This is a genomic window from Roseofilum capinflatum BLCC-M114, assembly GCF_030068505.1.
Lineage (GTDB): Bacteria > Cyanobacteriota > Cyanobacteriia > Cyanobacteriales > Desertifilaceae > Roseofilum > Roseofilum capinflatum.
Genome location: NZ_JAQOSO010000055.1, coordinates 225,254 through 267,031 on the forward strand (window position 1 = coordinate 225,254; position 41,778 = coordinate 267,031).

The following is a 41,778-nucleotide window of genomic DNA, read 5'->3' on the forward strand; positions in this document are numbered from 1 at the left end:
CACACAGTCAAGCGGTTTCTGTTGCCCCCGTCGAGATCCCCGAAGAACAACAGTTATCCGACAAGAGGCGATGGATGTTTCCATTACCCATTGGACGGTTTTGGTTAATTGGTATGGGGATTTTGGGAGGGGTGTCTATCCTGATGTTTGCTGTTTTTCAAGCCTACATGAGTTGGCTCGATTTCCAGCAAAGGTCTGCGATTGTCCTACCTTCTCCGCTTCCTGTGGAGCGATCTAATCCAGACAATGCCAATCAGACTCTGGTGATTTCGGCGATCGCCGCGTTTAATCAAGGTAATGTAGAGCAGGGAATTACCTATGTGGCAACGTTGCTTGAGAGTGATAATGGAGTCATTTCCTATGCCCAGCAAGCCCTAGAAACTGCTCCCCGTTACTTACAAAATGAGTCGGAATTTAACTATATTTGGGGACGCTTGGTTTGGCAAGCCATGCAACAGGGAAGTTTAATTTTCAGTGTGGATGATGCCAGACGCTATTGGCAATCTGCGATCAAAATAGATGACCAACAGCCAAAATATTACAATGCTCTAGGATTTGCCTATTATGCCCAGGAAAATTGGTATGAGGCTCGGAAGAATTTTTCTAAAGCAAGAGAGATCGCTAAATCCCAAAATTTCCCAGAAACCTTAACAGCTTATGCGGGATTAGCTTTGGTTTTGGCTCAAGATAATCAAGAGGAACAGGCGGTTGAGTTCTATCAGTTTGTCATCCAGAACGATCCATTGGCGTTTCAGCCTCTATATCTGGGAACCCACAATTGGTTATGGACGAATGAGGCGATCGCTCAATGGGGCTTTTTGGGCGATCGTTTGCCTCAAGTCGCAGAGAACAATAATTAGGCAAAAGGCAAAAGGGAATGGGGCATAGGAGGAAAATTGCTCTCAGCCCATTGTTAATTATTAATTGTTAATTGTTAATTAATAATTAATACTCAATTCCTGGTTGTGCTTTTACCCCTTGTTCGCGGAATGGGTGTTTAATTAACTTCATTTCTGTGACTAAATCTGCGGCTTCAATCAAGGCTTCTGGCGCACCTCTTCCGGTGAGAATGACGTGAGAATTTTCTGGTTTGCTGGTTAAACCGGTGAGAATCTCTTCAACTTGTAAATATCCCAATTTAAGGGCAACATTAATTTCATCGAGGAATACGAGGCGAAATTCTGGGTTTTGGATATAGGTTAAGGCTTGTTGCCAAGCTTCTGTGGCTTTGGCAATGTCGCGATCGCGGTCTTGAGTATCCCAGGTAAAGCCTTCTCCCATGGCCTTAAATTCGAGTTGCTGGGGAACCCAAGGTTGTAAAACGGCTTTCTCTGCCGGTTCCCATGCGCCTTTGATAAATTGCACGATCGCCACTTTATACCCTTGACCGAGCGATCGTAAGACCATCCCTAACCCGGCAGTGGTTTTTCCTTTGCCATTTCCGGTATGGACGATGATTAACCCTTTTTCCTTATCCGCTTTACTGACGCGCTCTTTCTGCACCTCCTGGCGGCGTTGCATTTTTTTCTGGTATTGTTCGGCGCTCAGAGATGAAGATTGGGTATCCATAGCAGAAATACGGTTGACATTCTGTCTATAGTTTATCAGAAGAATGGGTCTAAAACCCCGTCCTTCTAGGACGGCTTTTCTGGTTCTCTAATGTACTGCTTTAGAACTTCTATTGGCGCACCTCCAATGGAGCTAACAAAATAGCTAGGACTCCAGAGGGCATCCTTTCCATAGGGTTTAGGGTAGCCAGCTTGACCATATCGGCGGCTAGAAACGCCTTTTAGGGCATTCACCATCTGAGAGATAGAAAGCTTAGGTGGGTACTCAATCAGCGCGTGAATATGATCAGACTCTCCATTGAATTCGAGGATCTGAAAATTCATTTTCTTAGCCACTTCATTAAAAGACTTTCCGATAACTGCAAGGCTTTCAGCCGTGAACACAGATCTACGATACTTAGTTACACAGACCAAGTGAATCTTAAGACTTGAAATACTGTGTCTTTCCTTGCGTAAGCTAGTTGTCATTTTCTGTAGACCCAGTTACAATATAATTACAGACCAATTCTAGCATAGACAATGAAAGCCAGATATCAATACCGTTTCTATCCAACCGACCAACAGCGACAGAGCCTAGCTCAGTTGTTTGGCTGTGTTCGGGTGGTGTGGAACGACGCTTTAGCTTTCAGTAAGTCCGATAAATACCCTGGGTACAACAAACTTTCTGCGATGTTGACTCAGGCAAAGAAGACTGAGACTAGAAGCTGGCTCTCTGGTGTTTCATCCGTTCCGTTGCAGCAATCTCTTAAGCAGTTAGATGCCGCCTACAAAAACTATTTCAATTCCTTAAAGGGAAAGCGAAAAGGTAAAAAAGTAGGTCAACCCAAGTTTAAGAAAAAGACATACGATCAGTCTGCAACGTTTACAAAAGCAGCGTTTTCCATCAAAGAAAAAGAAGTATTTTTAGCTAAAATAGGCCCTCTAAAGCCAATTTGGTCTAGAGAGTTGCCGTCTGACCCAAGTTCTGTAACGGTTATCAAAGATTGCTCTAACCGCTATTTTCTCAGCTTTGTGGTAGAGATTGAACCCATTCATGTCGATGCGAAAAACCAAAGTATCGGAATTGATTTAGGGATCAAGACATTTGCCGTAATGTCTGATGGCTCTAAGGCTGTCAGCCCTGACTACTCAAAGGCAGATCGCAAAATTCACAAGCTTCAGAAGAAACTAGCTCGTCAGCAAAAAGGCTCAAACCGGAGAAATAAAACTCGTCTTCAGATGGCTAAACTACACCATCGTATTTCAGATACGCGCAAAGATTTCTTGCACAAACTATCTACTAAGATTGTTCGTGAAAACCAAACGATTGTTTTAGAGGATTTGAACGTATCAGGCATGGTCAAGAATCGCCAGCTTGCGAGGTCTATTAGTTGGCAAGGTTGGAGAGAGTTTAGAGATCTCTGTGAGGCAAAATCTCAGAAGTTTGACAGAGCGTTTCACATCATCAATCGATGGGAACCGACTAGCCAGATCTGTTCTGAGTGCGGCTACAAATGGGGCAAGCTCGATCTAAAAATTCGGTCGGTTCGATGCTTAAGTTGTGGCACTGAACACGACCGAGATGAGAATGCAGCGAAGAATATAGAAAAAAGTCGCCATAGGGCATTGGGAGACTTTAAACGGACGCAGAGACGCAAGTAAGACTACTATCGCCTGCGACGACGCTGGGCGAACGGTAGCATCAGTCAGTGAAGTGTCAAGAATCACCGCTCCTTTAGGACGGTGAGTATGTCAACAGGGAAAGGTCTTAATTCAGAAGCCGGGCTTCTTGAGGAAACCCGGCTTGTTGTTCTATTCTTCTACTGGGTGAAGATGGGCTTCGAGGAACCACAACCGTTTATCGATGGTTCGGGAAATTTCGGTATAGAGATCGGCGGTGTCTGCATCGCCGAGATCGTCAGTTTTGGCAATGCCATCTCTTAAATGTTTGGCATACTGGGCAAGGCGATCGCTCAGGGCAGTTAAATGGGCTTTTCCGCTCACAATGTCTAGGGGATAGGGTTCTAAAATTGAGCGATCGGCAGCAACGCGGGCAGTTCCAAGGGCAACTGCACCCAAGGCGGTAACCCGTTCTGCCACCATGTCTACATATTCTTCCAGTTCACCGGCAATTTCATCAAAGAGTTCGTGCAGAAAATAGAAGTCTCTGCCTTTAACGTTCCAATGGGCTTGTTTGGCTTGGGTTTTCAAGTCTAGAGTAGTGGCTAGAGTTTGATTGAGCAGTTCGACTACCGGTTGGCGAATTTCCGTCGATAGGTCGATGCGGGTGTCATAGAGTTTGGTGTTCATAGAGTGTGTGAGGAGTAAGGTTTAAGCGAGATGTCTTTGCAATACAGCGCGAGGTGCGCGGCGCACTCGACATTTAATGGTTTCTTTGCCCAGTCGTTGATGAGCTTCGTAGCGATGGCAACCGGAAAATCCATAGTAGTTACCTTCGACTTCTAGCACATCAATGGGTTCTTGTAATCCGATTTCGGCAATGGATGCCATCAAGGTTTCAACCTTGGCGGGATCGGTTTGCCGAGGAAGGGGACGACGAATCTGGTTTAAGGGAATGTCTGCAATCCGAATCATCCTGGGTTACCTGGGTCTGATCTTTCTTAATCATAGTCGGTATGACTTCGTTTTGCAAGCAGCAAGGGGTGATTACAGTCGTTTTCGCTATTATGGGGCGCATTTTTATCTCCCTAAGTCCCCCGTTTGCACAGGGAGATTTAGGGAGATCTTTAAGGGCTGTCTAGGGAGAGGACATTAAACTCGGATGGCACGATTCGCGCCTGTTGCTTCAAGTTCGCGGGCTTTTTTGCCGCGCCAAAAGAGGCGAATGGGTGTACCGGTAAATCCGAGTTGTTGGCGGATTTGTTTCTCAATATAGCGGCGGTAGTTTTCTCCCAACCGTTTGGGATCGTTGACAAAAATACTAAAGCTCGGCGGTTGGATACTCACTTGCGTGCCGTAGTAAATTTTGCCTTGTTTCCCTTGGCGGTTGGTGGGGGGAGTATGCCAACTGATGGCTTCTTGCAGCACTTCATTGACAACCGCAGTGGAAACCCGGCGCTGATGTTCGCTGACGGCATTATCGACTAACTTGAGAATTTTGGGAACCCGTTGGCCGGTGAGTGCGCTGACGAAGATCATTTCTGACCAGTCGATGAAGTAGAGGCGATCGCGTACTTGCTGTTCGTAGTGCAAAATAGTATAGCTGTCTTTTTCCACCTGATCCCATTTATTCACCACAATTACACAAGCGCGGCCTTCTTCGGCAATGCGATCGGCCAGTTTCTGGTCTTGTTCGGTGACTCCATCAAGCGCATCAATTACCAACAGCACCACATCCGATCGCCGAATGGCCTTAAATGCGCGATTAATGCCGAAAAATTCCGGCCCATATTCCACATTCTTTTTCTTGCGAATGCCAGCCGTATCAATCAACCGGTAGGTTTTTCCCTCATGTTCCACTACGGTATCAATCGCATCTCTCGTCGTTCCTGAAATGGGGCTAACGATCGCCCGTTTTTCCCCTAAAAAGGCATTGAGTAAACTGGATTTGCCCACATTGGGACGGCCAACAATGGCGATTTTGGTTTCTGTGGACTCTTCCCAGTCTTCAACCACGGGTAAGTGGGGAAGTAGAGCATCAAGAAGATCCCCGGTTCCATTGCCATGAATGCTGGAAATGGCATAGGGTTCGCCTAAGCCTAATTCCCAAAACTGGGCCGCTTGAATCAGTCCTTGGTCTGGAGATTCGCATTTATTCACCGCTAAAAACACGGGAACTGATTGTTGATATAGCCATCGGGCAATTTCCATATCTCCAGGGGTGGGGCCAGTTTGACCATCGACGAGGAAAATGGCGGCGCTCGATTCAGCTAGAGCTAATAAGGCTTGTTCGCGAATCAGGGGCAAGAATTCGGTATCATCATGGAAGAGTAAGCCACCGGTATCGACCACCTGAAATTCGCGATCGCGCCAATAGCAGTAACGATAAGTGCGATCGCGAGTAATTCCTGGTTCATCAAACACAATCGATTCTTGTCTTTTGGCTAACCGATTAACTAGAGTAGATTTACCGACATTGGGACGGCCAATAATGGCAACGATAGGCAGTTTCATAGGGACGTTTTTAGGGTTTAGAAATATGTTTAGAGATTTTAGCCAAGCATTTCATTATATCTCATTTCTGTCTTGGGTGAGCCATGAACATTGAAACCCTCTATCATCGCTTAGGCATCACCCCCACCCAACTCGCCGAGTTTTGCCAAACCGCCCAAATCACGGAACTTGCCCTCTTTGGCTCCATCCTACGCGACGACTTTCGCCCCGATAGTGATATAGATATGCTCGTCACCTTCACCCCCGACTGCAAAATCAGCCTGCTCGATTTTGTTGGCCTAGAACAAGACCTAGAAGAGTGGCTACACCGAGAAGTCGATCTGGTTGAAAAGGAAACTGTTAAACAGGATCGAAACTGGATTCGCCGCAACGAAATTCTCAACAACCATCAGGTGATTTATGAATCGCGATCTCTCCTACCTGCTTGATATTTATCAGTACGGGCAAGATGTGGTGGAATTTGTTCAGGGTATGGACGAAGCCAGCTTTGCAGCAGACACGATCACCCAAAGAGCCGTGATTTATTCCGTCACTGTCATGGGCGAAGCTACCAAGAAACTTTCGCCCGAATTCCGTGCCCAAAATCCCCAGATTCCCTGGAAGAAAATTGCCGGAATGCGCGATAAATGCGTCCACGACTATCGCCAGATTAATAGCTACCGTGTTTGGGAAATTATTCAAACCAGCATTCCCGAACTCCTTCAGTCCCTTGAAGCGCTCTTACCCACCGAAGATCAGGTGTAGTAGCCAGCCATAAGATCGCCTCAAACCAGCAATAAGGATCTCTTTGAGCCAGGATTAAATGCAACTAGATCATTACCTGCACCGCCAGAAATCAGGTCATTGCCCTTACCCCCCGCGCTGGTCGTTGGCAATAGAGATCGCCTCTTGGGTTGGAGGATAGCAAAAGGCAGGAACCAGGACTTCTTCAGGAATGCCTTGCTCAATTAAATCTTCAGCAAAGTATTCCACATTATTCTGTTCGATATGAACTAACCCATCAATAATACGCAGGTGAGCTAGAATACCGTGAATGCGCCGATCGCCATGCCAACCCACACTCATCAGCAGATAGTTGTCGGTTTCTTCGTCACAAATAGCTATGGTTTCGTCGATATCCCTGGATTTCGACCATTCCAGATGTTCGGCTAAAACGGTACGAATAATACTACGGTAGTGTTCTAGTCGATCCATTGCTCGATCTCCTCCAAATTTGGATTAAATACAATAAGCGGGTAGACCCACTTCTGTGTAAATTGGATATTTCCTTTACTCAATCAAGTGCATGATTTTAATGATGGAACGTATTATTTCCCTATTGGGACTCGGTTGTTTTGTCGCCTTTGCCTATGGGATCTCTGTGAACCGTGCGGCGGTGCGCTGGCGGGTGGTTGCTATGGGGTTGGGTTTACAGTTTGTTTTGGCGGTGTTGATCCTCAAGGTTCCCTTTGGCTTGGCGCTCTTTCGCTTTTTGGGCGATCGCATCCAGACTTTTTTAGAATTCTCGGATGTGGGGTCTGAGTTTGTGTTTTCGTCCCAGTTGGTAAACAACGAGGTGTATATTTTTGCCTTTCGGGTGTTGCCGACGGTGATTTTCTTTTCCGCGTTTATTAGTGTGCTTTACTACTATGGAATTTTACCGCGCATGGTGCAGGCGATCGCCCGGTTGATGCAATATACCCTGAAAACTTCGGGATCGGAAACCTTAACCGCAGCCGCGAATATTTTTGTCGGCTCTACGGAAGCACCGTTGCTGATTAAACCCTATGTCTCGACTACTACGATGTCCGAACTCCATGCGATCATGACCAGTGGGTTTGCAACGGTAGCAGGAGGAGTTTTAGTCGCCTATATTTCCTTTGGGATTGCTCCGGAACATCTGATTACTGCGTCGGTGATGTCTGCTCCCGCAGCGTTAGCCATTTCTAAGCTCATGTATCCAGAAACGGAGAGTTCTCCGACGATGGGAACGGTGTCTATTGAGATCGAGAAAACCTATGTGAATGGCATTGATGCCTTGTCTACAGGCGCTTCCGAGGGGATGAAGTTGGCTCTTAATATTGCGGCGATGCTGATTGCCTTTTTGGGTATTCTGGCGTTTATTAATGCTGTATTGGCTTGGATGGGGGGATTTATTGGTTTGCCCACTTTATCCTTAGAGGGGATTTTTGGCGTGGTGTTTGCGCCGGTGGCTTGGTTGATGGGAATTCCTTGGACAGATTGTTTGGTGGTGGGGGAGCTACTGGGGAAAAAGACGATCCTGACTGAGTTTATCGCTTATGTGGATTTGAGCGAGTTGATTCGCAATCAACAGGTTTCCGATCGCACGGCGGCGATCGCCACTTATGCCCTCTGTGGGTTTTCTAATCTGGGGGCGATCGGCATTCAGTTGGGAGGCATTGGGGCGATCGCTCCCTCTCGACAATCCGATCTAGCAAAATTGGGTTTACGAGCCATGATCGGCGGATTTCTCGCCTGTTGTATGACCGCTTGTATTGCCGGTATTTTACTCTGATTTCTGCAATGGCTGCCCTAAAAACGGATATAGCGCTTTGCACTAGGTAGAGGAAGAGCAAGGTTGCCACTCTTCCCCATTACCGCACGTAGCGCTATATTCCCCAAGGGAGCAAATTAGCGCTTGAACTTGCGACGTAAGAGACTACCACCGACACCACCAACGAGCGTCACTCCAGCCACACCAGCCAGGATATAGCGATTCGCCATACGGTTGTGGGTATGGTAAGGATGTCCCTCTAGATAGCTGATGTTCTCAGATTCAATTCCTTCGCCGCTAACAGGAACGATAATATTATCCCAATGGCCGCCTTCTCCAATTTCCACAGACCACTCACCCGGAATAGAGGGATCGGGTTGAAAGACAAATTGACCGTTAGCATCGGTTGTGGTTTCTAACCAGGGTGTGGTGGGGTCATTCGGGGCATAAACAACCACCGGCGCACCTTCAAAAGCTTCACCGGTACTAAACATCGATTGGATTTCCAGGCGATCGGACATACTCTGAAAATCGGTTTCTACTGCGTGTCCTAGCGCCACTTTGGGTAAGCTCACTAAGCTCAGTAGCACAGCAGACAGGGTAAGGAAGGATTTCATTGGCATAGTCTCCTGTTGGTTACATGGATTGGTTAATATACAAATATATCTCAAGACTTAAATGGCTAGAGTCATCTAAGGTAATCTCTGCTTACTCGAACTCAATGGTAAATCCCGGAATGGAGCGATCGAGGTGTGCCTTCAACTGCTTGATTTCCTTCTGAATCTTATCTACTCCTTACGGATGACTTCTGAGGGGAACTCGTAAGCCAAAATAGGTCACCACTAATTCTGTTGAACCTGTATTGCAAAGTTCATGAACTTCACCGACATCAATGGCGATACAAGTGCCTGGAGAAAGAGCATAGTCCTCGTTATTGACTGTAATGCTTCCTGTGCCGGATTCAATAAAAAACACCTCACACATATCTGGATGAGCATGACCATTGGCGACTGCTCCAGGAGGAAACCGAGCTTGGGAAAAATTGGTTAAATGGGGGAGTTCTCCCAGGCGTAACATCACTTGCTTACGGATATTCTGATTGTGAGAAACGCCTTCTTGGGGTAAGTCATTTAAGTGAGTGATTTTCATTAGCAATCGAAAATTAAATCATTTAAATCATTATGGGTCATCAAGACGCTCCGACTCTAAGGATTCTGGTAAATTACGCTTCACCTCGGCTTGAAACCAAACTTTGAGAATGGCCTGTAATTGCATTCGACTAATATAGGGCCATCCTCCTTCCGTTTCCATATCCCGCAGAAGGGCATACAAGGTTTGACGGTTATCGGGAAGAGACTCTTGGAACCAAGTTTCTCGAATATGATGATGCATCTGTTCGAGACGGCGTAGAATAGCCAGTAAGGTCACTGAATCCTCTTGATGCAGAGCGGCTAAGGTGTGTATGCGCTCTAGAGTGTCATTCAGTTCCTGTTCCCAGGGTTGTACACTAGGGTCTAAATCCTTGTCCATCCGTGATTGAATTGTTCACCTACGTTAGTGCGATTTGTTGAAATCACATATTACTTTAACCGAAAAGCGGCGATCGCTGGTAATCCAACCGAACTCTCTGCAAGATCGATGATCTCGGTAAATAGACAGGTAGCGTCCCTCATACAGCAGTTTTCGCTGTTATGTGGGACATTTTGATCCCCCTTTCATGTCCGCTTGCGGAAAATCCCCCTTAAAAAGCAGGGGGGATCTTTTCCTACTGTCCACCTATACAGCGCAAAGCGCTATAACAGCGCCTTGGGCTGTATAAGCAGCGACTAGCGCTATAAAAAAAAATTGGGAATTGCTTTGCATCCACCCGCAAATCTGCAATTCCCAAACTACTCCCAAATCTGTAATCATCAGGGGTCATATCAAGTTGGATTAACTGTGATGATTGCTAATCATCGTAAGACTGATCCCCATTTTTGATTTTGAATTTCTAATTTTTAATTGATATTATTTGCCCTTCATTTGCTTGGCTTGTTCTAGGGCAATTTCTTTTAGAGCCTCAGAAGATTTACTGCTCGATGTTCCTTCAATGGCTTTCACGGCTAAATCTTGTACCTGTTTCAAGGCAGAATCTAATTGTTTGGAGAGATTCTGAATCCGGCTTTCTTGATTCTGGATAGTTTCGGATAAGCCTTGTAAGCGCAATTCATAGATTTTCTTCTGGCTTTCGATTTCTTGAGCGCGAAGATCGGCTTTAACCTTAACTTGATACTGGCCAATATTGCGACCGTTTTCTTTACCGCGTTTAATGTTCTGTTCCAATTCTTGCGGAAAGGCTTCGACTTTAGCTTTGGCTTCAGTATAGGCTTTTTCCCGTTCGGCGATCGCCTCTTCCCGCTCTTGCCAAGCTTGCTCTTGGGTTTCCCGTAACTCCACCAGCTCTTGCTCTAACTGCTCTCGCCCTTGTTGGTAGGCTTCTTCATCCAATTTGCGTTGCAGTTGCAAGTTATAGTTATAAGTCTCTGCGTCCCTAGTTTGTTGCGTCTGGGTGGCTTGGTTGCGCTCTTGAATTTCCCGTTGATGGGTTTGCTGCTCTTTTTGCCACACTTGCCGCGCTTCGGCTAAACGCTGCTCTAGGGTTTCTCGCTGTTCCTCCCATTCCCGCTCAAAGGTTTTCGCCTGGGTTTGATATTGCTCGATCAACTCATCTAAAGTCGTCTCGGAAACTTCTAAATCATATAACTGTTGCAATTGCTCCTGTTCTAAGTTTACCTGTTCTTCAACAGCTTCCAGTTGACTGGCTTCTTTTAACAGTTTTTCGGAGAGTTCATTTAAGGCTCCACCAAACGTAGCTTGAATTTTCCCTAAGTCTTGCAAGACTTTTTTCATAGGCTCAGAAACTCGATCGGTCACTCGATTAACTGAGTTTTGGGCACTGGGATGTTCAATGACAGGGGTAGGTTTCACGAGGGGTTGTTGTGGTTGTGGGGTTTGCGATGCTTGCTTTTCTAGCTCTTTTTTCTCTTGTAGCAATTCTTGATAAGCTTCGAGAATTTCGGCTTTGGTATTGCGATTTGTGGGTTTTTTGGCCATGGTGAAAATTTATCAATACGTGGGTGGAAATTGTGCCCTCTCCCTATATCCCTCTCCCACAGGAGAGGGACTTCTTCCCCCCTTCTCCTGCGGGAGAAGGGGCTGGGGGATGAGGGGAAGTTGTGCCCTCTCCCTATATCCCTCTCCCACAGGAGAGGGACTTCTTCCCCCCTTCTCCTGCGGGAGAAGGGGCTGGGGGATGAGGGGAAAATTATTGATTACCAGAACTGGAAAAAGCTCGCATTGCTAATTCTTTGGCTTGATTCACAGCAGCTTGCAGTTGTTCGGAAAGGGCGGTGATTTCTTCGGTTTGCCGTTCGATGGTTTTTTCTAAGGATTGCACTTGCAATTCGTATCCCTGTTGAATACCTGTCCATTCTTTTTCTAACAAGTCAGATTTAACTTTGCCTTCACGGTTAGCGTCTTGAATGGCTTCTTCTTTGGCTTTTGTATAAGCTTGTTTGAGTTCTTCTTCGTAACCGGCAATTTTTTGGCAAGATTCGGTGTATTCAGCTTCTTGAGCGCTGAGGACTTTTTCTCGCTGTTGCCAGTCTTTTTCGAGGTGTTGTTGACGTTGGTGAAGTTCGTGTTCGAGTTGCCGTTTGCGCTCTTCGTAGTCGTCTGAGTCCATTTGACGCACGCGCTCTAGTTCATATTGATAGTCGGTTTCTTGACGCTGGCGATCGCGGTTAATTTGTTCCGTTTTTTCCGCTAGAGCGCTTTCATATTCTTGTTGTTCTTTTAACCAGGCTTTCCGCACCGAGTCCTGTTGCTTTTGTAATTCTTCTTCCTGGCTGGTGATTTGAGCCTCAAAGGTGTTCACTTTGGCGTTATGCTCTTGAGTCAAAAGATGCAGAGCATCAGCGACGACACGGAGATTTTTCAGGTCTTGTAATTGCTCCTGTTTAACTGAAATAGCCTGATTGATTTCCTTGAGCTTATCCGTTTCTGTAGAGAGCTTCTCGGTTAACTGCTCGATGGTATCCCCTAAGTCTAACTGGAGTGTGGCTAATCCTGTAACTAGGCGATCGCGGCTATAACCTGAAACCTTAGCCACAACTTGCTGATTCTGTTCCCGTTGCGCCTCTTGTTCCTTCGTCTCCACCCGCACATTGGGGGATTTTCTTTCATTGACGATCTTCTCGAACGCTTGCATTAACTGACTTTTACTCGATGATGTGGGAGTCATTACCGTAGTCCTCACAGACTTGATATTTTCATCAACATCATCACTATATCTTTTATTGAATTTTAAGTCAACCCCCTTTTTCGAGAGACCGCCAAAATAGGAGTGCGTAGCGTGTCCGCAGGACAAACGTCTCGCTCGCTACGCACTCCTAAAACACCCAATCATATCAAGTTCGCTTATTCATGTCCGCGAAGCGGAAATACCCTAATTAAAAATCCAGGGAGCAAGATGCTCCCACTCCAGTCATATCAAAGAATTCGAGGAGTGCGGGCATCTTGCCCGCTTCTTAACAAATTTTCATGTCCGCTTGCGGAAACCGGACTTGATATCAGATGAAACAGCCAACTAGACTTCTTGCATAATTCCCAGGAGCATCCGCAATAAACTGTCTAAATCTGCGGGAACCCGATAGAGATTAATATCCGCATGAATACACTGTTGCTTCCGTTGCAAAACAGCAAACTTCCAAATATCCCCCGTCGCCACCGCACCATAAAGGCAGGGAACCTCTAGATTTGTCCAGCTATCCATGGCAATGAGTTCAACCGCCAACTGAGTCATTCCTCTAGGCATATCTGCATTGTTCGCTTCCACCACTAATAAATGAGTCCGAGAGATTAGCAAATAATCAAGGGTTCCTTTCAAAAAATTATTCACCATCACCGGATACTCGATTTTTAGCTTCGACCCAGATAAACGGCAAACCTCTAGTAAGGTTGGCGCAATCAACACCTCTCGACGAGCAATTTCACTCGTCAGATCCACGCAGAGCAAATCTTGCTCCAATCTTTCTTTCAATGCTTTACAGTCTAAATGGCCAGAAAATTTTGGAAGTGCAAGGGCAGCCTTCTCTAAACCAAAACCCAGCTCTGCCAGAATATCTTCAGGGTCAAAGGTCAGTTCAGCATATCGGCTAAAGGTGTAACTTTCTTCTAGATTGAGAATAGGAGGTTTAGTCATCTTCGGTTTATCCTAAACTTAAGAACATAAAATTGTGGCGATCGCCTCCTCCAAATCTGTCTTCGATAAGCTCGTCACAATAAACACCTCTTGCACCGTCTTCCCCTGCCGAGCAATCAGCTTAAACCCGCCCCGAATCGGAACCGAAACCTTCAACTTCATATGGGGCATATGGCTTTTCACCCGACCAATCACCCCTGGAGTCACCGTAGACACCCCCTCATAGGTTGTCAACTCCTCCAAAATCGGAATCAACCCCTCTAAATGGGTCGAATGATTCCACACCAGACGGCCCGAAGATTCACCAGACTTCGAGGGAGCCTCAGAGCGTTGTACCTTCTTTTTCTTCTTCTTACCCACGCTCGTTGCTCCCCATCCCTCAAGCCTTTTCCAAAGGAGCCATGGTTAAACCGGCCCGACTCAACTGCTGATGATACAATTCAGCCGGTTCCTGGGGGCCAACCCAAACCGTGGCTTGTCCCTCATAGTGGACTTGATTGGTTAGCTCCCAAGCCAAATCACTCGTCATGCCTGGAATATACTTCACCAGACAATCATGGACATGCTGAAACGTATTCACATCATCATTGAGGACAATGACTTTGTAATTCGGATAAGGCTTACGGATAACCTGGCCCGACTTTTCAGGGGCCTCGGTTGGAGCGGCTGCCATATTGCGAATCGTAGGCGAAAGTACCGGATTCATAGACCGTATTTGCAAACTTATCGACAGAGGAGATTAAAATTAATTGCACTACTCTAATTTAATTATAGCGATCGCAGGGTAAGCAGGGCAAGAGTTGTCCAAGCAAATGCGATCGCCCATTCCCTATTCCCGATTCCCTAATTATCATATTAGAAGTTATTACCTCTAAATCCTATGACTTCCTTGCTCTGCGAGCCTACCCAAAATGAACTGCCCTTGCAACTGTGGGAACCCTCTAGTTGGGACAACTATCAAGCCTGGCGGGATAGCGATCGCCCGGAACGGATCAAGTTATACTACTACCAAAATAAACTCTTAGTCGAAATGGGTTCAGAAGGAATTAATCACTCTAGCATCGGCGATCTATTTACCATGCTCTTTCTGCTCTGGTTCAATCAGAAGCAAAAACAAACCTTTAGCTCTTTTGGCGGCTGCTTGCTCGAAAAAGCCAACCAAAGCTCGGCTGCACCCGATCTGGTTCTCTATATCGGCGAAAATTATCCCACTTGGCATCCTGGCGAAAGACGCTATATTGATTTAGATCGCTGGCGAGTTCCCGATTTAGTCGGCGAGATTTCAGAGATCACCCTATCGAGTGATTTAGATGAGAAAAAGCACTTATATGCCTCTTTAGGCATTCCTGAATATTGGGTGATTGATGTCATTGGACGACGAGTGTTTGCCTTTCAGTTACAAGAAAATAACCGATATAAAGAATGCGATCGATCTCAGGCATTATCCGGTTTACCCATCGATCTTCTAGAACAGTCCCTGAGCCGTTTACAAGAAGCCAGTAATGGAGCTGTTGCGTCTTGGTTTTCCGAGCAAATTCAATCTACGGTAATAGGTAATGGGGAATAGGTAATAGGAAAATCATTTTTTACACTATAATCTTCTATTACCTGGACTATCATGAAACCCCATTCCTTTCTCATCAGTTTATTAGTTGTGATGGCTGTTATTTTAGGTGTGCTATCCTTTCCCAGTTTCGGTCAATCTGACCCACCCGAACCCATTAATCCGAATCCGCGCTCTCCTGATGTGCAAATGTTATCCCAAGAAGTGCGCCAGCTCCATCAACAAGTGCGCCAGCTAGAATCCCAGGTCAGATCCTTAGAATCTAAGGTGCGGTCTTTGGAATTTTCCATCCGTTAGAAGTCCATCCCATTTGCGATCGTGAATACCCCCAGTCATGCCATCTTAAACTTGACCGCCTTGGGAAAAGGCAATGTTCCAGAGTACAACCTGTTAATTGTATTATCTGGAATTGTGCCAGACGTGCCCATTTTCCTATTTTACGGTTGGGCAAAACTGATCCAAAAGCTCCCTGAATCAACCATTTGGTCAGAAGCTTATTATGGCGAAGGGTGGCAAACGGCGATCGCCCTGTTTCATTCCATCCCCCTAGCTGCCATTGCCCTCCTGATTGGCTATTGGCTCAATTGGCAGCCCTTACAAGTCTTTTCCCTCGGTTTAATCGGTCACTCTCTCCTCGATTTACCCGTCCATCATGACGATGCTCACCGCCATTTCTTCCCCTTCAGCAACTATCGCTTCATCAGTCCGTTCTCCTATTGGAATCCTGCCCATTATGGAGTCTGGGTTTCTGCCATAGAAATCCTTTTAGTCATAGGAGGAACCCTTTATTGCTGGTCTTTTGTTCAGTCTTGGGTCGGTAAAATTTTGATGCTTGTGGTCAATACTGCCTATGTTATCTTGTGGTTTCTATTCTATTTTAGGTTGATTATTTCTTAAGAGTGATATCAAGTCCAATTAAACCACTATAATTACCCATCATCATAGGGTGGGCAGGAGAATAAGCCACATCATATCAAGTCCGTTGGATCAGTTATAGTAAGTCATTGCGTTAGCGAAGCTTGCGCGAAGCGCGAATGGAACGAAGTGGAATGAAGCAATCTCCCTTATCCCGGTAAACTCGGCGTTTCCGCTTCGCGGACATGAAAAGCGAAGCTTGCGCGTTTCCGCTTCGCGGACATGAAAGCGAAGCTTGCGTGAAACGTAAAGCGCGAATGCTTCCCTGCGGTCGCAATGACAACTATTCAAACGGACATGATATCATTCAAATTCAACAAACAGACCCTGCCCACCCTACTGTTCTGGTCTAACCCAATAAGGATTGGAGATTAATACACAAAAATATTGGTATTACTAAAGCTACCCACCGAGGGACGACCCGGAGCATTCAGAACCGCTAGGGGTTGATTATTCAAAATACCGCCAGCCGCCGAACCATTATTATCAAAGAACAAGTTGCCTTGGGAATCGTAAATAAAGCGGAACTGGTCACCATTTTCAGCATTCTCATAGGCCGATGGCGGATTAGCCGGGTTAAAGGCAGAATTCGATAAGAACAAGCGTCCTTCTGACAACTGTCCTGCCGTCAGACCAGCCCCAAAGGTATCAGCATTAATCAAAATCACACTACTGCTGCCAAAGCCTTGGATAACATCCGTGCCTTCATCTAGGAAGCTATACACATAATAATCTTGTCCGGACACTCCATTAAGCGTATCGGGGCCTTGTCCTCCAAAGAACAAGTCGCTAGAGCTACTGCCTCGGAAACTCTCCGGTAGGACTGTACCGGCGACTAAACTCCCGGTAATTGGAGTGGGAACGGCCGGTGCGGTCAGTCGGGCAATACCCCGTCCGGTATTATCAGGAGGACTCGTCAAGCGCAGAGTGGTATCCTGAGTGATACTCAAGCTGGTTTCATTGTATATACCCGGAGCAACGATGATCGTATCTTGACCCGATACACCGGGAGTCGGGAAGCTATCATCCTGATTATTGGTGAGAATTTGATCCGTTCTGGCCGCGCCTACAGTGCTATAGACATTAATCGTGGCTTCGTCAGAAACTCTGCCTCCAGTATTGGTTGCACGTACCACCAAGCCAAAGGGCCCATTGCCGCCAGGAGCGCTATTGAGGGTGATATTCCCATTGGCATCAATACTAAAGTTCGTGCTAGAAGCACCTCCGGTAACGCGGGAAATTTCATAGGATTGAATGCCGTCATTATCGGAGGATTGAATTTGTCCAATCGCTGTTCCGGGTTGGGTTCCGTTTGTACTCGAATTACTGACGGTCAGAACTTCTCCGCCGACTAATTGAGGTGCAGTGGGGGGCTGAGTGCCGGGGGTTGGGGTTGGGGTGGGAGTCGGAGTAGGAGTCGGCGTTGGGGTGGGAGTGGGCGTTGGGGTGGGCGTTGGCAGTTCAACGGTGACAAAATCTGTTTCGTTAATCAGAGCAACATTGACGTTTTGCAAGACCATTAAATAATCACCGAGGACGGGGCCGGTTTCCCCACCTGCGTTAATAATCTGACGAATGACCACATCATTGGCATTGTCTCCGGTTCCTTGGGTGATAAACAGATCGCTAAAAGTGAGTCCACCGCCTAAGCCGATTTTGTCTTCTTTGTTTACGTCTGCATCAACAAAGAAGTCGGTAACAATATCTGCACCGGAGATCTGGAAACTACCGGAGTCGGGAGCGATCGCAAAGGTATCTCGTCCTGCACCACCGAGCATAATATCAGCGCCCGTACCCCCAAAGAGGAAATCATTACCGGCTACGGTATTATCGGCATCTCCAGCTAGGGCATCATTACCGGCATTGCCTTGTAGGGTATCATCGCCGCGATCGCCAGACAGAAAATCATTTCCATCTCCCCCTTCAATCTGATCTTCATTTTGTCCCCCAAACAGGGAATCATCACCTGGATTTCCCAGCAGGGTATCATTTTCCGTACCGCCAGCCACAAAATCTGCACCATTACCACCCAGGAGACTATCAGCACCGGCTTCGCCGACGACTACATCATCATCATTATCTCCAAAAATAGTATCGCTATCATTCCCGCCAAAGAGAAAATCAATTCCTTGACCCCCTCGGATACTTTCTAAGCCATCTCGGCCTTCAATCGTATCGTTGCCTAAATCTCCGAATAGACTATCATTTCCTTCACTACCGACCAGATAATCATCATCTTGGCCGCCATAAATGAGATCGTTACCTCCATTCCCATCAATGGCATCTACACCCGTTCCCCCAAAGAGCAAATCATTAAATGTTCCGCCAGAGATCTGATCGTTACCCGGCCCTCCCAGGATTAAATCAATACCATCGCCTCCAGCCAGGAAATCATCTCCAAAGTCGCCTGAGATTTCATCGGCTTCTGTGCGGCCAAAGATGGTATCGCTGTCTTGGCCCCCAAATAGGGTATCTTTACCTGGCCCACCATCGATCAAATCATTATCTTGATGACCCAAGATCAGATCATTAAACCCTCGTCCATTTAGGGTATCATTACCTTGAAAACCTGAGATGATATCCCCTTGTTCACTTCCGTCGAGTAAATCTGGGCCGGGGGTTCCATTAATCGTTGGCATGGTTGAGCCTCCTCACAACTGAAATTTTAAGAGATTAAGACCTTCATCCCATTAAAGCAAACTTAGCTCAGTTCAGGGTTAATTGGGAGTGAAGGGAGAGTGTAATGGAGTTCACCCGGCTTAGAGAGTTAATAGAGTTCTTCTTCTTGGTTAGTAATAATCGTACAGTCTGCCTTAGCATAGGCCACGCAGGTGAGGACATAACCTGCTTCCATTTGCTCATCGGTTAAAAAGGACTGGTCAGTTTGATCTACCAAATCTTCTGGATAGGTTTTCTCTGGCAATACGAGCTTACCGGCACAGGTGGAGCAAGCTCCGGCTTGACAGGAATAGGGAAGATCGACTCCTTGATCCTCTGCTGCGACTAAAATGTATTCATCTTCGGGGACTTCAATAATTTCGTCGAGTTCTTCTTCTTCGTTAATCAGTCGAACGCTGTAGGTTTTTGTTGCCATTTCGCTCTTTCCTAGTTAAAGGTAGGGATGAATTAACATCCTCATGAGGATGAACTACCCAACTAGATTCCCCATCACCTTTTGGGTTAAAGGGGTATTTGGGGAGTCTAGGGGGTTTCTTGGGTATAAAAAAACTCTTTGAGGCTACAAATCCTAGAGCCATGTAGGTTAGTATTCTACAGGGTTCTAGATCTCAAAGAACTAGCCCAGTTCTTCTTCCTTATGGGTTTCAATCGTGCAATCCGATGTGGGTTTAGCAATACAGGTGAGAACCCAACCTTCTCCAATTTGATCGTCATCGAGGAAGGATTGATCTTCTTGGTCAACCGTACCAGAGACAACTTTACCTGCACAGGTAGAGCAAGCACCGGCACGGCAGGAGTAAGGCAGGTCAAAGCCTTGTTCTTCAGCAATGTCTAGAATAATTTCGTCTTCAGGGCAGTCTATTACTTTTTCGCCATCAGGGGTGACTAATGTGACTTTGTATGTAGCCATGGTGTTACTCCTCAGAGATTGGTTGAATGAGTATAAGCTTGATTAATACAAACGATAGCCAGGGTATTGGCTGAACCGTTTGTAAGATTGCTTGTCTTCCTTCTTGATATTACGGGATTTTGGACAAATTGCAAGCAAAATTTAATCAACAATTTGAATCAGATCGGTGATTTGATTTTCTAATTCCTTATACTTCACCCCTCCAGTCCGTAGTTAAGATCACAGTTTTTGCTGTTCGGCTTCTAGGGCAATCTTAAGGATGCAAGCATTGAATGGCTTGTAACAAGCCTTTGGCTTTATTGAGGGTTTCTTGGTATTCGTTCTGGGGCACAGAGTCGGCGACTAGACCGGCTCCGGCTTGAACGGATAAGGTTTGATCCTGTACGACCATGGTTCTAATGGTAATGGCGCTGTTAAGTTGTCCTTCAAAGTCGTAGTATCCGTATACACCAGAGTACGGGCCGCGCCGATCGCCTTCAAGTTCGTGAATAATCTCCATGGCGCGAATTTTTGGGGCCCCACTGACGGTTCCGGCGGGAAAACAGGCTTTGAGTAAATCCCAGGCTGTGTGGTCTTTCCCCAGTTCCCCGACGACATTGCTAACAATATGCATGACGTGGGAATAGCGCTCAATGACCATCAGTTCATCAACGTTGACTGTGCCACTTTTACAGACTCTGCCCAAATCATTGCGCCCTAAATCCACTAACATCACATGCTCGGCGATTTCTTTGGGATCTTGTAAGAGTTCGGTGGCTAAAGCTTCGTCTTCTTCTGGGGTAGCACCACGGGGACGGGTTCCGGCAATGGGTCGGACAGTGGCGAGGGTTGTGCCACTGGGGTCTTTTTCGGCTTTGACCATCACTTCTGGAGAAGAGCCGATCAGTTGCCAGGAGCCAAAGTTAAAGTAGGCCATGTAAGGCGAGGGGTTAATCAGTCTCAGGGAGCGATAGAGGTCAAAGGGTTTACCCTTATAGGCGGTACTCAGACGCTGGGAGAGGACGACTTGAAAGATATCGCCAGCCAAAATATAGTCTTGGGCGGCTTTGACGTTGCTACAGAAGGCTTCTGGGGTAATGTTGCTGTTGTAGGAGAGGGTAGAATCTGGGTTAATCCGGTTGGGGGGTGTCCATTCTAGGGAAAGATGTTTGCGCGAGAGGGGTTTGTTGAGTTTCTTGACGAGGGATTTGATGCGATCGCACCCGTTCTTATAAGCTTTTTTCAATTTAGTCTTCGGATCGCGCACATCTACATAGGCGATCGCCCAAATCTTGCGCTTCACCTGATCGAAAATCAACAGATGATCCACCTGCATCCAAATGCCATCGGGTAGATCCGTCTTTTCCCCTTCATGGACGGGAACTGTCGGTTCGATCCAACGAATCAGCTCATAGCCCCAAAACCCAAATAACCCCCCAATTCCAGGAGGCAGTTGGGGCAGTTTGACGGGATGATAGGGTTCTAAACAGTCGGCTAAATGCTTGAAGGGATCGCCTTGAAATTCTGTTTGAGTGCCATCTCGGAAGGTTTGGGTGGTGCGATCTCCTCTTGCTTCTAAAATCCATAGAGGATCGCAGCCTAATAAACTGTAGCGACCGATTTTTTCTCCGCCTTCGACTGACTCTAACAAAAAGTTGTAGGGGCGATCGGCACAAACCTTATACCACGCCGAAACCGGGGTTTCTAAGTCAGCAACCCATTCCTGACATACGGGAATAAAATTACCTTGTTGGGCAAGCTGTTTAAATTCGGAAAAATCGGGGTAAATCATGGATCGAGAGGTGATGGAACAGGATTGGCCATCCAAGGATATCCTGCTTATGCTGAATCTCAATCATATCGCGCTTTGCGCTGGTAATGGGTAATGGTAACCCGTTAAGGTTGTCGGTGAGGGGGAGGCAAGAGGCAATAGGCAATAGGCAATAGGGGGGAGGCAAGAGGCAATAGTCCATAAATAGTGTGAGCTAATTCATTTAACTCTATATTTAGAACTTGACAAAATGCATATTGTCTTAACTTGTCACCATTGGGTAATGGGTATTCAGGATTTTCTACTCTCCGTCTATGACTGAGAGTTCATCCGTCAGTTTTAAGCGTCCTCGATAATAGGAATGGATCAGGCGATCGATGGCGTGTTGTTCTTCTTCCGTCAGGTTTTGCTCTAAAATCGCTGCCATCAGTCCATATCGGTCAGCTTGGGTTAATTCGCGCTTGGTATAGGCTTGAACGATCAGATCGCTAAGGGCGCAGGGGAGGAGATTTAAGGAGAATTCCATGGCTCAGTTGTAAGATGACACTCTAAAGGAGCTTTAATGTCATTGTCCTTTGTTTTTCCTCTGGGTTACGTGATGACGGGGGAAATTAATTGTGAGTTCTATCACTATTAGAGCGCTTTGTTAGCTCTGTATCATTTGAATTGATCTTAGGCGCACACAGCAGCCACCCAGAAGAGTCCATCTACAACTAGGGTACTTAGGACTGCACCGCTAAAGGCCCACCATGGTATTGATGTGGATCGCAGGGGAATTAAACCGAGCAGCAGCAGGAGCATGACTAGCACTCCGGCCCAAAATCCCCCCCAGGGGGTATAGATTTGGGCGATCGCCTCTTGAAAGACGGGACGGACAAATTCGGGTTCGACTTGCATCAGGTGTCGCCAATGGGGGATTAAGTTCACTAAATAAAAGTAAATATCCGTGATCGCTGTCCCCACAAGAGAACCCAGATAGAAGAAATGACCGATTAATCCCCAAGAATTCCCAGAGCGTCTACAGCGTAAAATGAGGTCGAGTAAAACGAAGGGGAGGGCGATCGCCTCAATGGGTAAATGATAGACCGGTTCCCACCGTAACCACCCCCAATAGATCGAACCGGCTAACCAACTCCAACTAAATCCTAAGCACAGATCGCCCCAAAGCTTGCCCCAAGGCTGTCTCATCAACAGCAGACTTAAGCCAATCCAGAATAGGGTCATTACAAAACTTAATTCTGGGAAGAGTCGCACTAATGGAGCTTGGAAGAATACAGGAACAATCACCAACCCCCCAGATGCCAGCCAGATTTGCCACTGTTGAGGGAGTGCCAGGCCTTTCAACCACTCTTTTACAGGATTTGGGGCTGACTTGGATGTTGAGGAAGAGTAGGGGGGGAAGGTTTGTTGAACCACAATTAAGCTTCGTTACTTAACTTTACATTGTTTAAGATATCAGATTTTCTAATTCTGTGTATTGAATCTGAATATCCCCCCAGGGGGGATACGTCCATGATAACCGATCGCCAGAGAAATGAAAGCCACAAGCGACAATCCCCTGTTTTTGGCAATAATGGGACAGTTCTTCATCAAGGATTCGTGATGCTCAAAAAAAGTGGCGATCGCCCCCTCCTGCTAGGGCTGATGTTCCTATCCGCCCTACTTTTACCCACCCTCGCCCAAGCCCAAGCACCCACAACAAACACTGTTTCCGGGCAACTCAACATCTTTCAAGCCTTCATTTTAGGGCTGGTACAAGGCATGACGGAATTTATCCCCATCAGCAGCACCGCTCACCTGAAAGTCGTTCCCGTGGCGCTCGGATGGGGCGATCCGGGGGTTGCCTTCTCTGCCATCATTCAACTGGGCAGTATTGGCGCGGTTCTCTGGTACTTCTGGGACGATCTCAAGCAACTCACTCTAGGAGCAATTGAAGCCATCCAGAAAAAAGACTATCAGGCTAATCCTGTTCGCATGGTATTGGGAATAGCGATCGGAACCCTACCCATTGTTATTATCGGCTTAGGGGTTAAACTATTTGTACCCAACTTCGACGAATCTCCGATACGCAGACTCTCCTCTATTGCGATCGCCTCCATCGTCATGGCCATCCTACTCGGATTAGCCGAACAATGGGGCAGCCGCAAACGGGACTTCGATCGCCTCGGAATGCAAGACGGCATCCTCATGGGATGTGCCCAAGCTCTCGCCATTATCCCCGGCGTTTCCCGCTCCGGTTCAACCATTACCGCCGGATTATTCATGGGATTAGAACGCGCCACCGCCGCCCGCTTTTCCTTCCTCCTCGGCATTCCCGCCATCACCCTCGCCGGATTAGTCGAACTCGTCGGACTACTCGACGAAGGACTTGCAGGAGTGGGCATATTTCCCCTGATTGTCGGCTTAATCTCCTCCGCCTTCTTCTCCTATATCGCCATTGCCTGGCTGATTCGTTTCCTCCAAACCCGTAGCACCTGGCTCTTCATCTGGTATCGTCTTATTTTTGGCATCGTTATCCTAATCGCCATCAGCACCCAACTGATCCCGAACAGCTAAACCATGAGTACCATCCGTCCCGCCAAAATCTCCCAAGTTCTCCCCGACTCCATCGCCGCCGAGATCGGCTTTGAACCCGGTGATGCGATCGTCTCCATTAACGGTACAAATCCGCGAGACTTAATTGATTATCAATTTTTATGTACCGATGAAATCCTCGATCTAGAAGTTCTCGATCTCAAAGGCAAAACCCATCACATTGAAATTGAAAAAGACTACGATCAAGACCTGGGTTTAGAATTTGAAAACGCCCTCTTTGACGGCTTAATTCAATGCAATAATCGCTGTCCCTTCTGCTTCATCGATCAACAGCCCCCCGGAAAGCGAAAAAGCCTCTACCTTAAAGATGATGACTATCGCCTCAGTTTTCTCTACGGCAGTTATTTAACCTTAACCAACTTATCAGATCGGGAATGGAGCCGCATCGAAGCCATGCGCCTCTCTCCCCTCTATGTTTCCGTTCATGCCACTGAACCCGAAATTAGAAGCAGACTCTTAAAAAATCCCCGCGCCGGTGAAATCTTAAAACAACTCGAATGGTTCCAAGAACGGCGCTTACAAATTCATGCCCAAGTGGTCGTTTGTCCCGGAATTAATGATGGAGAACACCTAGAACAAACCCTTTTAGATTTAGCCCAATTTCATCAAGGAGAAGTTCCTACAGTAGCTTCAATTGCCGTGGTTCCCGTAGGCTTAACTCGGTTTCGCCCCACAGAAGACGAACTGATTCCGGTAACCGTGGAAAAGGCCCAAGAAGTGATTAAGCAGGTGCAACAATTACAGGATAAATTTCAACAGGAAAAAGAGGCTACGGTTGTTTGGTTAGCTGATGAATGGTTTTTAATCGCCGGATTGGATTTACCACCTGAATCCCATTATCAAGATTATCCCCAGATTGGTAATGGAGTAGGGTCAATTCGGTTATTTATTCGAGAATTTGAAGAGAAAATCCAAGAAAGAATGATTTCTGAAGTTTCTCCCCCTAAAACTTTATCTTGGGTGGTGGGTAACACAGTCGAGAAAGCGTTTACTCCCCTGGTAGAACAATTAAATAAAATATCAGGCTTAACGATTCAGTTACAAGCGCTGAACAGCGACTATTGGGGGCAAGAAATGACGGTTACCGGTTTATTAACGGGGGAAGATTTGCTGCATAAATTATCGGGGAAAGACTTAGGCGATGGTATTTTATTGCCCACGGTGATGTTAAAGCATGGAGAAACCTGTTTTTTAGACGATCGAACCGTGGAAGAGGTGGAAGAAAAGTTAGGCGTGCCGATTTTTCTGGTGGAAGATATTGATGCTTTGCTAAATATAGCGCTTTCCGCTTCGCGGACATGAACGCGCTAGGGAATAGGGAATAGGGAATAGGGAATAGGGAATAGGATTGTGGTACATTTGAATCGCCCTCAATCTGCCCTTACACAACACTCAGAGGGACTTTCTTGCTCATTACTCATTACTTAACAGCGCAAAGCGCTATATAGCCATCAATCTAAACAGTTAACACCTGATTAAACAAGTAACCTACGCTAATAATTCCCACGGTCATCAAGGTGACAAAAACGGCTAATAATTGAGGGCGAAGTACCTTCCGCAAAATTACGATTTCGGGCAACGATAGAGCGGTGACTGCCATGGTAAAGGCTAATACTGTGCCTAAAGGAATTCCTTTGGTCACCAAGGCTTCACTAATGGGCATCACTCCGGCAATATTGGCATACAGGGGCACACCGAGAATAACGGCAATTGGTACAGCTAAAGGATTATTTGCACCGGCGAATTCGCTAATAAAGGAGGTGGGGGCATAGCCATGAATGCCTGCACCAATGGCAATACCAATGACTACATAAATCCAGACGGATTGGATAATTTGACTGGACTGAGACCATCCTTGATTAAATCGTTCCTTCCAAGTCAGATGGGAGATTGAACCATCTTCTAGGGGGACAGATTGATCGGCTGCGGGCAGTTGCCAAACAAAGGATTCTACCCATTGCTCTAATTTTAGTTGGCCGATAATATATCCAGCCGCGATCGCCAAAATAACCCCAAAGCCAATATAGATCAGGGTGACCTTAAAGCCAAACAATCCCCAGAGCAACACCACTGCCACTTCATTCACCATGGGGGCAGAAATGAGATAGGAAAAGGTGACTCCTAGGGGAATTCCTGCCGTCAAAAAGCCGATAAACAAGGGAACTGCCGAACAGGAACAAAAGGGGGTAACAATTCCCACTAGGGCGGCCAAAACATTACCACTGAATCGGCGTTTTCCGGCTAACCAATGGCGTACATGCTCCGGTTGTAAAAAGCTCTGAACTGTACCGACGAGAAAACTAATGACGATCAGTAAAGTGAGAATTTTGGGCACATCATAGAGGAAAAACCGCAAGCTCTCGCCGAGGTGGGAGTCGAGGGGAATTCCCAATAGATGAGTAACGATTTGAACAGCGAGCCAATCGAAGGGATAAAAGGGATCGAACATGGGTAAGATTTCCCTCTAATTTTGCAAGAACGGTTTAATTTCTTCTGCACTCATGACTTTACCTTTGGCGACGAGTTTCCCGTTTACCATTAGAGCTGGAGTGGAGAGGACTCCCCGCTTGGCAATTTCGATCGCGTCTTTAATGTGTAAAATTTCTGCATCCAGACTGAGATCGGCGATCGCCTGCTTCGCATTCGCTTCTAACTGCTGACATTTTTTACAGCCGGTTCCTAAAACTTCCACTTGAATCTTACTCATCATTTGACTCCTGAGTGAATCGATCTATCGGTTTAGTCTTATATGCCGTATCTAAAACAATACACTCTCGATCAGTGATGTCTAGATTTTGGGCACAATACTTCACCAATGGGGTTAACTGATTATGCAGAGCTTGTAACTGTTGAATCTGCTGTTCAATCTCGTTAAGTTTCTTACAGAGGCGCTCATGTACGGCTTGACAAGTGAGCGATCGCCCATCCTTAAGCGAGAGAATATCCTTAATCTCATCTAAACTAAGTCCCAAAGCTTTCACTTGCACAATAAAAGCCAGACGTTCTATATCGCTCTGACTAAACAAGCGATAGCCTGCTGCGGTGCGCTCCGGAGGAGGAATTAATCCGATCCGCTCATAAAAGTAAAGGGTTTGTGGATTAATGCCTAAAGTGCGCGATACTTCGCCGACTTGAAACATAGATCTCACTTCGTTACCAGCTCAATAGCTCTACTCTAAACCCTATAGTCGAGTATAAAGTCAAGGCCTTGAGCCAACCCGATCCTTAGCACGGAGTCAACCGTAATCAATTTTGCTATAGTTGAAGCGAAATAGAGTGAATCCTTTTTGCTTATGCCCAGGTCTATTCCCTACCAACCTGTTCTCCTGCGAATCTTACATGGTGGCAGTGCCCTTCTCGTCATTTTGGCTCTGATTTCTGGGTTTTGGGTTTATAACACCTATGATGGGCGTTGGGGTAGCCTACCTTTACCCAACCTATCGGATACCCAAGATATTCACGGCACGATCGCCGTTACCTTCCTGCTTCTCCTCCCTATCTTTGCCCTCTATAGCTTCCACATTGGCTATCATCGCCTGATCCAGGAGCAAGCTTTCAACCCCTTAAAACAGGTGGGTAAACCGGTTTGGTGGATCTTTATGCACCGTTTAGCCAATACCTTCATGTTACTGGCCGCCACTTTCGCCGTGATTACCGGTAGAATGATGGAAGAAGAATGGCTTCCGGCTGGAGAAATTAACCGCCCTTGGTATTTAGCCCATTTAGTTTCATGGTTGATTGTCTTCCTGAGTTTAGCTCTACATTTGCTCCTGGCAGCTAAAGTCGGGGGAGTGCCCTTACTGCGATCGATGTTGCAATTCTCCCGGCGCGATCGAGATACCCCTAAATCTTGGTTACGAGGTCTGAGAAAAATATCCTCTAGTCGGCTTTTCCAAGGAGTAGAAATTATGGTCATGGGGGGCATTATTTTGGCTTTTCTGCTCCCCGTCTTCGCTTCCTAATATCAATTAAAAATTAAAAATTTTCATGTCGGCGACAGCCGAAAAAATTAAAAATGGGTAGACTCAAGTGCGATCGCCTGCCTTGTCTAGCATTTCCCCATTCTCCTGCCCAGATCTATTCTAGAACGACCCAATTTGTGATAGGGTAGAAAGGTTGTATAAATTCCCCTCAAGGAGAAGCTATGACCCGCGCCATTATGGAAACCGAAAAAGGGACAATTAACCTAGAATTGTTCGATCAAGATGCTCCTAACACGGTTAAAAACTTTGTCGAATTATCCCAGAAAGGATTTTATGATGGACTGACTTTCCATCGGGTCATTGATAACTTTATGATTCAAGGCGGCTGTCCCCTAGGAACGGGAACCGGCGGCCCCGGCTACAAAATTAAGTGCGAAATTAATGATAATAAGCATGTGGCTGGAACCCTATCCATGGCTCACGCGGGTCGGGATACGGGAGGCAGTCAGTTTTTTATTTGCCACGCTCCCCAACCCCATTTAGATGGTGTACATACCACATTTGGTCAAACTCAAGATATGGATGTGGTGAATGCTATTCGTAAGGGAGATAAGATTATTTCGGTGAAAATCGAAGAGTAGGGAATTAGGGAATAGGGAATAGGGAATATCGCAAACCTAAATGAGTTATGTAATGGCTGCCCCTCATCCCCCTACCCCCCTTCGGCTTCGCTCCCTTCGACTTCGCTCAGGGCAAGCAGGGCGGCGCTTCTCCCGCGGGAGAAGAGGGAAAACAGTCCCTCTCCCTTGGGAGAGGGATATAGGGAGAGGGCATTTCCCGTTGCACAACTCATTTAGACTAGCGATAGATAATAGGTAATTAATTGTCTATCGCCCCATCTTCCTATCTCCAAAATTATCCCTCTAAACCGCGACCTAGGGTTTGCTCTAGCATCTCTACATCCGGAACTTCTTCCGGTGCATAATATCCGGCTGCTCGTTTGGCTGTTATTTCCACTTGGGCATCCTTCGGGACTAACTCAGGGGGAATTGGAACCCGCTCGATGACTTCAATGCCGGAGTTGGTAATGGCATCATATTTCATGTTGCTCATGGACACTAATCGGTCAATGCGGGTTATGCCTAACCAGTGTAGGACATCGGGCATAAATTCCTGAAAGCGCATATCTTGGACTCCGGCGACACATTCGGTGCGCTCAAAATAGGCTTTGGCGCGATCGCCTCCTTCTTGACGTTTGCGAGCATTATATACCAAAAACTTCGTAACTTCACCGAGGGCGCGTCCCTCTTTCCGGAAGTAAACAATCACCCCTAGACCCCCTTCTTGGGCGGTGCGAATACAGACCTCGATACCATGGGCAAGATAGGGGCGACAGGTGCAAATATCGGAGCCAAAGACATCAGAACCGTTACACTCATCATGGACACGGACGGCGATGGGGCGATCGCGATCGGAAATTGCCCTTAAATTTCCAATTAAATACACCGTCATTCCGCCAATTGGAGGTAAATATAATACCAAATCCGGGCGAGTCACCAACTCTGGAAACATGCCCCCTGTCTGCTCAAATAAAGCTTGACGCAGATCCATTTCCTCGACTCCAATGCGTTTAGCGATTCCCGGTAAATACCACACCGGCTCGATCGCCGCTTTAACCACCACTAAATCCCCACCCTCCTTGAGAATCTTGCCATCCGCTTGCAACCGTCCCTTACTCACCGCTTCCTGAAGTTCCGGCATATTAATATGAGCTTGAGTAATGGCGATCGTCGGTCGAATATCAATCCCCTGTTCATAAAATTGGGTATAAATTTCACCTACACGAGCGCCAAAGGGGTCTAGGGAGACAATCTTATCCGGATCGCTCCAACTGGGATGGGGGCCAATGTCAGCCACCGGTGCAGTATTGGTTAAATCTGCTCGATGTTCCGGGTTCAGGGCTTGACGAGCGACAGCTAGGGCGCGATAAATGGCGTATGATCCGGAGTGAGTTCCAATCACATTGCGGTGAGCTGGATTGGTTAATGTGGCAATCACCGGCCCTCTAGCAATGGGATCGGCATTTCCCCAATCAACGGCGATCGGTTTTGTCCCACTGCTGCGAGGATGGGACGTGAGGACAATGGGTTTAGACTTACGACGAGTTGAATCAGCCATAGAGACCAGGGAAGAATGGACAATCGACAGTTGTATACCGTATTGTGTCACGATTTTAGAGACTGGGGCAGAAAATTGCCCGGCGATCATGCGACCCATCGTTCGCGATCGCCTTCACCAGAGGTTTAAACTAGGAATATCTCTATCTGAAATCTAGCCAACTCTCCTTTTCTGATGACCCAAACCCAGAAAAAACAAACCCTTTCCGCACCCTGGATCGCCCCAGAAACCTTTGCACCCTACGGTCAAGTCATCTGGGCTACTGACGATGGCAAGCCCTATGATGATCGAGATGCTCAACTGATCCTCGATCGCGGAACCCCCCGATTTTACATCATGCGCTTGCACCACAACGGGCGCAACTTTGCCACCATCACCCGTCATCAACAGTGTACCCAATGCCTGGGAGCGCTTGAAGGTAAAGATTGGTTTTTAGGGGTTGCTCCACCGAGTAAAACCCCCCAACCCGACCTAGAGCAGATCCGCGCCTTTCATATTCCGGGTAACTGCTTCGTCAAACTCCATCTGGGAACCTGGCACGCTGGCCCTTATATTGACCATGATATCGTCGATTTTTATAACCTAGAATTAAGCGATACCAATATTACCGACCATCAAACCTGCGATCTGAGTTCAGCCTATGGCGTAAGTTTTGAAATCATGGATCTTTAGGGTTTTTTTTCCGTCCCAAGGGCGCGATCGATGGGATTATGAGTTTTGAATGGTTCGCTCGCCTAAAGCTAATCTAGCCTGCTCTCGGTCATCAAAGTGAATCTTTTCTGTGCCTAAAATTTGATAATCTTCGTGACCTTTACCGGCAATTAAAACCCCATCACCCGGTTTAGCTTCGAGGATCGCCTGACGAATGGCTTGGGCCCGATCGCCAATGACAATGGGTTCGGCCGATTCGGGAATTCCGGCGATAATATCTTGCAAAATTTGCTCCGGGTTTTCCGTGCGCGGATTATCGGAAGTCACCACCGGCACATCGGCTAATTCGGCGGCAATTTTACCCATGATCGGGCGCTTTGTGCGATCGCGATCGCCTCCACAACCAAACACGCAAATCATCCGCCCTGGAATAAAGGGACGGGAGGCCTTAAGTAAATTCTCTAAGCTATCGGGGGTATGGGCATAGTCTACAATCACCGTAATCTCTTGATCCGGGGTCACGCTCACGCGCTCCATCCGTCCCGGCACGCCCAAGAAGTCAGGTAAACTCGATACCATAGTTTCTAAAGAAATGCCCAGATGCAAGCCAGCGCCAATGGCTGCCAACAGATTCGACACATTAAATTGACCCACTAAGGGCGACTCAAAGGCAATCTCACCTTGAGGCGTATGTAAGATTCCTTTCACCCCTTTGGGCTGATATTCTAAATCACTCGTCCACAGGGACGCGGAAGAATCATGAAGGCTATAGCTCCAAACCTGTTCCTGGGGTAAGCGCTCAATCAACCGTTGTCCGTAGGGATCGTCACCATTAATAATTGCTTTTCCTTTTAAGTAATCTGGACTAAACAGCAGGGCCTTGGCTTCAAAATAATCTTCCATGCTGGGATGATAGTCCAAATGGTCTTGGGTCAAGTTCGTAAACACAGATACTTGAAAGGGACAGCCCCAAACCCGTTTTTGCTCTAAAGAATGGGAACTGACTTCCATGACTCCATATTCACATCCGGCTGCGACAGCTTGGGAGAGCTGTTGTTGTAAAGTGACGGCAAAGGGGGTAGTATTCACCGCCGTTTGATGATATCCCGGCCATTTGGCGTAGAGGGTTCCCAGAAGGGCCGTGGGCTTTTGTCCGTGGGTTAAAAAGGCTTCAATTAGATGGGTGGTGGTGGTTTTGCCATTGGTTCCCGTTACCCCCACTAGCTTTAAATTCTGGGCAGGATAGTTATAGAACGCGGCGGCCACTTCTGGGCACACCTTGGCCATATCTGCACCGGAAATCACACAAGCCTCTCCGGGAGGATGCTTACTGAGTGCAGATTCCGAGACGATCGCCGCGATCGCCCCCGCAGCCACAGCACTCGGCCAAAACTCTCCCCCATCCACACGGGTTCCAGGCATTCCGATAAACAGATCTCCAGCTTGACAAGAGTGGGAATTCGTGCTTAATCCTTTTACGTCCAGGTCTAAAGCCGGGTGTGTAGAGACTTGCCCTAATTCACTCACCTTAGTCAGCAACTCACGTAATTTCATCTGTCAGCCCTCCTCACAGAAATATCCTTTGGCATTTGCACGGGAATTGTTACTTACTATAACGTCAGTTTGGGTTAAGCGATCGTTGACAAGAGGGACTCGCAGTCGAGGGAAAATCCGTTGTTTCGATGGCCAGAAGTTCCTAGCATTGAGGATTGGGCTGGGTCTGAGAAGGGTCAAGGTTAGCCAGTGTGTACCCATCATCTTGGGCGATCGCCGTGGGGAATCCAGTAATCATGATGAAAACAACTCACCCTCTCATAAACTAGCCACAATATAGTGCTATCCCATTAGCTCAACTCCATATTTGTGACTTGACAATAAGCAGGGTTCATGCTGCGAATATCGCACATATTCCCGAAAGCAGTCAGAATTTTTCGGGGCAGTCGAGTATTGAGGCGACTGTGAGCCACTTGTAAGTTATCTATCACTAAAAGATCTCCCTTTTCCCACGGAAATACGGCGGCATTTCTCCATTCCGCTTTCCCTAACTCTTTTGCCTCTGCTTCTGTCAGTTTAAGGCAGTTGCCTTCTTCACCAACAAAGAATGTATTTAGCTTACTGTATTGGGATGTAGAATCATCAACAACAGTTGCTTTTTCTGTTCGTATTTGCTCTAACATTTGATATAACTTAGAAGGCATAAAATTGTAATAAATCCTTTTCATTAATCTATACCTTGGCAGAATACTTCGATACCATTCCCTGCTTACTAAGCAATCACAAATACTGATACCAAAGCATAGTCTTCCTGTTCTTGGGTGAGAAAAAACTGGGATATAAGAGCATTCAAAATAAAGAGAACCGTCGTCTTTCCAGTCAAAACAAAATCCCCCATTTTGGAGTAATTTTGTGATCTCCTCTCGCGATTGTTTCTCAAACACCATACCTAATAAACTCTTGGGAACAAATCGCACATATTTCTGAGCCAAGTTCGCTATTTTGTATTGAAACGAAGGAAATAAATCATTAAAAACTTTTTCTGTGTTTAGAATAGGAGTCTCTCCATATAGATCGGGTTTTGTTTGACAGAAAAAAGCTAAAACACTCGGTCTTATCGATACCATATTTAATTCATTATGAGGCATAACAATCAAATTGGGAGGTGCTTCAGAAGACGTAAACACCTTATCCGTTATTCGCAATCTTTGAGCGCTACCAAAGTGATAATATTTTTCCAGTTCAACCTTAAGTAGCTCTAGAATACTTTGAAATTGTACTCCAGATTCTACTTCAAAGCCCCGGAACAAAATCGCTCCGTAGGTATCTCGCTGTTGATTAAACCAATCACTATTTTCCCTAACGAGTTTAGACAGGACGGGGAAAGATCTTTCCTTGACTGGCTCTATGACTAGAGGCAGTTCTTTTTCATCGCTCATTATACTTTTTTCATCATCGCGCAAAAAACGTACTTTAATATTGGATGACAGAGGATTTGGGGGATGTTCAATTGTTTTCATAGACTCAAACCTGACTCTAATCGATTACCTATTCTCTAGCCTGTTCTGCTGTACATCTGCTCCTTAGTTTGAACGTTCAATATGCCTTAAACAACGAACTCCCGGCTACACGAGTCCGCCGTGCTACTCTGTGCCATAACTCTAATACCACCTCCTCCAAGTTTTGCCCATCCGCCTCCACCATCCGGGAAATCATACCAATTTTCCCAAACGACCAAAACAAACCCGCTTCCAGTAAATAGGGTTCATCGGTTTGAGCATGTACCCGAAAATCATACAGAGAATAGTCACGACATCCTAAAGCAACATGGGCTTGCTTGGCAGCATCAGCCACCCTCTCAAATAACTCTGGAGCCACATCCGCAGGACAAACCGGTTTAACCGGCGAATTTCTAGGTTGTCTATGGGGAGTTCCATCCGATCGCAGCTCATACTTATCGGTTACAGTTCTAATAGGATGCTCCTCACTCACCAAATACTCAATCATCGGCGGAACCCATAACTCTCCCTTACGCTCAATCACCCCTACCCGCAACTCCCGCCCAGGGATATACTCTTCCGCTAACAGCACCTCATCATGTTCAAACCCCACTTGCAAAGCTTCAGAGATTTGCTCTTCTTTCCACACCAACGTTAACCCTAAAGAATTATCTTCTGAGCTGGGTTTAACAATTAAGGGAGGCTCTAGAGTAACCTTAGAACCTCGACGTACAACTTGCCCTTTCGCCACAGGAACCCCAGCCGCAGATACCACACTTTTAGTATGAGCTTTATTCGCTGCCAAAGCAGTACAATGACATGGAGAACCCACCACCGGTAAACCCAAAATATCCTCAAACAATGCCCGAAAACTCGTCATTCCTGGAAAACAAAACATATGGGGAACCACCAGATCAATCTCAGGTAATCGGGCAATCATTTCCTGGAATGATATTTTTTCTGATAGGTTTTCTAATGAAGTTCCCCACTGCCAGAACCCATCTGGGTTAACGACTGCATAGTAACTGTTAACCCCTAAAGGCTGTATTACTTCTTTGGCATAAATGAGTGAGAGATTGTGATAAAATTCCGAGACGCGAGAACCGGATAGGTGTAAGACTTGCATTTAATCTCCATCTAATTCCACTAATTTGCCAATATTAAAATCGATTCTTACCCAACCCTTCATTTTTTGTAAATTTTGCAAGAGCAGGATAGGAACTTGCCAATGATGCACCATCAAAAAGGGCAAGGGGTCGCGGGTTTGAAAAATGCCATCTGTGCCTTCGAGCATACGCTTCATCCAAGCCTTCAATTGCTCAAAAGATCGAATTTTGGTCAGTCGCCACAGTTCATGATACGTCCAGTAGGTAGGTTGACTATCCGGTAGGGGAAAAATGGGGTTTTCGGTTGCATTTTCGGGGTCTTTGAGATAGGCATCTGCCACTCCGGGATGATCGTGAAAGGTGGTAATAGCTGAGTGAGTTCTCGGATTGCATTCTAGGGGATAAACGCCTCCATCTTCGGTTTTAATAAAATCAAAGGAGATTTGCCCAGTCAGATTTAATCCGTTGACAAAGGTTTGCACCCAATCATAAATTTCAGCTTCTTCTACAAGGTAATAATTGACTTGAAATTCTGAGGATTCACAGCAACAATGCAGTCTTATTTTACCATTTCTGACGGTGCTATGGGTGCAATATTCTTTCCCTTGAATGAATTCTTGCATAATCCAAGGTTTATCTTCACTAATGGGCAATTTTTTCAGGAACGCTTCCAAGTCTGCTTGAGACTTCAGGGGTAACTTGGTCATATCCAAACGGCGCACGGAGTCATAGGGAATGCTTTTGAGGATGTATTGACTTCCATCTTGTACAAAATCAAAATCAAGAATTTGCTTAGGGTGAGTCATCAAAAAAGATTTGGGGACAGATAAACCGAGGCTTTTGGCTTTTTCAATAAAGGTAAATTTATTATCTAATAGCTTAGTGTTCTCTAGATCAAAATGAAAAACCTCACAATAGGGGGATAAAATAGGTTTGAGCATTGATTCATAATAGCTACCGGTAGGACTTGATACGGGAATAAATATATCGATGTTTTCTTTTTGGACAATTTCTAATACGGCTTGCTGATACTCTGGCCAGTTTTGCTCAGGATTGGGAACGGTATAAAATCCTTTGATGGCATTAGAAAAGCGATTTCCTGAGAGCCAATACTTATGGGTTTCTAAAAGAAAAACACGATGTCCTGCTTGATGGAAGGAGCGAGCGAGTTGCAGAGATTTTGTCATCTTTGCGCCTGAGATTAATATATTCTGGGTGGGTTGAGGAGAGTCTTGATGTTGAAAGTATTGCCGGAACCCAGAACATACCCATCCCGGCAATACTTTGCATAAATTGAAGGGTAATAAAATCGCGAGTAATGCCAGAACTGCAAGGTTCTGAAACAGAGCAGATATGCGCGATCGGATTAATAAGATTAATGCCATATTATTATAAACCTTAGTTTAGGGGATTATTATTGTCATCGACTAAAATGACTTTAGGATGATGTAATAAGGCTTCTTCTTCTGTCATTTGAGCATAAGCAATAATAATGACTTCATCCCCGACTGAGTTCATCCGAGCGGCTGGGCCATTCAGACAAATTGTCCGACTTCCCCATTCACCGGGAATAGTATAAGTTTCTAGACGAGAACCATTGTTAACATTGACAACTTGTACTTTTTCATAGGCAAGAATATTGGCTTTTTTCAACAGTTCTTCATCAACGGTAATTGAACCTTCATAGTAGAGTTGAGCTTCTGTGACTTTGACTCGATGAAGTTTGCTTTTAAGCATGGTGATTAACATGATGTTAGGACTCTATAGGATTCAGATTATATAGCGGTTTTTCGCTTTATGCAGTATGTTTTGATCCCCCTAAATCCCCCTTAAAAAGGGGGACTTTTAATGACTCTAAATCTCTCTTAAAAAGGGGGACTTTCGCTACTTTCGGCGAATAATAGTCAGTCCATCGCGCAGGGGAAGCAACACCTGCTCTATTCTGGGGTCTTGGGTGACGAAATGATTAAATTGGGCGATCGCCTCTCCATTGGCGCTGCGCTGTTCCGGTTTCAGGTAAGGTTGCCCTTGCAGCAGGGTGTTATCCACAAAGATCCAGCTCTTTTCGGCTAATAGAGAAGTATCTAACAGCGTTTGCAGATACTGAATGTATTTGCCCTTATCGGCATCAATAAATACAAAATCAAAGGATTCTCCCGCCTCAGCCAACTCTTTCATGATGTCCAAAGCTGGGCCAACTTTGACGGAGATTTTTTTACCATCGGCCGACTGCTGAAAACAGGTTTGGGCAAATTCGGCTACATAGGGGTCAATTTCACAGGCAATCACCTGTCCATCATCGGGTAAAGCTTCGGCCATGGCTAGGGCAGAATAGCCGGTAAACATGCCAATCTCTAGGATACGCTTTGCACCAGTCATGGAGACAAACATCTTTAGGGTTTGCCCTTCCAGATGGCCAGAGAGCATTTCTTGCTCTAACTGACGCACAGTTTCGCCATCGGAAAATCGCAGTTCCCAGGGTTCTTGACTGGTTTTTTGGGCCAGGTGGGCTAGAGCGGGGGATTCTGGGGTGGTATGGTTTTCGATATAAGGGTTGAGTCCAGCAGCGAGTTCGTAAGCGCGATCGATCCGCTCCATTAACTCGGTGGGAATATTGGCCGACTTTGCCTGTTTAGAAATGGCTTCTAGCTGCTCGACTAAAATTCCCAGGGGGGTTACAGCTCTAGGCTCCTGAATCTCTGGATGGGTATTACTCATTACCGTTTTTTCCTTACTCTAATCCGAGATCGCTCAAGTACATTTGCTCCCCTGCACCGCCATCGGGAAACTGACTACAGATGGCTTTATGCTCTGTTATGGCACGTTCCAACTGTTCCGGGGAAACCTCTTGTGCATAATCACAAGAGCCAATAGTTCCCTGGGGTAGGGGGGCCCAAAGTCCGCCTTGGCCGCGCTTGCGACGCATGTTTTTTTGCCCGGCTAACATCAGTTCTGTGTCTTCTAAGATGGGATGATAGACGGATAAACTGAGGGTGCGACAGAGGGCGATGATGCGATCGCGATCGGCAGCAGTAATCCAGTCTAATTCTGCTGCTAAAGTGGCCCCAAACGCCATACCAATGGTCACCGCATGGCCATGCATTAATTTTGCCGCCGGTTCAAACCTCGGACTCCAGGTGTGGCCGTAAGCATGGGGACGGTCTTGGTAGGTCTCGAACATATTCGTTCCCTCATGCTTCATATACGCATAGAGGGCATGATAAATCACTTCATCAGCAATTTTCTCTAACTTTGCGTCAGCATTAACCGTGGCGAAATGGGTTTCAATCAGGTCTACCCCATACTCTTCTAAGAGTTCAAATAACTCCCGGTCATCGGTCACGGCCATCTTAATAATTTCCGCCATCCCATTGCGGATATGACCGATGGGTAAAGTCCTAAAAAAACTCCGGTCTACTAAGGTGAGAACCGGAGGATGATACACGCCAATACTATTTTTAAATAGCTCCCCATTCACACAAGTTCGAGGGGAAGGGCCGGCATCAATGGCAGCGACAATGGAAGTGCCAATCATCACATAGGGGGTGCGCCGATGTTGCAAGGCACAGGCTAATCCAGCCACATCACTGAGAACCCCACCCCCCATGACTAAAACGGGTTCATTGCGAGAAACATCACAGCCTTCTTTACCTAAAAAATGGAGCAGTTGATGGACGGTTTCAGGCGTTTTGTCCGATTCCCAAGCGCGACAGACTTTGAGTTCTAAGGGAATTTGATGAACTTGGAAATAGTGGCGGAGTTCATCTCCATAGAGTTCATCAATGGTTTGATCGATGATGCTAATGCAGCGGCCGCATTCTCGATAAAGATTGGCTAAAATTGGGTTAGTTGGGTCTAAAACACCTTCAACTATTTTGACTTCTGCTTGTAAGGTGTAGGTGGCTGTAACGGTAAACGATCGCCGATTCGGTTCTTGTTCAATTTCGCCATACCCAGTATACCATTGTGACGTTTGATATCGTGAATCGTGGGGTCGCCAAATAAGCAGGTCAGGATCACTATCTGATCGAGAAGAGTTTAGGCGATCGCTTGTTGGGCGATCGGAATTTGAGAGAGACGGTGAAGCCATATATTTACGTTGGTATCTATGCTAAAGAACCCTGAAAAACCAATTTGATCTCCAAACATTTAGATCCATAAAGATTGACCAATCATATTGAAGAAGGGACTTTTTGTCAATTTGACCCACTTAAAATTCTCTTGACCAGGTTTTGGGCCAGCGTTCAATCACGACTTTAGTTTGCGTGAAAAATTCAACAGCATGACGACCTTGACCGTGTAAGTCGCCAAAAAAGCTTTCTTTCCAACCACTGAAGGGGAAAAAGGCCATGGGTGCAGCCACTCCGATGTTAATACCAATATTTCCGGCTTCGACTTCATAGCGGAATTTACGGGCGGAACCGCCACTACTGGTAAATAAACAGGCCATGTTGCCCCAGGGACTTTGGTTGATCAGGGAAATGGCCTCATCTAAGCTGTCCACATGCATTAAACCGAGAACGGGGCCGAAAATCTCCGTACTGGCGATCGCACTCCCAGCATTTACCCCATCTAAAATGGTCGGCCGCACAAAGTAACCCTTCTCGTAACCGGGAATGCTCGGATTTCTGCCATCTACCAGCAGTTGAGCGCCTTCCTGAGTGCCGCGATCGATGATTCCGTGAATTCTCTGTTGACTATTTTGGGTAATTACGGGCCCCATCTGGATGCCCTGATCCAGACCAAATCCGACTTTGCGCTCCGTGGCAGTTGTGGCGATCGCCTCCCGAAACTCATCTCGCACCGAACCAACCGTCAGGGCGATCGAAGCCGCCAAACAACGCTGTCCCGCACAGCCAAACGCACTATCAGCCACAATTCTCGTCGTCATCTCCAAATCCGCATCCGGCAACACAATAATCGGATTTTTCGCCCCCCCCTGACACTGCACCCGCTTCCCTTGCTCGGCTGCTCTACTATATATATAGCGAGCCACCGGACTCGAACCGACAAAACTAATCGCCCGAATTTGGGAATGATCCAAAATCGCGTCCACCGTCTCCTTCGCTCCATGGACTAAATTCACCACCCCCTTCGGCAGTCCCGTTTCCTCCAGCAGGTGAAACACCTTCTCCATCGTCAGGGGCACTTTCTCCGACGGCTTCACAATATAGGTATTGCCACAAGCGAGAGCATAGGGCATAAACCAAAAGGGAATCATCGCCGGAAAATTAAACGGCGCAATCACTGCTGCCACTCCCACCGGTTGCCGAATCATGATTTCATCAATTCCTTGGGCAATATCCTCCAGGTTATAACCCTGCATCAGAGTGGGAATGCCACAAGCCACTTCCACATTCTCAATGGCTCGCTGTAACTCCCCTTTCGACTCCTTCAAGGTTTTACCACACTCTAGGGTAATCGTCTGAGCCAGACTCTCAAAGTCTCGCTCTAGCAAACCCTTCAGCTTAAACAAATACTGAATTCTCTCTTGGGGGGGAACCCTGCGCCACTCCTGTTGGGCTACACTAGCTGCTGTTGCTGCCTCATCAACTTCAGTGGCTGGAGAAATCGGAACTTCGCCTAATATTTCCATCGTCGCTGGATTCATCACCGGCATTGATTCCGTTGCCCCAGAAACTCGCCACTCCCCATCGATATAGTTGTGTAGAGTCCCAATCCCCATACTTATCGCTCCTGTTCTTACGGTTTAGCTTCCCATTCCTCGACTCAATTATAGGATTTTACGCAAACTCTCCAGAGAAATTATAATTTGACTCCCGACAAACCGTTACATTTCTTCAATGTCTGTGAAAATAAGGAGCTATTTTTGGGATCTAGGGGGTCAACTTCACAGAATCTTTAAATTTGTGGTTTCTAATTTAAAGGTTCCGTGAATTCTGTGAAAAACTCTAGGCGATCTTCCGGGGGATTGTCTACGATGGGAATTGTCAACGAGGAAAGGAAATCGCGATCTCGTAAGATCCCTTTCAGTATCGCATCCTTGCTACTAGCTCTTACTTACATTACCCTTATTTAAGGAGAACCCTAAATGAAATCTCTAAATGTATCCCCCCAACGTCTCTTTGCTACTACTACTTTAACTGCAATAACCCTAGGCATAGCTGGCTTAACCAGTGGAAGCGCCCAAGCTGCTACATTCGGTGAAACCTGGGATGTTCCTGGCAAGCCTGAATACGCAGATTGTGTAGCATTAGGAGCAACCAGTTGCGACCTTCAAGACCTCTTTGATGCCCAAACTGTTAGCGGCCCTGGCATTGATGTTGTTGCTGACCAAACGGGTTACGAATGGTTCACCAACACAGCTACTGGAAACTCAACTGGCTCTTTCATGTTTGAAATTGCAGGTTTTGAAAACCACAACCAATTTGGTATCTACAACAAAGCCGGTGACATGATCGAGCTGTTTGGTGGGGTGAATGATGAAGGAGATTCAACCTATGTAACTTTCCTAGGAGATGGTAGTGTCAGTCGAGTCACTCAACAATTTGGCCCAGGAGCCAGCGATCCAACTCCTGTATTTGATATGTTTGCCGACTTCGGTAATGAATTCGGTTTCTACTTAACCAACAAGAAAGGGGAAACCTTCTATACTCAGAAGAGTAAAAATGGTGGAGATGAGCAAGCGGTGGTTTACCGGGGCGACAATGAAACGGTCATGGAGCTTTCTGGAAAAGCTCCTGGAGTCTTTACCGATAATGAGTTTATTATCGCCTTTGAAGACCTAGTTTTAGGTAACTCCGATTCAGACTACAACGATTTAGTCGTGATGATGGAATCCATTGAACCGGCTGATGTTCCTGAACCTTCTATGCTGCTTGGCTTGGGTGTTTTAGGTGCGAGTTTCTGGTCTGTTCGTCGTCGTCGCTCTCGCTCTTAATTGCTACGGTCATTGCCAATAATTTCTGGATTAGAGGATTATATCCAGATACCCTGTAGGGGCGAACGGCCGTTCGCCCCTACAAATTGTTTAAATGGTTTGTTGTACAGACCACTAATTTTTGATTTAGCAGGTAGCGGGTAATATAGCGCTTTCCGCTTCGCGGACATGAACGCGCTAGGGAATAGGGAATAGG

47 protein-coding genes (1 of these 47 running past the window's edge) are annotated in these 41,778 nt (G+C 46.4%); 14 read left to right on the plus strand and 33 right to left on the minus strand.

Going from position 1 to position 41,778, the window contains the following annotated elements:
• Positions 1-860, plus strand: the end of a protein-coding gene (locus PMG25_RS10565; protein WP_283766863.1) for a tetratricopeptide repeat protein. Its footprint begins 1,471 nt before the window's first position; 860 of the gene's 2,331 nt are visible here — the last part of the coding sequence; its start codon lies off the left edge, out of view; its stop codon occupies positions 858-860.
• Positions 861-945: 85 nt separating this feature from the next.
• On the opposite strand, the gene cobO is transcribed toward PMG25_RS10565, so the two are convergent.
• A complete protein-coding gene (cobO, locus tag PMG25_RS10570; protein ID WP_283766864.1) occupies positions 946-1,569 on the minus strand; it encodes a cob(I)yrinic acid a,c-diamide adenosyltransferase in 624 nt (207 codons plus the stop codon).
• 65 nt (positions 1,570-1,634) lie between these two features.
• Positions 1,635-2,036, minus strand: coding sequence for an IS200/IS605 family transposase (gene tnpA / locus PMG25_RS10575; protein ID WP_283766865.1), 402 nt, complete (start codon positions 2,034-2,036; stop codon positions 1,635-1,637).
• Between the two features lie 51 nt (positions 2,037-2,087).
• On the opposite strand from tnpA, the gene PMG25_RS10580 reads away from it, so the two are divergent.
• Complete coding sequence (locus PMG25_RS10580) at positions 2,088-3,209, plus strand: RNA-guided endonuclease InsQ/TnpB family protein (protein WP_283766866.1); 1,122 nt, start codon at positions 2,088-2,090, stop codon at positions 3,207-3,209.
• A gap of 150 nt (positions 3,210-3,359) precedes the next feature.
• On the opposite strand, the gene dps is transcribed toward PMG25_RS10580, so the two are convergent.
• The 3 genes from dps to der all read right to left on the minus strand — a co-directional run bounded on the left by dps (position 3,360) and on the right by der (position 5,681).
• Positions 3,360-3,857, minus strand: a complete 498-nt coding sequence (gene dps / locus PMG25_RS10585; RefSeq protein ID WP_283766867.1) for a DNA starvation/stationary phase protection protein Dps — start codon at positions 3,855-3,857, stop codon at positions 3,360-3,362.
• A gap of 21 nt (positions 3,858-3,878) precedes the next feature.
• Entirely contained in the window at positions 3,879-4,142 is a 264-nt protein-coding gene (locus PMG25_RS10590; RefSeq protein WP_283766868.1) for a ParB N-terminal domain-containing protein, read from the minus strand.
• 177 nt (positions 4,143-4,319) lie between these two features.
• Positions 4,320-5,681: a ribosome biogenesis GTPase Der gene (gene der / locus PMG25_RS10595; RefSeq protein WP_283766869.1), complete on the minus strand. Its 1,362-nt coding sequence runs from the start codon at positions 5,679-5,681 to the stop codon at positions 4,320-4,322.
• 83 nt (positions 5,682-5,764) lie between these two features.
• Between der and PMG25_RS10600 the strand changes: the two genes are divergently transcribed.
• Together PMG25_RS10600 and PMG25_RS10605 are read left to right on the plus strand one after the other, a co-directional pair.
• Positions 5,765-6,109 carry a nucleotidyltransferase family protein gene (locus tag PMG25_RS10600; protein ID WP_283766870.1) on the plus strand — a complete coding sequence of 115 codons (345 nt, stop codon included), beginning with the start codon at positions 5,765-5,767 and terminating at the stop codon, positions 6,107-6,109.
• A complete protein-coding gene (locus PMG25_RS10605) occupies positions 6,081-6,425 on the plus strand; it encodes a HepT-like ribonuclease domain-containing protein (RefSeq protein WP_283766871.1) in 345 nt (114 codons plus the stop codon). Before PMG25_RS10600 ends, PMG25_RS10605 begins: the two co-directional genes overlap by 29 nt.
• 20 nt (positions 6,426-6,445) lie before the next feature.
• Here the strand turns inward: PMG25_RS10605 and PMG25_RS24645 are convergent, their stop codons facing one another.
• Positions 6,446-6,556: a hypothetical protein gene (locus tag PMG25_RS24645; protein ID WP_430540957.1), complete on the minus strand. Its 111-nt coding sequence runs from the start codon at positions 6,554-6,556 to the stop codon at positions 6,446-6,448.
• Positions 6,531-6,875, minus strand: coding sequence for an element excision factor XisI family protein (locus tag PMG25_RS10610; RefSeq protein WP_283766872.1), 345 nt, complete (start codon positions 6,873-6,875; stop codon positions 6,531-6,533). Before PMG25_RS10610 ends, PMG25_RS24645 begins: the two co-directional genes overlap by 26 nt.
• A gap of 103 nt (positions 6,876-6,978) precedes the next feature.
• On the opposite strand from PMG25_RS10610, the gene PMG25_RS10615 reads away from it, so the two are divergent.
• A complete protein-coding gene (locus PMG25_RS10615) occupies positions 6,979-8,196 on the plus strand; it encodes a NupC/NupG family nucleoside CNT transporter (RefSeq protein ID WP_347178809.1) in 1,218 nt (405 codons plus the stop codon).
• A gap of 116 nt (positions 8,197-8,312) precedes the next feature.
• On the opposite strand, the gene PMG25_RS10620 is transcribed toward PMG25_RS10615, so the two are convergent.
• The 8 genes from PMG25_RS10620 to clpS form a co-directional block, all read right to left on the minus strand.
• Positions 8,313-8,792: a carboxypeptidase-like regulatory domain-containing protein gene (locus PMG25_RS10620; RefSeq protein WP_283766874.1), complete on the minus strand. Its 480-nt coding sequence runs from the start codon at positions 8,790-8,792 to the stop codon at positions 8,313-8,315.
• A 178-nt stretch (positions 8,793-8,970) separates the two neighbouring features.
• On the minus strand, positions 8,971-9,324 hold the full coding sequence (locus tag PMG25_RS10625) for a cupin domain-containing protein (protein WP_283766875.1): 354 nt from the start codon (positions 9,322-9,324) through the stop codon (positions 8,971-8,973).
• 30 nt (positions 9,325-9,354) lie between these two features.
• A complete protein-coding gene (locus PMG25_RS10630) occupies positions 9,355-9,705 on the minus strand; it encodes a hypothetical protein (protein WP_283766876.1) in 351 nt (116 codons plus the stop codon).
• Between the two features lie 477 nt (positions 9,706-10,182).
• Positions 10,183-11,268 (minus strand): coiled-coil domain-containing protein, encoded by a 1,086-nt coding sequence (locus PMG25_RS10635; protein ID WP_283766877.1) that lies wholly within the window; start codon positions 11,266-11,268, stop codon positions 10,183-10,185.
• A 211-nt stretch (positions 11,269-11,479) separates the two neighbouring features.
• Positions 11,480-12,457, minus strand: coding sequence for a coiled-coil domain-containing protein (locus PMG25_RS10640; RefSeq protein WP_283766878.1), 978 nt, complete (start codon positions 12,455-12,457; stop codon positions 11,480-11,482).
• 345 nt (positions 12,458-12,802) lie between these two features.
• Entirely contained in the window at positions 12,803-13,417 is a 615-nt protein-coding gene (locus tag PMG25_RS10645) for a hypothetical protein (protein WP_283766879.1), read from the minus strand.
• Positions 13,418-13,435: 18 nt separating this feature from the next.
• Positions 13,436-13,705 carry a DUF2103 domain-containing protein gene (locus tag PMG25_RS10650; protein WP_347178810.1) on the minus strand — a complete coding sequence of 90 codons (270 nt, stop codon included), beginning with the start codon at positions 13,703-13,705 and terminating at the stop codon, positions 13,436-13,438.
• A 91-nt stretch (positions 13,706-13,796) separates the two neighbouring features.
• Positions 13,797-14,123, minus strand: a complete 327-nt coding sequence (gene clpS / locus PMG25_RS10655) for an ATP-dependent Clp protease adapter ClpS (protein ID WP_283766881.1) — start codon at positions 14,121-14,123, stop codon at positions 13,797-13,799.
• Positions 14,124-14,297: 174 nt separating this feature from the next.
• Between clpS and PMG25_RS10660 the strand changes: the two genes are divergently transcribed.
• Genes PMG25_RS10660 through PMG25_RS10670 form a run of 3 tightly spaced genes read left to right on the plus strand, consistent with a single transcriptional unit; the run spans position 14,298 to position 15,878 of the window.
• Positions 14,298-14,984, plus strand: a complete 687-nt coding sequence (locus tag PMG25_RS10660) for a Uma2 family endonuclease (protein WP_283766882.1) — start codon at positions 14,298-14,300, stop codon at positions 14,982-14,984.
• 51 nt (positions 14,985-15,035) lie between these two features.
• Positions 15,036-15,278, plus strand: a complete 243-nt coding sequence (locus PMG25_RS10665) for a coiled-coil domain-containing protein (RefSeq protein ID WP_283766883.1) — start codon at positions 15,036-15,038, stop codon at positions 15,276-15,278.
• Between the two features lie 21 nt (positions 15,279-15,299).
• Positions 15,300-15,878, plus strand: coding sequence for a hypothetical protein (locus PMG25_RS10670; protein WP_283766884.1), 579 nt, complete (start codon positions 15,300-15,302; stop codon positions 15,876-15,878).
• A gap of 389 nt (positions 15,879-16,267) precedes the next feature.
• On the opposite strand, the gene PMG25_RS10675 is transcribed toward PMG25_RS10670, so the two are convergent.
• From PMG25_RS10675 to PMG25_RS10700, 6 genes are all read right to left on the minus strand, one after another.
• On the minus strand, positions 16,268-18,535 hold the full coding sequence (locus tag PMG25_RS10675; protein WP_283766885.1) for a hypothetical protein: 2,268 nt from the start codon (positions 18,533-18,535) through the stop codon (positions 16,268-16,270).
• A gap of 128 nt (positions 18,536-18,663) precedes the next feature.
• Entirely contained in the window at positions 18,664-18,990 is a 327-nt protein-coding gene (locus tag PMG25_RS10680; protein ID WP_283766886.1) for a 2Fe-2S iron-sulfur cluster-binding protein, read from the minus strand.
• 201 nt (positions 18,991-19,191) lie between these two features.
• Positions 19,192-19,485 carry a 2Fe-2S iron-sulfur cluster-binding protein gene (locus PMG25_RS10685; protein WP_283766887.1) on the minus strand — a complete coding sequence of 98 codons (294 nt, stop codon included), beginning with the start codon at positions 19,483-19,485 and terminating at the stop codon, positions 19,192-19,194.
• A gap of 253 nt (positions 19,486-19,738) precedes the next feature.
• Entirely contained in the window at positions 19,739-21,256 is a 1,518-nt protein-coding gene (gene trpE / locus PMG25_RS10690) for an anthranilate synthase component I (RefSeq protein WP_283766888.1), read from the minus strand.
• Positions 21,257-21,536: 280 nt separating this feature from the next.
• A complete protein-coding gene (locus PMG25_RS10695; RefSeq protein WP_283766889.1) occupies positions 21,537-21,761 on the minus strand; it encodes a hypothetical protein in 225 nt (74 codons plus the stop codon).
• Between the two features lie 146 nt (positions 21,762-21,907).
• Positions 21,908-22,651 carry a DUF3120 domain-containing protein gene (locus PMG25_RS10700; RefSeq protein ID WP_283766890.1) on the minus strand — a complete coding sequence of 248 codons (744 nt, stop codon included), beginning with the start codon at positions 22,649-22,651 and terminating at the stop codon, positions 21,908-21,910.
• A 228-nt stretch (positions 22,652-22,879) separates the two neighbouring features.
• On the opposite strand from PMG25_RS10700, the gene PMG25_RS10705 reads away from it, so the two are divergent.
• Positions 22,880-23,791, plus strand: a complete 912-nt coding sequence (locus tag PMG25_RS10705) for an undecaprenyl-diphosphate phosphatase (RefSeq protein ID WP_430540959.1) — start codon at positions 22,880-22,882, stop codon at positions 23,789-23,791.
• Positions 23,792-23,794: 3 nt separating this feature from the next.
• Complete coding sequence (locus PMG25_RS10710; RefSeq protein WP_283766892.1) at positions 23,795-25,132, plus strand: TIGR03279 family radical SAM protein; 1,338 nt, start codon at positions 23,795-23,797, stop codon at positions 25,130-25,132.
• Positions 25,133-25,286: 154 nt separating this feature from the next.
• Here the strand turns inward: PMG25_RS10710 and PMG25_RS10715 are convergent, their stop codons facing one another.
• The 3 genes from PMG25_RS10715 to PMG25_RS10725 are packed head-to-tail and all read right to left on the minus strand — an operon-like array spanning position 25,287 to position 26,970.
• Entirely contained in the window at positions 25,287-26,279 is a 993-nt protein-coding gene (locus PMG25_RS10715; RefSeq protein ID WP_283766893.1) for a permease, read from the minus strand.
• 15 nt (positions 26,280-26,294) lie between these two features.
• Positions 26,295-26,537 carry a thioredoxin family protein gene (locus PMG25_RS10720; protein ID WP_283766894.1) on the minus strand — a complete coding sequence of 81 codons (243 nt, stop codon included), beginning with the start codon at positions 26,535-26,537 and terminating at the stop codon, positions 26,295-26,297.
• Positions 26,530-26,970, minus strand: a complete 441-nt coding sequence (locus PMG25_RS10725; protein ID WP_283766895.1) for a MerR family DNA-binding protein — start codon at positions 26,968-26,970, stop codon at positions 26,530-26,532. The genes PMG25_RS10720 and PMG25_RS10725 overlap by 8 nt, the downstream gene beginning before the upstream one ends.
• A gap of 153 nt (positions 26,971-27,123) precedes the next feature.
• On the opposite strand from PMG25_RS10725, the gene PMG25_RS10730 reads away from it, so the two are divergent.
• Together PMG25_RS10730 and PMG25_RS10735 are read left to right on the plus strand one after the other, a co-directional pair.
• Positions 27,124-27,792, plus strand: a complete 669-nt coding sequence (locus tag PMG25_RS10730) for a cytochrome b/b6 domain-containing protein (RefSeq protein ID WP_283766896.1) — start codon at positions 27,124-27,126, stop codon at positions 27,790-27,792.
• A 182-nt stretch (positions 27,793-27,974) separates the two neighbouring features.
• Positions 27,975-28,394 carry a peptidylprolyl isomerase gene (locus PMG25_RS10735; RefSeq protein WP_347178794.1) on the plus strand — a complete coding sequence of 140 codons (420 nt, stop codon included), beginning with the start codon at positions 27,975-27,977 and terminating at the stop codon, positions 28,392-28,394.
• Between the two features lie 274 nt (positions 28,395-28,668).
• Here the strand turns inward: PMG25_RS10735 and PMG25_RS10740 are convergent, their stop codons facing one another.
• Positions 28,669-29,931, minus strand: coding sequence for a GTP cyclohydrolase II (locus PMG25_RS10740; protein ID WP_283766897.1), 1,263 nt, complete (start codon positions 29,929-29,931; stop codon positions 28,669-28,671).
• Between the two features lie 174 nt (positions 29,932-30,105).
• Between PMG25_RS10740 and PMG25_RS10745 the strand changes: the two genes are divergently transcribed.
• Complete coding sequence (locus PMG25_RS10745; protein ID WP_283766898.1) at positions 30,106-30,603, plus strand: ureidoglycolate lyase; 498 nt, start codon at positions 30,106-30,108, stop codon at positions 30,601-30,603.
• Positions 30,604-30,639: 36 nt separating this feature from the next.
• Here the strand turns inward: PMG25_RS10745 and PMG25_RS10750 are convergent, their stop codons facing one another.
• From PMG25_RS10750 to PMG25_RS10785, 8 genes are all read right to left on the minus strand, one after another.
• Entirely contained in the window at positions 30,640-32,136 is a 1,497-nt protein-coding gene (locus PMG25_RS10750; protein WP_283766899.1) for a UDP-N-acetylmuramoyl-L-alanyl-D-glutamate--2,6-diaminopimelate ligase, read from the minus strand.
• Positions 32,137-32,426: 290 nt separating this feature from the next.
• The gene (locus PMG25_RS10755; protein WP_283766900.1) at positions 32,427-33,596 is read right to left on the minus strand and encodes a TauD/TfdA family dioxygenase; all 1,170 of its coding nucleotides are present in this window, start codon (positions 33,594-33,596) and stop codon (positions 32,427-32,429) included.
• 76 nt (positions 33,597-33,672) lie between these two features.
• Positions 33,673-34,701, minus strand: a complete 1,029-nt coding sequence (locus PMG25_RS10760) for a D-alanine--D-alanine ligase family protein (protein WP_283766901.1) — start codon at positions 34,699-34,701, stop codon at positions 33,673-33,675.
• The gene (locus PMG25_RS10765) at positions 34,702-36,066 is read right to left on the minus strand and encodes an ATP-grasp domain-containing protein (RefSeq protein WP_283766902.1); all 1,365 of its coding nucleotides are present in this window, start codon (positions 36,064-36,066) and stop codon (positions 34,702-34,704) included.
• Positions 36,067-36,079: 13 nt separating this feature from the next.
• Positions 36,080-36,430 (minus strand): aspartate 1-decarboxylase, encoded by a 351-nt coding sequence (gene panD, locus PMG25_RS10770; RefSeq protein ID WP_347178795.1) that lies wholly within the window; start codon positions 36,428-36,430, stop codon positions 36,080-36,082.
• Positions 36,431-36,565: 135 nt separating this feature from the next.
• The gene (locus tag PMG25_RS10775) at positions 36,566-37,399 is read right to left on the minus strand and encodes an O-methyltransferase (protein WP_283766904.1); all 834 of its coding nucleotides are present in this window, start codon (positions 37,397-37,399) and stop codon (positions 36,566-36,568) included.
• A gap of 13 nt (positions 37,400-37,412) precedes the next feature.
• Complete coding sequence (locus PMG25_RS10780) at positions 37,413-38,771, minus strand: sedoheptulose 7-phosphate cyclase (protein WP_283766905.1); 1,359 nt, start codon at positions 38,769-38,771, stop codon at positions 37,413-37,415.
• Positions 38,772-38,891: 120 nt separating this feature from the next.
• Positions 38,892-40,367 (minus strand): CoA-acylating methylmalonate-semialdehyde dehydrogenase, encoded by a 1,476-nt coding sequence (locus PMG25_RS10785; RefSeq protein ID WP_283766906.1) that lies wholly within the window; start codon positions 40,365-40,367, stop codon positions 38,892-38,894.
• 366 nt (positions 40,368-40,733) lie between these two features.
• Between PMG25_RS10785 and PMG25_RS10790 the strand changes: the two genes are divergently transcribed.
• Positions 40,734-41,582, plus strand: a complete 849-nt coding sequence (locus PMG25_RS10790; protein ID WP_283766907.1) for a DUF4114 domain-containing protein — start codon at positions 40,734-40,736, stop codon at positions 41,580-41,582.
• Positions 41,583-41,778 lie beyond the last annotated feature (196 nt).

What these genes read in the sequence shown, in the direction of transcription:
- PMG25_RS10755 (WP_283766900.1), bottom strand. Translation starts at nt 33,596, where the DNA reads ATGAAAACAATTGAACATCCCCCAAATCCTCTGTCATCCAATATTAAA.
- PMG25_RS10735 (WP_347178794.1), top strand. Translation starts at nt 27,975, where the DNA reads ATGACCCGCGCCATTATGGAAACCGAAAAAGGGACAATTAACCTAGAA.
- tnpA (WP_283766865.1), bottom strand. Translation starts at nt 2,036, where the DNA reads ATGACAACTAGCTTACGCAAGGAAAGACACAGTATTTCAAGTCTTAAG.
- PMG25_RS10675 (WP_283766885.1), bottom strand. Translation starts at nt 18,535, where the DNA reads ATGCCAACGATTAATGGAACCCCCGGCCCAGATTTACTCGACGGAAGT.
- trpE (WP_283766888.1), bottom strand. Translation starts at nt 21,256, where the DNA reads ATGATTTACCCCGATTTTTCCGAATTTAAACAGCTTGCCCAACAAGGT.
- PMG25_RS10615 (WP_347178809.1), top strand. Translation starts at nt 6,979, where the DNA reads ATGGAACGTATTATTTCCCTATTGGGACTCGGTTGTTTTGTCGCCTTT.
- PMG25_RS10730 (WP_283766896.1), top strand. Translation starts at nt 27,124, where the DNA reads ATGCCCAGGTCTATTCCCTACCAACCTGTTCTCCTGCGAATCTTACAT.
- PMG25_RS10590 (WP_283766868.1), bottom strand. Translation starts at nt 4,142, where the DNA reads ATGATTCGGATTGCAGACATTCCCTTAAACCAGATTCGTCGTCCCCTT.
- PMG25_RS10610 (WP_283766872.1), bottom strand. Translation starts at nt 6,875, where the DNA reads ATGGATCGACTAGAACACTACCGTAGTATTATTCGTACCGTTTTAGCC.
- PMG25_RS10780 (WP_283766905.1), bottom strand. Translation starts at nt 38,771, where the DNA reads ATGGCTTCACCGTCTCTCTCAAATTCCGATCGCCCAACAAGCGATCGC.
- PMG25_RS10680 (WP_283766886.1), bottom strand. Translation starts at nt 18,990, where the DNA reads ATGGCAACAAAAACCTACAGCGTTCGACTGATTAACGAAGAAGAAGAA.
- PMG25_RS10775 (WP_283766904.1), bottom strand. Translation starts at nt 37,399, where the DNA reads ATGAGTAATACCCATCCAGAGATTCAGGAGCCTAGAGCTGTAACCCCC.
- PMG25_RS10715 (WP_283766893.1), bottom strand. Translation starts at nt 26,279, where the DNA reads ATGTTCGATCCCTTTTATCCCTTCGATTGGCTCGCTGTTCAAATCGTT.
- PMG25_RS10705 (WP_430540959.1), top strand. Translation starts at nt 22,880, where the DNA reads ATGTTCCTATCCGCCCTACTTTTACCCACCCTCGCCCAAGCCCAAGCA.
- PMG25_RS10740 (WP_283766897.1), bottom strand. Translation starts at nt 29,931, where the DNA reads ATGGCTGATTCAACTCGTCGTAAGTCTAAACCCATTGTCCTCACGTCC.
- PMG25_RS10695 (WP_283766889.1), bottom strand. Translation starts at nt 21,761, where the DNA reads ATGGAATTCTCCTTAAATCTCCTCCCCTGCGCCCTTAGCGATCTGATC.
- PMG25_RS10710 (WP_283766892.1), top strand. Translation starts at nt 23,795, where the DNA reads ATGAGTACCATCCGTCCCGCCAAAATCTCCCAAGTTCTCCCCGACTCC.
- PMG25_RS10785 (WP_283766906.1), bottom strand. Translation starts at nt 40,367, where the DNA reads ATGGGGATTGGGACTCTACACAACTATATCGATGGGGAGTGGCGAGTT.
- PMG25_RS10600 (WP_283766870.1), top strand. Translation starts at nt 5,765, where the DNA reads ATGAACATTGAAACCCTCTATCATCGCTTAGGCATCACCCCCACCCAA.
- PMG25_RS10660 (WP_283766882.1), top strand. Translation starts at nt 14,298, where the DNA reads ATGACTTCCTTGCTCTGCGAGCCTACCCAAAATGAACTGCCCTTGCAA.
- PMG25_RS10635 (WP_283766877.1), bottom strand. Translation starts at nt 11,268, where the DNA reads ATGGCCAAAAAACCCACAAATCGCAATACCAAAGCCGAAATTCTCGAA.
- PMG25_RS10630 (WP_283766876.1), bottom strand. Translation starts at nt 9,705, where the DNA reads ATGGACAAGGATTTAGACCCTAGTGTACAACCCTGGGAACAGGAACTG.
- panD (WP_347178795.1), bottom strand. Translation starts at nt 36,430, where the DNA reads ATGTTAATCACCATGCTTAAAAGCAAACTTCATCGAGTCAAAGTCACA.
- der (WP_283766869.1), bottom strand. Translation starts at nt 5,681, where the DNA reads ATGAAACTGCCTATCGTTGCCATTATTGGCCGTCCCAATGTCGGTAAA.
- PMG25_RS10580 (WP_283766866.1), top strand. Translation starts at nt 2,088, where the DNA reads ATGAAAGCCAGATATCAATACCGTTTCTATCCAACCGACCAACAGCGA.
- PMG25_RS10685 (WP_283766887.1), bottom strand. Translation starts at nt 19,485, where the DNA reads ATGGCTACATACAAAGTCACATTAGTCACCCCTGATGGCGAAAAAGTA.
- PMG25_RS10665 (WP_283766883.1), top strand. Translation starts at nt 15,036, where the DNA reads ATGAAACCCCATTCCTTTCTCATCAGTTTATTAGTTGTGATGGCTGTT.
- dps (WP_283766867.1), bottom strand. Translation starts at nt 3,857, where the DNA reads ATGAACACCAAACTCTATGACACCCGCATCGACCTATCGACGGAAATT.
- PMG25_RS10645 (WP_283766879.1), bottom strand. Translation starts at nt 13,417, where the DNA reads ATGACTAAACCTCCTATTCTCAATCTAGAAGAAAGTTACACCTTTAGC.
- PMG25_RS10625 (WP_283766875.1), bottom strand. Translation starts at nt 9,324, where the DNA reads ATGAAAATCACTCACTTAAATGACTTACCCCAAGAAGGCGTTTCTCAC.
- PMG25_RS10605 (WP_283766871.1), top strand. Translation starts at nt 6,081, where the DNA reads ATGAATCGCGATCTCTCCTACCTGCTTGATATTTATCAGTACGGGCAA.
- PMG25_RS10720 (WP_283766894.1), bottom strand. Translation starts at nt 26,537, where the DNA reads ATGAGTAAGATTCAAGTGGAAGTTTTAGGAACCGGCTGTAAAAAATGT.
- PMG25_RS10620 (WP_283766874.1), bottom strand. Translation starts at nt 8,792, where the DNA reads ATGAAATCCTTCCTTACCCTGTCTGCTGTGCTACTGAGCTTAGTGAGC.
- cobO (WP_283766864.1), bottom strand. Translation starts at nt 1,569, where the DNA reads ATGGATACCCAATCTTCATCTCTGAGCGCCGAACAATACCAGAAAAAA.
- PMG25_RS10760 (WP_283766901.1), bottom strand. Translation starts at nt 34,701, where the DNA reads ATGCAAGTCTTACACCTATCCGGTTCTCGCGTCTCGGAATTTTATCAC.
- PMG25_RS10745 (WP_283766898.1), top strand. Translation starts at nt 30,106, where the DNA reads ATGACCCAAACCCAGAAAAAACAAACCCTTTCCGCACCCTGGATCGCC.
- PMG25_RS10765 (WP_283766902.1), bottom strand. Translation starts at nt 36,066, where the DNA reads ATGGCATTAATCTTATTAATCCGATCGCGCATATCTGCTCTGTTTCAG.
- PMG25_RS10725 (WP_283766895.1), bottom strand. Translation starts at nt 26,970, where the DNA reads ATGTTTCAAGTCGGCGAAGTATCGCGCACTTTAGGCATTAATCCACAA.
- PMG25_RS10640 (WP_283766878.1), bottom strand. Translation starts at nt 12,457, where the DNA reads ATGACTCCCACATCATCGAGTAAAAGTCAGTTAATGCAAGCGTTCGAG.
- PMG25_RS10750 (WP_283766899.1), bottom strand. Translation starts at nt 32,136, where the DNA reads ATGAAATTACGTGAGTTGCTGACTAAGGTGAGTGAATTAGGGCAAGTC.
- PMG25_RS10790 (WP_283766907.1), top strand. Translation starts at nt 40,734, where the DNA reads ATGAAATCTCTAAATGTATCCCCCCAACGTCTCTTTGCTACTACTACT.
- clpS (WP_283766881.1), bottom strand. Translation starts at nt 14,123, where the DNA reads ATGAATCCGGTACTTTCGCCTACGATTCGCAATATGGCAGCCGCTCCA.